This is a genomic window from Gluconobacter sp. ESL1110, assembly GCF_058107395.1.
Genome location: NZ_JBYLUK010000005.1, coordinates 1 through 56988, shown reverse-complemented (window position 1 = coordinate 56988; position 56988 = coordinate 1). Strand labels below are relative to the sequence as shown.

Genomic DNA, 56988 nt, shown 5'->3' with positions numbered 1-56988 from the left:
CAAGGCCAAGGTTCAGGCAGACGCAACGGCGGATGATCTGAATTCAATCAGCTCGCAAAAGGCTGTTGCCGCCAATAAGGCAGTGCTGTCTGGTAAGGGGGAGTGAGCGTCCCCATCAGCCAGCACTAGGCGACGATTGGGGTCGGGCCTAAGGACCTTTTTTAAAGTCAGTTCAGCCTGATGCGTGTCTTGGATAGTGCGGGAGCCGCACAGTCTATGAGCTCGGGGATATCCAAGACACATTAGGTGGCCCGCCTCTTAGGGGCACCTTTGCTCAATTCTTTCAATACGAGGCATAGGGGGCTTGTAAATCAGGACATAGCCTTGCTGAGCCAAATCGCTGAGGAGCGTGTCGGGAAACTCATATTCTGACGTTTCCGCCGTATCTACCAAACTGACAGGGTTTGTCGTCAATGCTGGTATAAAGTTCGCTCAAGAAATACGGTACGCTTCAGAGTGGCAGAAGCCCCATAGGAAAACATCTGTTTTCCTATGGGGATTGGGCCATGCCGTGGCGACATCGTGAATCTCTACCGCAAATGGCTAGTTTTCAGTCACTGTATAAGGCCATTTGTGGGCAGCTTAGGGGGGTGAACGAAAGGTCTGCTTTCCGGCGGAGCCTCTGCTTAAACCGACATGCCGGGCCTATCTTCCCATTTGACTTGCACGTCCCGGCGGATTGCCTCACCGGGTAAAAGCATGGCACGAACAGTAAAAAAACTGATGATTCCGAAACCTATGAAAGACAGCATGGGCTATAAAACCATTTTTGTGGCGCTGCGTGTACAAGGTCTTTGAAGCGATACCGCTCCTCAAAACCCCATAATGTGAGCACACACCGAGCCCGTCGCTTCATGTCATATTGGTTTCGAAATAATATTATACCGCTTTTTGCGATCTGTGGAGTGCAAGTTGCTTTCAGACCGGCGCTCCCAGATGCCTCTGCATCCATTTGGCTTCTTCCGTAGGGCTGCAATGGAAATGGGGTCTGTAGTCCTGGTTGAACTGGGCGGGATTGCCGTAGCCGACCGTAGTCAGAATGCAATCGCTCGTTTGGTTGTAATTCATCATCGCCTCACTCCGGGAAGAGGGTTTCTATCGGCGTGAATACATCGCCCGTCTCGGCCGCGCGCCGAACTTTCATTGCGATCAACGCATCGATGCCGATTTCACGCTCAAGCGCGATCTTGATCTCGCGCCCTTCCATGCACACGAGCTTCTTGCCCTTTCCGAAGGCGTCGAGCCCCTGGTCGGTAAATCCGCCAAAGCTCACAAACAGGCCTCGCGCCCAGGCCGCTTTCTGTTCGATTTTACCGTGGAAACCGTGAAGCTCGGCGATGCTTACCTTCCGATTGAGCCATTTTGCTTCGAGGAGATAGGTCTCGCCGGCGAGATGGAAGCTCCCGTCAATCTGCTCGCCATAGAGCTTGAAGGGTTCGCGCGCCGCCATACCGAACGCGTCGAACAGCTCCTTCAGATAAGCTTCGAACGCATATCCCCGACCATGCGCCGGAAGATCACGCACGGCTAGCAGTCGGGTAAGTAGGCCGAACCAATTCTGAATCGAGAGCTTTGGTGTCGGCACCAGGCCGGTCGGGATTCCAGTCGCCGTGCCTTCCAGACGCGCCACGACGGCGAAGACCTGCTTCTTGGCGAGGGGCTGAGGGTCATCTTGATTGGAGCCCTTCAGCATCGCGTCGCGATAGTCCCAAAGAAGCCGGAGTGTCTTTGCTGCCGTGCCATCATCGACGATCGTCAAGAACCCGCGGAGGCGCTTGCCCTTCGAGGTGCCCTCGCGCTTGTAGAGCTCGGCGTCGATATCGACGTCTAGTTCGAGCGCGAAGAACTCGCCAAACGTCCGGTTCGAGAAGTTGAGGATATAGCCGCGCTCAGCGCCGCGGAAGACGAGGTCTACCATATCAAGCTCGACCGTCCGGATCGTGCTCATGAGAAGAGCTCGCTGTGCGATCCCAAGCGCACGAGACTCAACGTCTCGTCGTCGGGCTTGGCGTAGATCAGCACTAGATCAGGCCGTCCCCGCTACTGTCGGTGTCGCCACCCCCAATCTCATCAATTGTCAGATCGTAAGAACTAAGAATTAAAGAATTTACAAAACTCTCAAAAACTTCAGATTTATCTGCAAGGCCAGCCAGCTTTGAACGCTCATCGATAATCTGTTCAACCAATGCTCTATACGTTTCGTTTGCCATATTACCCTCGTTATATCTTAAATAATTTCGGAGCATTCAGACCAGTCGTTAATCAACACTATATTTATTTTTCTCCAGAGTGCTGTTGGAAGAATAAATCAAGGCCTGCGCTCACAGAACTTAGATAAATCAAGCCTACTTCTTTCTTGCTCGTTTGTGATACACAAACTTACCCACCCAAAATTAAGATCCTCATGTCCGTTATGCAACCAACGATGGAATGAATTTAACGTCTACCATGTAGGCGACTGCCGCCTATCTGCTGCTGCATCACTGATGCCGACACGCAGATCAGGGGGGGAAGCGGAAGGTCGGGTATCGGGCGGAGCTGACCGGAAGCTGCCATTCGCAGCATTCATGTTCATGATGGTTTCCGACCCTTCTTTGCCACTCAGCTACGGAATGCCCGTTCCCAAGTGCGGTCCGTCCGCTGATCCATTTTGAGAAGCGTAAGACGGGGGCGTAGCTGGCAAAACTATGAAGGCGGGAGAGAGGCCGCCTCTTGGCGAACCTCCCAAATTCCTTTGACGATGAGGGGAGGCCATAGCCCGCATTCTCAAAGCCCGGGGGCGGTGATAGCTCGAGGGCGACCGGTTGTCATCGTGGTAGGTTCGCGTCCTCGCAAAATACGGCGTGCTCGATTATGCTGTTCACATGGCAGGACCAAACCTAAACCAGCAGGCAGCAATCGAGGCAACACAAGGCCCAGTCCTGATCATCGCAGGACCTGGTTCCGGCAAGACTTACACGCTGGTGGAGCGCATCGTTCGGCTGATCCGGGTTGAGGGGAAGCGGCCGGAGCAACTGCTGGTGGTAACCTTCACCGAGAAGGCCGCGCGTGAGCTGATCACCCGTGTGTCCAACCGCCTCCTTGAGCTGGGCATCTCGTTCAACATCAACGAGATGTATATCGGGACCTTCCATTCGATCTGCTTGCGCTTGTTGAAGGATCATCGCGAGTTCACGCGCCTCAAGCGCAATTTTTCCCTGTTCGACCAGTTCGACCAGCAATATTTTCTGTTCCAGCGCCTGGGCAAATTCGAGGAGATCGCCGACATCGATCTCGTCATCGGGAAGGAGCAAACCGGTCGCTGGAACCGCGCCACCCAGCTGATGAAGTGGCTGAACAAGGTCGCCGAAGAGGCGCTCGATGTCGCGGCCTTCAAGACCGGCGATGATCCCGCCATTGTCGCGCTCGGCCACGCTGCCGACCTCTATCAAGAGCTGATGCTTGAGCAGAACGCCTTGGACTTCTCCGGCATCCAGGCGGAGGCCCTGCGATTGCTGGAGGGAAACCCGGCAGTTTTGAGCGAGGTCCGCCAGCAACTGACCCACCTGATGGTGGACGAGTACCAGGACACGAACACCATCCAGGAGCGGTTGCTCTTCCTTCTCGCCGGGGATGAGCAGAACATCTGCGTCGTGGGCGATGATGACCAGGGCCTATATCGGTTTCGCGGTGCGACCATCCGCAATATCTTGGAGTTTCCCAGCAATTTCGCTCCGGGTCGGTGCAAGCAGGAGCGCCTGACGATCAACTACCGGTCAACGCCGGATATCATCGATTTCTACAACCGCTGGATCGCGGATGAGGATTGGAGCGAAGGCGACAGGACCTTCCGCTTCGACAAGAGCATCGTCGCGCGCGACGAGCAGTTTCCCGACACGCCGTCCGTCGTGAAGCTCCGCCAGTCCGATGACGCCGATTTCCATGAGGAGGTGGTGACCTTCCTCCACTCGCTCCGCGACAAAGGTCTGACCGATTGGAACCAGGTCGCGTTCCTGTTCCGGTCGGTGAAGAACGACAAGGTGCTCGCTCTGGCGCGGCATCTGGAAACGAATGGCATCCCTGTCTACTCCCCTCGTTCGAACCTCTTCTTCGAACGCGAAGAAGTCCGGTTGATGATCGGGGCATTGCTCTTCCTCTTCCCCCGCTACCCTTCGATCAGGCAGACGCGGGAGGGGATGGAATTGGCGATCTGGGACTACTACGATCACCAGTGCTTCCAGGCGTTCGCGCAGGAGCTACGCAAGTCCGAGAACGCGAGCTTGCTTGCGTTCGTTCGCCCACTCGCCAAGCGCCACATAGCGATGACGGAAGCGGCCGACTATGGCCTGACCGGGCTGTTCTACCAGCTACTACAGTTCCCGCTGTTCAGCCGCTTCCTCGGCGAGGAAGTGATGAATGGGGTGGATACGGGGCGCGCATCGCGCAACCTCGCCCTGCTCTCGCAGCTGCTGACCAAATTCGAATACCTGCATTTCATCACCGTCGTGAACCCGGAATACCTGGATCGTGACCTGCTAAATCTGTTCAACCAGTTCCTGCGCTTCCTCTATGACGGCGGCATCGACGAGTACGAGGACGACAGCGAATATGCACCAAGCGGGTGCGTTTCCTTCCTGACCGTTCACCAATCGAAGGGCCTGGAGTTTCCCGTCGTGGTCTGCGGGTCGCTTGAGGCGGTGCCCCGCAAGCAGTGGACGGACATCGATGTGGCGATGGAGCCATACCTCGCCAAGCGGCCGTTCGAGCCGCTCGACCGGATCAAGAATTTCGATTTCCGGCGTCTCTTCTATACCGCCTTCTCCCGAGCCCAAAACCTGCTGGTGCTCGCCACCGAGGAGAAGGAGGGGCGCGGCCGGTCGCCCTCGAAATATTTCACTGACGCCTGGGGGGAGCTGCCGAACTGGCGCGATCCCGCGTTTCATGCCGAGCGCATCGACTTCGATGTGGTGAAGCAGATCAACCTCAAGCGGCAATACAGCTTCACCTCCCACATCGCACTATTTGAGACCTGTGCGGAGCAGTATCGCTTCTTTCGCGAGCTCGAATTTACGCCCGTCCGCGCCAGCGCCCAGCTCTTCGGTACGCTCGTCCATCAGACGATTGAGGATGTCCACAAGGCGGTGTTGCGCGGCGAGGGGCACATCGTCACCGCCAGCCAGGTCGAAGATTGGTTCGAAACCAACTACCATTACCTGTCCCGGCGTGAACGGCAGTACCTCAACCAGCTCGCGAAGGGAGCGGCGCTTCGCCATGTCGAACGCTATGTGAAGCGCGAGCGGCGGCATTTTGACCGGCTGAAGGAGGCCGAGGTCGATATCTCCATGGTCAAGGACACCTACATCCTCAACGGATCGGTGGACCTGATCCGTGGCGAAGGCGAAACGGTGGAGCTCATCGACTTCAAGGCCGAGAAGAAGCCCGACCTCGTGCGAGACCGGGAGCGGCTGCAACAGTATCGAAAACAGCTTGAGGTCTACGCACACCTGGTGGAGGAGAGGACGGGCCACACGGTCAGCCGCACCCACCTCTATTATACTGGCGAGGAGAGCGGAAATCCGTTCATCAGCTGGGACAAGGACAGCAAGGCCATAGACCGCACCATCGCGGACTTTGACCGGATTGTCGGCCGGATCGAGGCCCGCGATTACCGGATGAAGTCGCGGCCGGGGAAGAAGTGCGAGGACTGCGACGCGCGGTTCTATTGTGACATGAAAAATTGGAAATTCTTGGAAGGGTAAATGCGAGTGAGTGACGGACAGGAAAACTTGGACCTGGCAAGGCAACAGGAAGGCCGGGTCGAGGAGTACAAGTTTGAGCCTATTAAAGGCTACCCTATGCTCAACTGGCGCGGGAAGCGCCCGTTCACCTCGACCCAATACTATCCTGCCCAGCTGAAAGAAGTGCATGGCGAGGATGTTGATGGCTGGCGAAACAAGATTTTCTGGGGCGATAACCTTCAGGTAATGAGTCACTTACTCCGAGATTTTCGCGGAAAGATTGACTTCGTTTATATCGATCCTCCATTTGATTCCAAGGCAGATTACTCGAAGATAATTCGAACAAGATCAAAAAGCGCAAAGACAGAACAATCAAATTTTGAGGAAAAACAGTACGCAGATATCTGGACAAATGATGAATATCTGCAATTCATGTTCGAGAGGCTGTCCATAATTCGCGAGCTAATGTCGCCAAATGGAACAATTATGGTTCATCTTGATTGGCATAAATCTCATCAAGTAAGATGCATGCTTGATGAAATATTCGGTTCTTCTAATTTCTTAAACGAAATTATATGGCATTATTACAACAAGATGCAAGGCAATATAAATCGCTTCGCATCAAACCATGACAATATTTTCTGGTATCGAAAAGGTGGCGGATTTCACTTCGAAAAGATTAGGGAGGAACGCGACAAGCCCGTCACCCAAATCAAGCGCGTCTGGAATTCAGAAACTCAATCGTTGGTGAATGCTAAAGACGAAAATGGAAAAGTGATCTACATCGAATCGACCCACAGAACGGTCGATGATGTCTGGCGCATGTCAATGCTTCAGCCAGCCGATAAAGTCGAGCCTACTGGATATCCAACTCAAAAGCCCGAAGCGCTAATGGAGCGGATACTTGAGGCAGCAGCGCCCAAGGGCGGTCTCGTTTTCGACGCGTTTGCTGGGTCGGGCAGCCTCCTGGCTGTTGCCGCCAAAACCGGAAGGCGCTTCATCGGGGCAGACATCAATCTGGGCGCTATCCAGACCATGACCAAGCGGCTTCTGACAATCGAACCGTCAGCAGGCTTGGAATCGTTTAATGTCAATAATTACGATGTTTTCCGTAATCCGGCAGAAGCCAAGCAGCTGCTGATCGATGCACTGGAGCTCCAGGTGCTTGACGCACATGGAGTTTTCGATGGTGAAAAAGACGGTCGCATGGTGAAGATCATGCCCGTCAATCGGATTGCAACCAAAGCCGATCTCGGCGAGCTTGTAGCCGGATTCGATCAAAAACTTTTCCAGCGTCGGCAGGATGAGAGGCCCAATCAGGCAGTCGAGAAAATCCTGCTCGTTTGCATGGGCCATGAGGCGGATTTGAAGGCGGAGCTCGAACTCCAGGCCATGCCGTTCAGGATCGATGTCGAGGTCGTGGATATCCTGCGGGACAAGTCGCAACTAGAATTCAAGCGCGATTCCGAAGCCAAGATCGTAATCCGCGATGGCGAGCTCGCGATCGAGAACTTCTACCCCATGAACCTCCTGCAAAAGCTCTCCTTGCAGCAGGAACAGGTGGGCGAATGGCGCGAGCTGGTGGACAGCGTGATGGTCGATTGGAACTACGACGGCGCTGTCCTTCAGCCGACCGTCGTCGATGTTCCCGGCAAGGACGATTTTGTCATCGGCCGCTACAAGGTCCCGGCAGACGCTGGCACGGTCCGCGTGAAGATCACCGACCTCCTCTCCGAAAGCTGGGAAGGTGAGATCAATGGCTAAAGCGACCAAGGCCCGCCAGCAGGAAGCCGTTCTCGGCGAGTTTGCATTCTTCAATTTCCTATGGACATTCTACCGGAACAATAGGGGTATGATCCGGCGCGAGTATCGCGATCTGACCAAGAAGTTTCTCGACTTCAACGACCCCGACCACAACCCCAAGGCATTCCTACGTACCCCGCAGTTCGAAGCCCTGGAGATGTATGTCTTCCTCAAGGAGTTTCTGGGCAACGCGCGCGTCGAGCAGATTTTCAAGGACTGGTTCGACCGCGCGGGCAAGTTCGCCGACCGGACCGAAGGTGGCGTTGCCAATTCGCAAGGTCAGGTAACCCTGTTCGAGGCGGTGACGCGCGAGCAGTACCAGGTCGTGTTCGATATGATGAAGCGCAACCGGCGCACATATCCAAACTACATCTTCGCGCTCACCATGGGGACCGGCAAGACCATCCTCATGGCGACCTGCATCTTCTACGAGTTCATTCTCGCCAACAAATGGCCCAAGGACGGAAAATACTGCCATAACGCGCTGGTCTGCTCGCCAGACAAGACCGTGCTCCAATCACTCCGCGAGCTTGAATCCTTCCCGCTCGCGCGCGTGGTGCCCCCAGAATATGTGAACTTCCTTACGACGCATATCCGCTTCCACTACCTGGAAGAGACGGGCACTTCGCTCGATACGCTCGACAAGTCGCGCTTCAATGTGATCGTCTCGAATGTGCAGAAGATCATCCTCAAGAAGAAGCACAAGCAGGATAGCGCCATCGACACACTGTTCCGGGCCACCCCGGAGGCGTTCAAGGAGGCGGGCACCGTCTACGCCGATGCAGCCGATCTTTACGGGTTCGACGAGCCCGAGGACGAGGCGGCGCTGACCACCAACCAGCGCTTCGAGAAGCTGACCCGGCTCGAACAGCTCGGCATCTATGTCGATGAGGCGCATCACGCCTTCGGCAAGGACCTGGCGAAGGACATGGGCATCGGGGCAAAGGCCACCGATACCAGCCTGCGCACGACCATCGACAAGCTTGCGGCCAAGCTGAAGTCGGCCGGAACGCAGGTCGTGGCCTGCTTCAACTACACCGGTACCCCCTATGTCGGAAAAAACGTTCTTCCCGAGGTGGTCTACGCCTACGGCCTGAAGGACGCGATCAGCAACCAGTACCTCAAGACCGTCGATCTGAAGGACTACACGAACTCACGCCCTGCCGAGTTTGTGAAGATCGCCGTGGATGATTTCTGCGATCAGACCGATGGGCTTTTGCCCGAAGGACTGACGCCGAAGATGGCCTTCTTCGCAGCCAGCATCGACGAAGCCGTGAACGAGCTGAAACCGGCCGTCGAACAGGCGCTCATCGACCGGGATATCCCCGCGAGCCGCATCCTGGTGAATGTCGGTGACGCGAAGTATACCAGTAATGACGATGAACGGGCCTTCCGCCGCCTCGATTACCCCGAGAGCGAAAAGCAGTTCATCATCCTAGTCAACAAGGGCCGCGAGGGCTGGAATTGCCGGTCGCTCTTCGGCGTAGCCCTTTACCGTCAGCCGACATCGAAGGTGTTCGTCCTTCAGGCGTCGATGCGCTGCCTGCGCGCAATCGGCGATATGCAGCACACCGGCCACATCTACCTGTCGGAACGCAACCGGGCGATTCTCGATAACGAGCTCGAACAGAACTTCCGCATGACCGTTGAAGACCTGCAGGACGCGGCCAAGGACAAGGAAACCGTCGAAGTCCGTGTCAACGAGCCTGTCAGGATCAAGATAAAGCGCGTCCGTCGCGAATTTCATTTGGAAGAGAAGGTCCTCACGGAAGGGGCGGACCTCAAGTTCAACATGGCCGACAAGGCGGCGTGGGCCGATCTGACCGACCGCTATCGGTTGATGGTAACGCACAGGACCGAACTGGGGCCTGGGAAGATCAGCGACCGAGTAACCGACCTTACAGCACAGAGGTCGAAGCTGACCTATTCACCACTCATGATCGTGTCCGAGGTCGCGCGGTACTTGAACCGCAGTCCCATTGAGGTGGAGGGTCTCCTTGCATCTTCTGTCCAAGGGCTGGACGCCACGGTAGAGGCCGTGAACGCATATAACGAGTTGCTGCACGATCTGATCATCCCGCAGCTCTTCGGCCACCTGTTCACGGTTAGCTCGACCGTGACGCCGGAGGAATACGAAGTGGACCTCGTGAAGGTTCCTGCCGAGGGCTTCTACCGGGTTACGGCCGAAAAGGACAAGATCGTGCGGGAGACCGACGCGCCTGCTATCCCGGTCGCTCACAAGAGTTTCCACCTCGACACCTACTGCTTCGACTCAAAGCCCGAGCAGACGCTGTTCTGGGACCTCATCCGCGAGGGTAAGGTGCGTAAGCTCTATTTTACCGGCATGCTCACCCATGGGCAGAGCGACTTCTTCATCCAGTACGTCGACCCAGATTCGAAAGCCGTTCGGACCTACTACCCCGACTTCCTCTTCGAGCGTGAAGACGGAAGGATGGTTATCGTCGAGGTCAAGGGCGACCACCAGGTGGACACGCCGGTCGTGCAGGCCAAGCGCGAGTTTGCCGAACAGATGGCCGTCGCTTCTGGCATGACCTACGAGCTCATCAAGGGGACGGACGCTGAAGCCCATAGCTACGCGCGCCTTCTGAACTAACGCGGCGCGGCGTGAGATCGGTTCGGTGGCACCGATCTCACGCCGTCCTCGGTTACCCAAGAGCGCTGGAGATGAACTGTAGGCAGCTTTCAAGGACGCTAGGGCGGCTTGAGCGAAAGCAATACGTTGGCTCAGACTAGGTTTTTTATCCCAAACTCAGTCTATCGCGGCTCGCCTGACAATGTCGGCTTTCGGGAAACCGTCACATCCGCGTGGGTGTCTGAAATGAGGCGTAAGCAGACCTGCCGCTTACGCCTCTTCTCAGACGCCAGCCGGCTTTATGCCCTCTCCTGAAAGCCGACGTAGCAACATACCGCACAAGAGTTGGTCTACGTCGGTCCCGGTGGGGTTCAATCCCGGCCAAGCGCGGAAGGCGTACCCCCTTCATCTATGACCGGATAACCTACATGCTGCGCAAGCGTATCGAAACATGTTCAACAAGCTCAAGAATTGGCGGTGTCCACACCCGATATGACAAGACCGCCCAGTCTACGTAGGCTTCGTCTCCACCACCTCAGCTTTCCTTTAGATGAGCGTTGCTCACGAGCGCTAGCATCACCTCTTCCGCAAGAGATATAGTAAATTTATTCGGCAATGGAGCTATATTGCAGTTTTGCGACATTTTTGTCTCCGACAGATACAAAGCTAATTCTGAAATCTGTCGTTTATCTATAACTACTCACTCGTGTATTCAGGGTCTGTGGCTCACTATTTCGAGCGCTGTTGTGCAATGGCTTTCGCGCTGCACGAATTGGAACTACAGTGTACAAAAGGGATGTGGTCAATCTGTGCTCTCGGCGTCTACTCATCGTACGGTGATCATTTTGACTTCTCCAATGGCACGAATAGGCAACGGGTGACAGTGGACATAGACGCTTGGGATGGGAACGAGTGGCAAGCGCACGTGCTCCGGCTCATCCAAGATCAGTATGGACCTGAAAACGTCCAGAAGGTTCCTGCGAAGCACAAGGGGGACTGTGGCCTTGACTACTTCTGTCTTGACAGACTGGTGGTGTATCAATGCTACGCCGTCGAAGAGCCAGTCGATATCTCCGTGCGTGCCACTAAGCAGAAATCAAAAATAACTACTGATATCAGGAAGTTTTGCGACCCTACAAAGGGTGCTGCAGAGATGTTTGTCGGATATCGGATCAGGCAATCTCGTGAGAGTAAGAGATTTAAGGAAGGAAAAAGAAAATGACTGATTGGCATGGTGAGGCGATTGATCGCGATAGCAACGCTGTTGTTTCTTCCATTAGATCGAGAGGAAAAAAGGCGAATAAAAAAATAACACTTCTCCTTTGTCTGGGGCTTTTCTTAGCTATATTAGCAATTGTATGTGGTATTAGATTATATATTGCGATCCCGGTGTTCGTAATATATTCGATTTTCATAATTTGGCGGTATTGGCAGCCAATTATCGACAATGCGCAGTCTAAAACTACGGAAATTGCTGATCGCGCTGCGGAGCGGCTACAGACAGGAATGGCGTCAGAAGCGGAGCTGAGCGCAACATCCGGAGAAAACCATGACTGACAACCAGACGACCGCCACAGTCCTGTCTCGAGAAGGTAAACGAAACGCCATGTTTAGCGAGGTGAAGCCTACCGGACTGCCCATTCCGGTCCATGGGAACCGAACAGGAAATTCGATGGCGGGCAGTGCGTTTCTGCTGAGGGGCAACGTTGCGACATGGCTGGTATCCTGTGCCCATCTTGTCTCTGGCTGTCGAGGCGGCACGCCAAATTCGCGTGATTATTTTGAACACGGTGTTATTAGAGTGCTTGGCTGCGACCTATTAATTCCCCTGAACATAACTGAGCCCAACCGCCTCGGGTTGGTAGAAGGCCTCACTCCGAATAAACTCGTCGACGCAATGGCAATTAAGCTTTTACAGCCCGAGCGCGAGGCTTTGGAAGCTTTTGGTTACTTCAGCCTCGCTGACGTGTCGGAAGTACGTCTCGGCGACCAAATCACTATATTTGGATTTCCGGGAATAAAAGACACGCCCATCCTCGCGGCCTCACTCGAGGGCACCGTCAAGCAGGCTGAGCAAGAGAGTTTCTCAATCTCAGTACCTAGTGCCGTAGGCTATTCAGGTGGGCCGGTTATCTCTGGAGCAAGGCTGGTCGGGATTGCCGCCGGTGACACTGGCTTTGCCCCGGATTTTGAGCATGGGGTAGTAACTTCGATGGCAGCATTGGCTCCATTCCTGCGTAGGCATGATCATGACTGACAACCAGACGACTGATGAAACGTCAGGTAGCGAGGATCCATCATCAATCGCTGCGGACTTGATTAGCGAAGCGGTTGAGCTGGACACCAAAGCGGAGAAGGTGAAACCGTTTGGCAAAAGAGATGAGTATTTCCATTATCACAACCAAGCCAGAGCAAAGCGAGATGAAGCAAAGACTATAGACCCAAAAGCTGCACGGATGATGCAGCGGCTTTGTGGAGACAACAAAAAATGACTGACAACCGGACGACCATTATTGGGTTAACTACGCTAACCTATTCAGATGGACGCGTAGAAAACTTTATCCCGCCCCTGAGTGTTCGTGGTGGTGAGTAGTAGGGCTCCCTCGGGGATCACCCTGCTTTGTCTCAACCTGAACAGAAAGCCTGTGGACTTATGGACAGCCGTTCCACGGCCGCTCGCGTCATGATGGACAGCCCTGCAGGCTGACCACAGGGCGCGGCTCTGCCCACAACGCCACAGGTTCAACACCAACAACAATCTCTTCATTCTTAAAATAAAATCTGCCGATCCGGTGTTGTCCCCTACCGAAAGTCCCGTGCCTTCAACAGCTCCGATCCCTGAAGCAACGGCGTGCGGTCTTCCAGACTGAGCACAACGACATGGATCACATCACCTTCCTTCTGAAGCCGTCCCTTGCAGGCCAGAAGACGGGACGCGAGAAGAGGAAGCCGGTGTTCCTCCTGCACATCCTTCCAGACAATCAGATTGGCCGTGCCGGTTTCGTCCTCGATCGTGACGAACATGGTGCCGTTCGCCGTTCCTGGCCTCTGCCGCATCAACACCAATCCGGTGAGCTGAATCCGACGCCCATCCCGTAGATAAGGGAGATCCCCGCAACGAACGATCCCTTCTTCTCGTAAGACCTCCCGTAGAAACGCGACGGGATGCCCGTTCAGACTGAGTCCCGTCGCCCGATAATCCTCATGCACTGAGGCCCACTCTGACATCAGTGGCAAGGTAATCTCCGGTTCGATCACTTCCGGCAGCGGAAAGTTCCGGCCCCGATCCGCTGCCTCAAACAACGGCAGGGCGGTATCCGCCAGCCCTTTGATCGACCAAAGCGCTGCCCGCCGCATCTGCCCGAACACCCTAAAGGCATCTGCTTCCGCCAGACATTCGAGGGCAGAGACCGGCACATCCGCACGGCGCCACACATCATCAATGCTCTCATAATCCGGCATACGGGCGGCGATCAGGGCTGCGCCGTGTCCGTTCGCCAGCCCCTTCACCATTCGAAAGCCCAGCCTGACGGCCGCGTGCCGTCCGTTCCGGCCGCGCTCCAGCGTGCAGTCCCACCGTGAGGCGTTGATGCAGATCGGCCGGACCTCGACCCCATGCCGCTGTGCGTCCTGAACAATCTGCGAGGGCGCATAAAATCCCATCGGCTGAGAGTTCAGCAGGGCGGCACAGAACACATCCGGATAATGGCATTTCATCCAGGCCGAGGCGTAGGCAATCAGGGCAAACGAGGCGGCGTGGCTTTCGGGGAACCCATAGCTGCCAAACCCTTCGAGCTGCGCGAAGGTCTGTTCGGCAAACTCGTGCTCATAGCCGTTGGCCAGCATCCCGTTCACCAGCTTGTCCCGGAACGGTGACACCCCACCTGTCATTTTGAATGTTGCCATCGCACGGCGGAGCTGGTCCGCTCCGCCTGGCGTGAAGCCCGCGCAGTGAATCGCGACCTGCATTGCTTGCTCTTGGAACAGCGGGACACCCAGTGTTTTCCCCAGAATTCCGCGCAGGGTCTCGGACGGGTAGGTGACAGGCTCCAGTTTCTCTCTTCTGCGGAGATAGGGATGGACCATATCGCCTTGGATCGGACCCGGCCGGACGATCGCCACCTGAATCACCAGATCGTAAAAGGTTCGGGGCTTCATGCGCGGCAGCATCGACATCTGTGCCCGGCTTTCGATCTGGAACGTGCCGAGCGTGTCCGCCTTCTGGATCATGCGATAGGTCTGCGGATCCTCGGCCGGGATCGAAGCGAGATCCATGCGGGTCTGATACACGGTGTGCAGCAGCTCGAACCCGCGACGCAGACAGCCGAGCATTCCTAATCCCAGAACGTCCACCTTCATGAACCGCAACACGTCGATGTCGTCCTTGTCCCAGACGATGATCTGTCGCCCGTCCATGGCCGTCGGCATCAGGGGCACAAGCTCGTCCAGACGATCTTCGGTCAGCACAAATCCGCCCGGATGGGTGCCAAGCTGGCGCGGAAAGCCGAGAAGCAGGCGCGCGAGATGGAAGGTCAGACTGAGGCGGCGATCTTTCAGGTTCAGGCCAAGATTGGCCGCTCGCGCCTTGCACAGATCGGGATCGGCTAACGATGAGGCGATATGTTTTGAAAGCTGGCCGGTCAGATCTTCGGGCAGCCCCAGAACCTTCCCCACTTCCCGCAACGCGCCTTTGGGCTGATAGCGCTGCACGGTCGCGCACAGGGCCGCGCGGTGGCGGCCGTAGTGACGGTAGATCCACTGGATGACTTCTTCGCGGCGGTCGCTCTCGAAATCCACGTCGATGTCTGGCGGTTCCTGCCGTTCGGCCGAGATGAACCGCTCGAACAGCAGGCCCGAGCGGACCGGATCAATACTCGTGATGCCCAGAACATAGCAGACGGCCGAGTTTGCGGCCGATCCCCGTCCCTGACAGACAATGCCAAGCGAGCGGGCATGACGGACAATGGTGTTCACGGTCAGGAAATACGGCGCGTAGGCCAGAGAGCCGATCAGCTTCAGCTCGTGGGCAATCTGCGTCTCGACCTCAGGCGGCGCCCCGGCCGGGTAGCGACGCGGTAGCGCGGCCTGGACCAGGCGTGTCAGGGTCTGCTGCGCGCTTTCGCCTGTGCGCTCGGTTTCGGTCGGATACTGGTACGTCAGGTCATCGAGACTGAAAGCACAGGCCTCGGCAATCCGTCGCGTGTTGGCCAGGGCGTCAGGAAAGGCGGCGAACAGGCGGGTCTGCTCTTCAGGGGTTTTCAGATGGCGATCGGCGTGAACATGACGGCGATTGCCAAGATCATCGACGGTACAGCCTTCCCGGATCGCCGTGACGACGTCCTGAAGAACGTGACGGCGCGCATCGTGGTAGAGAACATCTCCCGTCACAACGCAGGCCAGACCTTGTGGCGCACTGAACGCCGCGAGCGCGTGAAGCCGCGCCAGGTCTCCCAGCTGTCGGAGCATGGTCAGCGCGAGAAACCGGATTTCTTCTTCGCCTGCCCTTTGTCCGGGCAGGTCCAGCAGGCTCTGAACGTGCCCGGGAAGCGCGGCCAGATCCTCAGGCGGCAACAGGATCAGGAGGAGATCCGGTGCCGCTGCGACGAGATCCTCCCACTCCAGAAGAAACACGTCCCGCTCGCCCCGGTGATGACCAAGGGTCAGGAGCTGACACAGACCCGCCCAGCCTGCGCGATTGCGGGGATAGGCCAGGAGCGCGCTGCCATCGCGCAGAGTTAGACGACATCCCGGTAGAAGACGCAGACCGGCCTCACGCGCCGCCAGATGCGCGCGGATCACGCCGGCCACGGTGTTCCAGTCGGTCAGACCGATAGTGTTATACCCCAGGGCCTTTGCCTGGAACATCAGTTCATCCGGCTGGCTGCCCGAGCGCAGGAACGAAAACGAAGATGTCACCTGCAATTCGACGTAAGGCGCGCTCATGGCTCAGCGCCTGTGCGGATGCGGGTGCCGGCTGCTGTCAGGCGCGTTGCTGGTCGGCGCGCGCATGACCACGAAGCCCGAGCGTTCCAGATAGGCGACCAGCCGTTCGGCCACGAGACGGGCCATCAGCTCGGCGGCGTCATGAGTCCGCCTGCGTCCGTCGTAGCAGAGCGCGTGCATCAGGACTTCGGCCACGTCCGAGGTGCTGGCCGGGATCAGGTCATCACGGGGCTCCATCAGAAGATCCCCTGAAGAAACCAGTCGCCCGACCCGGACCAGTCGTGGGCTCCGTCCCCTTTGCGAAACAGCCACAGGCGCAGGCCGGTCGTGGTCTCGACCTGCCAGTAGTCGCGGATCGCGCCGTAGCTTTCGGCCGTCTGCCACCACTCACCCAGCAGACGTTCGGGGCCATCGGCCGCCGCAATGCGATGCGTTTGTCGCTTTAGGACGAACTGGCGGGGCGCACCGTCCGGGAGCAGGGCAGTCACCTGCACCCGGACGGGCAGATCGAACAGGATGTTCGGCCGCGCCCAGAGCATCTGGCTCGCGAAAGGCGGTTTTGCCATGTCGTCCGGGGAAACGCGAGACTGCGCGTCCTCTGGCCAGGCGGAAAACCGGGGCGCGAGCTGGTGGACAGAAACAACCCCCGGACGGTTCAACAGCCGGTCGATGAGGCTCGCGGGCAGCGTGTCCGCCTGACAGTCCTCTGGGTCTGAGAGCACCGGGCGATCCGGGCCGGCCTCCATGGGCTCGCTGGCGCTGATCGTCAACGTGACAGCCTCGATGCCAAAGCCGGGCTCAATCCGGGAAATCTGATCCTTGAGAAGACGGATGATGCGGGGCGTATCCGAGCTCGCATCGGAGGTGCCCACCCGGATGGCCTGGACCGTGCTGTCAACACGCACACAGAGAAAATCGATTTGCCGTGCGCCTTCCCCGCGACGGGACAGCGAGGCGCAGGCTTCCGGCACAAGAGCCTCGATCACGGTCGCAATCGCTTCGGCCGTGCCGATAGGCTCAACAAGCGAGCGCGAGAGCGAGATCCGGTCACGCACCTGAACCACGTTCAGCGGCCTGGTCTGACGGCCAAGGGCTTCATCCAGACAGGTGAGAAGCTCCACGCCGAACCGCTTGGTCAAAGGCGCGCGGGGAAGTGCCGCAAGCGCGCCAATGGTTGTCAGTCCAAGGCGATTGAGACGGGACGCTGTTTCCGGGGCAATCGGCAGGGCCGAACAGGGCAGTCGGTCCAGAGCCTGTTTTTGCTGACCGGGCGGAATGACATAGGCCCGATCGAGGCAGGAGCGTGCGAGTGCGCGCGAGGCCGCGGCACTGTCACTTAAAGCCAGAGAGCAGACATGACCTTTTTCGGAAAGACGCATCCGGACGAGTGACAGCATGGCCTCTTCGCCGCCGTAGAGATGGGCACAGCCGGTTGTGTCGCTATAAAGGCCATCGGGCGCATCCAGAGCGGGCAGGGGTGAAAGCCACAGGAGCCAGGAACAGAGGTCCAGCAGAGCCTCATCATCGGCGTCTGTGTCCTGCTCGACGCACAGGAGATCCGGCACAAGGCTCCGTGCCTGGGCCAGCGGCAGGCCGGGTTTCAGCCCGGCCGCCAGTGCCACCGGATTGACGGCCGTGAGCGTCTGGCGGTTGTGCTCAGGCGCGTGCACGACAAGCGGGCGATCGGGAGGGTAATGATCCGGCTGGCAGAGCTGGAGGCGCTCGGTGCGCCAGAAGGGGAGCCACAGGGCGAGAAAGCGGCGCATGGTCAGGACAGTCGAGGTGCCAGTGGGCAGGACGTCCTCCACGCACCCGCAACAGCGAGACGGAAAGACGGCGGGGGCCGGGAAGTGGCAAACCCTGTCCCGGCAGACAGAGAGGGGCTGAAGGATGAGAGGTGATCTGCCAGCGTGTGGCGCAGGCGCAGGGGTCTTTGCCGGAGGAGCGGGAGACGCTGACAGGGCGCAGGAAGAAGCCGGTATTCCCGCTGCTTTCGGCGGCGAGGTTCAGACGACGCACTTCTGTCAGGGAGGGAATATGCGGACCGGATATCACGACAAGAGCGCGCTCGGGACCGCGCAGGATGTCCTCGGCGACGGCCAGAACACTGGCGTCATCGCTTTCAACGCAGATCAGGTGCCGGATCGACATTCCGGTCTGATGCAGTCCCCAGGCATGAAGTTGAGGGGGAGCCGTCCCCAGCCAGAAAACAGGCTGGCCACTGCGCGCGAGCAGAGGCAGAAGCAGGGCGAGGCTGGCCCCGATCTCGAGCGGATCGGGCACAAGGATGTCATGCAGGCTGGCGGTTTTGAGGCCGCCGCCCAGATGGTTATCGACCGGTAGCAGGCCTGTTGGCAGCACCCGGAGTATAGAGTGAGACAGGCTCCGACGCTCCAGGCATCGGACCTGCTCGCGCAGACGCGCCAGCGCGTTCGAAGTCATGACTGTTCTCCTTAATGAGAACAGAAAGAGAACAAATGAACGCGGGACGCAAGTTAATTTTTGAGAGACACCGCTGTGTAAGACAGCGTTATCTCTCCGCCCAACAGGCTTAGAAGAGCAGTTTATCAGCCCATTTTGAGCGTTGTCAGGGTCTTCTTTGCGGTCGTCACTGCGCCGATAAGGGCGACCTCTTTTGATTCTGTCTGCTCCGCCAGCAGGTGCGGAAGATTGTGCACAGCGTCGGCAGCAGCCTCAATGACCGAGAGCACGTGACGATGATCAGGGGAAAGATAGGATCTGCTCGTGGCGGTGGATTTGTGGACAGCCGCCTGCGGGCGGTCACTCACGCCCCCGGGACAGCTCTTGCGAGCTGACCCAGGGGCGCTCCTCTGCCCACAAGTCCACCGCACCAACAACAAAAGACTCTCTATTTCTTCTGAAAAGGAAACAGAGGCACAGCGATCGGTGTTTCTTCTTCGATAGTCTGTCCCGCATGGGACATTCGGCTTCAAAACAGAAGAGCAGTCATGTGTAACCTCTATGCCCAGACGTCCTCACAGGATGAGATCCGCGCTCTTGCGGAGGTTCTCAATGACCATACGGGCAATCTTCCCCTCATGCCGGATGTCTATCCGGATTACGCGGCGGCGATTGTGCGCAACAGGCAAAACGGCCGGGAGCTGGTTCTGGCCCGATGGGGTATGCCGTCTCCGGCCTTTGCCCTCAAAGGACACAAGGTCGACCGGGGGGTAACGAACATCCGCAATACGGCGTCTCCGCACTGGCGACGCTGGCTGGGCGTTCCGCATCGCTGCGTGGTGCCGTTTACGGCCTTCTCGGAACAGGCGCGTCAGGATGACGGATCGTTTCGTTCAGTATGGTTTGCCGCCGATGAGACGAAGCCTCTCCGCTTTTTTGCCGGGATATGGACGTCCTGGACCTCGGTGCGCAAACTCAAGGAAGGCGAGGTCACGGCCGATCTTTTCGGCTTCCTGACAACGGAAGCAAACGCAGTGGTCGCGCCCTACCATCCCAAAGCCATGCCCGTTATTCTGGAAGACCGGGGAGAGATCGAGACCTGGCTGACGGCCCCCACACCGGCCGCCCTGAAACTGCAGAGGCCGCTGAAAGAGTCATCCCTTCAGGTTCTCTGATCAGATGAGCGATCTAGCTGGCTGTCTTTCCCTTGAGGCGGGCAATTAGCCGGGAACTTCGCATCATGGCTTCATCCGCCTGATCCATGGCTGCAGCCAGATCCTCATAATCGAACTGAACCGGATCCAGCCGGGCTATCGGCGGGAGCTGCGTCATCTCGTCCTTCGGGATAGATTGTGTCGTGAACGGATCATTCTTGCGCGGGCGCCCGCGCTTTCGGCCGGGAGTGGGTCGCTTGGGCGGTGTCACAACGTCGCGGAGGGAGTCCATTCCGGCAAGACCGAACAGGCGATGAGCGGCCCGATGGGTGACTTCCACAACAATGCCTCGGTCCTGGAACACGCTGAGAAGCTGTAGCGCGCTTTTCAGCGACATGCCGAGACGATCCGCCAGCATGGACGCGGACATGAGCGGCTGGATCGCCAGCACATTGATCGCCTGGGGTGCGCGCGAATGCCGACGTTGCGCGCCGCATCTCTCAAGCGCCTGCCTCCTGGCTCGCTCCAGCTGACGGAGGAGATCGTGCGCCTCGCGGACTTCGGCCAGAAGAGCATCAAGCCACCAGCACAGCCAGGACTCAATTTCCCAAGGGGTTCCTGGCGTGAGTGACTCAATGCCTGTCAGGATCAAAGGCGTCCGGAGAATATCATGGGAATGCCAGTACCGCCCTAACGCTGCACAGAAGGGAGCACGGTGACGCCCGGACGCCAGCCAACGATGAAAAGCACTGCCTGCATCGAGGATCGGTCCCCAGCCTGACGACTGATCGTTCAGGAACGCTTCAGCTTCGGCAATGGCATTTGTCTGCATCTCATCCGGGTGAGCATGCCAACGCCAGAGCGTAAAGGCATGAGAGGCAGCATCCACGGACGTGCCGCGCTCGAAACTGTCCTGCCCGACCACTTTCGGAGCAAGACCATGCAGTTCAGCGACGAGATACCAGGGATCAATCATCCAGCCATCGACAGCGCAGTGACGCTGGATGGCAGCCAGGCGTTGTCGGAACACAACAGCAGGCGTCACTGACGCCCCTCTCAGCGCCTGGTCCAGACGTCCCAGTTCGAGACTGAGGCGGGTCAATCTTTCAGCGAACGGAGGAGCAGCCACTTAATCTACGAGGCGTCGCTCTTGGAAACGTCCGCAGCATAAGAGTTCCATACGGGCTCCAGATACTCGATAAGCTCTTTCGGCAGGGGAATGGAATGATTGGTCTTAATCAGCCGGTCGCCTATCAGCTCGATCTGATCCATGGAAAATGGAGGAGCATCCTTTAAGTCTCCGACAAAAACCGGCTCGATCAGCGTCCACTTCAACCCGCATGGAGAAGTGTGTATTTTCTTAATGTCTGAGTGCTGGAGATCCGTGGGCACTGACTTGGAGAGGCTGGCCTTCAGGGCCGCAAACGTCCGGAACCCATGCTGTTTGGAGAGGCGTTCGAGAGCTTGCGTGTAAGACAATGCGCCAGACTGGCTTTCCTGTCGGGCCTGTCTTTTGAGTGCTTCAAGAGAAATCGTCATCTGAAATCCTCGACCGGAAGACTGAGTCACAGGGCCTGATTTGCGTCACACTCCGAACGGGACGTTATGACAATGCGTCTGAGAGACTTTTCCGTTGTTTCACAGGCCGGAAGGCGCACTATGTCTCTCGCCTTTAGCAGGATAATTAGCATCTTCCATCTAGACTGAATAGGATTACAATCGGTTGATTTGATCGTTAATTGGACATGCGAACCACTGTTCCCAGGGCGTAGATGAGCTGCTCACTAGACTCTCACGCGGTACGACATTTTAGTCCAACCAGTGTCCCAACAAGGGGGATTAGCTCTCTGAGTCAGTCAGGGCCACAATGCCCTAATTTCGTAGCACTCGTCTGTCCATCGTCAGGACAAAATGTTGATTGCATCCATATCCGCCAACCTTTCACACAGTCTCGAAAAGAGAAAATTATTGAAAGCTTTCTTTGATAACCTTTAATAAGATTGTTTTTTCAAGTTCTCTGATAAAGGTTTGGGCATGAAGCGAACTGAACTATCCGGTGGTGTCCGTGAGCGTCTGGTGCGTCTTCCAGCCCCTTATGAGCATCACTACGGGGTTCTTCCTCTCCCTCTTCCGGAGGAAGGAATTCCTCTTGAAGAAATCACAGCGGTGCATTCCGAAGCCCAGCTGGCATTGGGACAGGCTGATGAGATTGCACGCTCTCTCCCAGACCCTTATCAGATCAGTCGTATTCTCAGCCGCCGTGAAGCTGTCAGCAGTTCGGCGATGGAAGGAACCCATAGCACCCTGGATGAACTTCTTATTGCTGACGAAGATGACGACCAGGGGGGGCAGGTGGTTCGACAGGTTCGGGATTACGCGCTGGCTCTGGAGCGGTTCGTGCCATCGGCTCTTATTGCGGGCCGTCAAATCTTTCAGGTCGATCTGATCCAGAACCTGCATCGTAGTGTACTCGGGCATGATGCATCCTACCGGGATACTCCAGGAGATTTCCGGCAGGAGGTCGTATGGATTGGCGGCAATGGGCACATTGCGTACTCTGTCTATAATCCTCCACCACCGGCTGAAGTCCCTCATTTTCTGGAAGAGACCCTGGATTACATGCGGGAAGACGGGATGCAGATGATGACCCAGTCTCTGATTACCCGGATGGCGTTAGCCCATGCTCATTTCGAGGCTGTTCATCCGTTCCGAGATGGAAATGGCCGTGTAGGTCGGCTCCTGCTGCCTTTGATGATGGCAGCTGAGAAACACGTTCCGCTCTATCTCTCACCGTATATAGAGCTCCACAAACAGGCTTATTATGCAGCACTCAAACAAGCACAGCAGAAACTGAACTGGCTTCCTCTGATCGGCTTTGTATCGAATGCCATTGTTCAAACGGTTCAGGAGTTACGCATCACCCGTGAAGCTCTCAGAACCCTGAACGCTGCATGGTTGATTCGTCGTTCATTCCGAAAGGGATCAGCAGCGCTACGAGCGCTTGATATCCTTAGGGATTATCCGGTTCTGACGGCTCCACGGCTGGGAACTTTGCTGTCGATTACGCCACCCGCTGCTCACACGGCAATTGGCCAGCTTTGCCAGGCTGGGATACTAAGAGAGCGAACTGGCTATGCCCGCAATAGGATTTACGTTGCAGATGAAGTGCTTGGCATCCTGAACCGACCTTTTGCGGAAGATCCTATCGTTCCAGGCACGGGCGCTCAACTCTAACGCTATTCCTTTGATTGTGGTCAGAGAGAAAACAAGACTTTTATATTATGATTTCCAGCACTAAAAATTATGTCGCATAATATTTGTTATGCCAACTATAATGTTTTTCGTTCGATCCCGATTGGAGGGTTCTTCTGTGATTTCATTCCTCCGGATCTGATTGGGGGCATGGATCATGAAACAGCTTGGTTTCTTTGATGTTGAAGAGCGGCTTGCTCGATTGAGCGGACTTGGCGATCAGCTCGAAGCGTTTTCCCGGACGGTGGATTTTGAGGTGTTCCGCCCTGATCTGGAAAAGGCCCTGGCTTATTCAGATCAGGGCGGCCGTCCGCCGTTTGATCCGGTACTGATGTTCAAAATCCTGGTGATCCAGACGCTGAACAATTTGTCTGATGAGCGGACAGAGTATCTGATCAACGGCCGCCTGTCATTCATGCGTTTCCTTGGCCTGGGGCTGTCGGACCGTGTGCCGGATGCCAAAACACTCTGGCTGTTCCGCGAGCGTCTGACCCAGGCGGGGACCATTGAAAGACTGTTTGACCGATTTGACGCGACCCTGCGGAACGCGGGTTATCTGCCGATGTCGGGCCAGATCCTGGATGCAACACGGGTGGCTGCTCCGAAGCAGTGCAATACCAATGCGGAGAAAGCTGATCTGCGAGCAGGAGGTATTCTCGAAGACTGGCAGGACAAGTCCGCAAAGCTGTCGCACAAGGATCGTCATGCACGATGGACACTGAAGTTCACGAAGGCGAAGCGGCAGGACGATGGAACCATGCCACCCAGCGATCTCGCCAACCCGTTCTTTGGCTACAAATCACATATCTCCATCGACCGGAAGTTTCGGTTCATCCGCAAATGGAAGACGACGCATGCCGCCGCCAGTGATGGCGCACGATTGAGAGAGGGGCTTCTGGATAAAACCAATACGGCCTCAACGGTGTGGGTCAACACGACCTATCGCTCAAAAGCCAACGAAGACTTCATGGGCAAAGAGGGTTTTGTCTCAAAGGTCACAGAAAAAAACCGCATCTCAAACCGATGCCCCTGCATATCCAGAGATCCAACGCGGGAAAATCGGTGATCCGATCCCGCGTTGAGCACGTCTTTGCCGATCAGAAGTCACAGACAGGATTGTTCATCCGGACCGTCGGCATCACCCGAGCCACCATGAGGATCGGGCTCGCCAATATCGTGTCTACAACATGCGCCGCTTCCTCTTCCTCGAAAGATTGAACGCGAGCGCATAGCTATCCAGCGGGGGACAGCCCCTGATCTGCTCAAAACGCTGATCAAAAGCAACTCCAAAGAACCGTCAATCAATACGTCAAAAACCAGAAATTACGGGCCAAGACATATCAATAAACGGCTTTTCGATTTCTCCGATTTTCAAATCCGCCAATTGGACGTCATTTCAACGCCGCCACCAGCCTCTTCGCCAGATGTAGCCGCGCGGAGTCCAGAACCAGCGGCCCGGCTCCCAGACATAACCTCGGCGTGGCAGGGGCACCATTTCGTAGGGTGGCACCGGTGGTGGGGAGCGAATGATCGTGACGGGAGGTGGTGCAATCACGACAGGCGGAGGTGGCGGCGCGACCACGACTGGTGGCGGAACGACAACTGGTGGTCCAGCATAAATCCACGGCCTGGCCTCCGCCGGAGCCGCACTCAGCATGGTCGCGGCGAAAGCCACGGCCAGCAACCTCCATCTAACGCTATCAGGCATTGTTCTGGTCCACTCTGAACACGCGATGATGCTTTATAGCATGATGCTCGTGAAATGGGCATCGGTCCGTCTCACTCGCGAAGACGCGCAGGCAATGAAGACGCGAACGATAGAGGACGCCCAAACCTGCCCTTCTGCATTTTTGATGCCTCTTGACACCATGCATGGAGTTCCCAGATTGAATTTGCCGACCGCCGAAGGGGTCGGCAGACAGAACTATCAGTTTTGATCTTGTGTCCATGTTGCTCAAAGGAGGATATGGCTATGAGAGCCACCGTTGATTTTGCTCCCCTGTTCCGTTCGAGCGTGGGCTTTGACAGAATGCTCAATGCCCTTGATCTCGCCGGTCGAATTCCGACGGCCGATAACTGGCCACCTTACGATATCATCAAGACCGGTGAGGATGATTACCGCATCGACATGGCGGTTGCCGGACTTGCCGAGAACGACCTAGCGATCACCCAGGAGCGCAATACTCTTGTCGTGACAGGACGAAAGGCACCGGAGCCGCAAAGCGCCGCCGAATATCTCCATCGGGGTATTGCGGGCAGAGAATTCGAACGCCGCTTCGATCTGGCCGAGCATATGAAAGTCACCGATGCGCACTTCGAGAACGGACTTCTGTCCATTACCCTGAAACGTGAGATACCCGAAGCGATGAAGCCGCGTCGTATCGCGATTACGTCCTCTACGACACGCGCGGAGGAAGCCGTGCCCCAGATCGAGGCGCGGAAAGAGGCAGCCTGATGGCGTGACGAAACCTCTCCCCCGGCCATTCATCCGGCCGGGGGAGAGTCTCGAAAGGTCATGAGCATGAAGAGGATGAAAATATTTCTGTCGTGCGCTGCTCTGGGCTTGTCTCTACTGAGCCAGTCGGACGCACATGCTGCTGATCTTGCACGGGCGGCTGCAACATCGTTCGATGCGAGGGCGACTGAGGGAACGTCCACAATCCCCAAAACCGGAGCTCGCACTCATTACGAAGACGGCACAGGTGATATGCTGGTCGACAGCTTGAACGCAAGCCAGTTGGATCAGAATTACAAGGGGCCGGTCTATTATCCCGGACAACCTATTCCGCCGTTCCGGCCCATCGACACAGATCATCTGGCGCCGTCAGGGCCAGAGACGACGAAGAACACGCCCTCATCGCACGGGACGTAATGGGGCTTTGAGTAAAGGCGGCGTTAGAGACCGCCTTTACCTCGATTCTTCAGGATGAAGACCGTTCAGGCTCACAGCGGGCCGCAGGATTATCTTCGAGAGGCGCCTGTTCCCTGGCGTCGCGCGCGACACGCGCATCCTGCTCGCGAACCAGCCAGTAGACGATGCCCAGAGCCAGAACAGCTGCCGAGAGAGCGAACAGTTCCATGGCAGTCACATCATGCAGATCCAGCAGGATGAATTTGCGGGCAATCGCCAGGAGGGCGATCAGGACGATGGTTCTCACCCGGATAACGTTCTCATGCTGGGCAAGAACGACCAGCAGGGAGTGTTTGAACTCAAGAGCGATGATAACAGTAAAGATCGCGCCAAAAATCGCCTGGAAGATCGTCTGGTTGATCGGATCGATCCCGACATCGACGACCAGATGCCATACCGCGCCGATCAGATGAATCGTCGCGATGGCGGTTACCAGCATGATGAGCGCAATCAGGGTCAGAATGATCGCCTGTTCAAAACGCTCGTAGAATGTCAGGCCCCTGAACAGCTTGATGAGGCGGGACCAGTCCCTGCTCTGCCAGGAACGTTTCATGGAGAGGTCTTCCATAGCCGTTTTCCCATCTATGAATTGCGTTATAGTTCCCACGTCCTGGGTCTGGTTTTTCTTTTAGCGATGGAGAATGTCCGCATGCAGGACACGTTACGGATCACGGGCGCTCACCGCCCGTTCGAACCGCCTCCGCTTCCTTCTCGGGAGAAGGAGCAGCGCCCGCATCCGGCGCTTGCACCTGACGAAGAGGAGCCACCAATCGATCCGGACAAGGAAGGACTGGTCGAACCGCTCGATCCCTCGGATGTGGATGCGGACCCACATGCGGACTGAAACAGTCTGCGGAAAGACACGTGGTCGTTCCGGCGCACATCCGGGTCAGAGCCGGTGCCAGCGTGGCAGACGACAGGACAATGTTCTGGCATGATCTCGCACGGCCTTTGGCAAGGCCGATGTCAGCTGGTTTTCGAGGTCTCCCAACGACCAGCCCAGGGCCTTGGCCATGTGCGCGCGGTCAGCGACAGGCAGGAGTTTTCGGACCACGGCGACGGTCGTTGGTTCCGGGTCTGACGCGGTTCTCCAGCGAGAAACCCGATCGTAAACCCGGTGGTCAGCCGCCCGACGCATGAGGCCGTCATATCCCCGATCTCTTTCCTCGTCGCCAAGATAGTCGGCCAGCAGGACCGCCAGTTCTGTGCCGATCTGAACGGTCGGAAGCGACATAATTCTGTTCGGCCTGTCCGTGTGAAGAGTCATGATGCAGTCCTCAGGCTGGCGCGCGTGTCGCCCGATGTCAGAGCCGTCGCATCCAGAGGGCTGACGCTCAAGCCCGAAACAGTGGCGGTGACGTCGACATGCACGGACCCGAACAGATGGAGGAGGGCGCCCTGAGGCGTATAGGTGCCCTTGACGGCTGCCGAGGTCCGGCCGTCCATAAGGGGCGGGTCGACAAGGACCGGGCACCCGGTCTGCCGGCCCAACATCTCGATGGCGCGGGCCAGTGGCATGGATGGAATGTTCACCGGCTGCTTTTCTGTCTCGCACGACAGCACATCATGCGGCGCATGAGCTGATGTCGGCGAGGCTATTCCGACCAGCAGCATGAGGACGAGACCGACAGCGACGTGTGGTCTCTCCCTCTGCCGAAGGCGCCAAGGTTGCTTGGCCGTCTGTTCCGCTCGCTCCGTCTCTCCGGCGGAATGCGACCAAACTGGCCCCATCGTCACAAGTGAACGGGGCAAGGAGGGATGGTTATTCCAATAGTCCTGAAGCGCCTTCAGGTTGAGAAAATGGATAAAACTCGACATCTCCCTGTTCTCTCTGCTTTCGACCTCACCTTCAGAGACGCGGGGCCTCCGATGGAAGGCCCCGCTCCACCCTCTCATTCGTGCGGTCGTTCCAGAAAAGACGGCGTTTCCGCTCGGAGAAGGCGTTTCTGATCTACCCGGCGCGGTCAGTGCCTTACGCCGCGACCGGAACTGGCGGTGCGGCTCTTGCCCGCATGGGGAGACGGAACGCGAGATCAGAAGCCAGGGGATCACACCCGGCAGGGGCGACCGCGCCCGCCTGGACCAGGCGTTCCAGCGTGGAGCGAAGTCTGATCCCCGGTATACCGGTATGGGCCACCAGAGATGTTAGCGTCACGCCACGTCCGTCATGACCCAGGCGGCGGAGCACGGAGAGGACACGCGGAGCTAGCGGATCGTCTCCGAAAAGGGGGCGCGTTACCATGATACGCCTCCCTCCAGTCGGTTGCGCCATCTCCGGGCGGCTGTGCGCAAGGAGCGGCGATAGCGGGAATAAAGTCCTTTCAGTGTCGACATCCACATCCTCCGATTAAAGCAACATGGATTCCAGTTGTCCGGCTCAGGGAGCCTATGCCGGACCCGATGGCGTCCGGCGAAAGCAAGATTGGAAGAGATGCTTGCCTCGTCAAGAGGGCACGAAATGCAGATTCTTTTTCATGAATAATTTTATTATTTATGTTTGTATTTATTTTCTGTGGCGGTGTTGCGGGCAAAAATTACATGGGTTTTGTTGATTTTCGTTAACCATCATGGCGATGATCGCAGAAAATCAATATATTTTCCTTCTATGATGGTGGCCTGGGATTTTTGGGCCACCACTTGGCTTATAGAGCGCTTCCAGCGTGTCCGTTCGTCGGGACTTCCGTCCGCATCTCGACGGCGGGGGTGAGAGCCTTGGAACCAGTCTTTTGATCTCCGAGATTGTCAACTGCCATCGGCGCGGGGAGCGTCGCACAGGACTTGCTTCCGGTGCGTGACACATGAACGATTGGCGCCGCCTGACCGTTCGATGTGATCGTGATCGTCTGCATACAGGCGGTGGGTCCACCGGTGCTGACCGTTTCGAAACGCTGCCAGGACATGCTCTGCTTCGGGAGGTCGTGACCAACAGCCGGAACGGCGCGCAGGACGCCGTCCAACTGCGAGGCCAATGTCCGATCGGCCGCCTCCATGAGAGCCATATTGCGTGCCATCATGCGATCAACGGCCTCGAACATGTCGATATCGGGCATTGCCGCTGTCGTCGCGATGCCCTGGACCGGGACCAGGATACCGACCTGGTGTCCCCGTGCGTCAACGACGCGCAACGCATCTTGAGCCTGCGCAGGCAGTGCAGCCGCGCAGCAGGCCAGTGTAGCAACAAAGGCGCCGGCCTGAATCATACGAGAAAAATGCATTTTGGAATCCTCCGTGTCTGTTAAGCAGTGTCGGACGACGGCAGGAATATGGGCTGGGTAAATAGCGCTAGCAAGAGGTGGAAGAAGCAGGCGTCAGTCCGTGATTTCAAGCTGTGCCAGATCGGCAATCCGTTCCGGTTCGGTCGGCTACCATCCCAATGCCTACCGGGTCAGGACGCTAGAGGCGGCCATGTCGAAGCCTGCGAATATCGCAAACTGCCCGAAAAACGCAGGTATTTCGTCTGCTGAGAGGGAACGGACCGGTAGATCCAGACGGCGGTCGAGTGTCTCGACGATATCGCGCATCGCCACGCCCTCTTCGGTCACCGTATTCCAGGCAGAACCCGTTGCGCCCTTCTCGATGGCCAGCCGGTAAAGGCGGCCGACATCCAGAACATGCGCTGCAGGCCACAGATTACGCCCCTCGTCGACATATGCTCAGGTCCCATTTGCACGAAAAATCTCGATCAGCGGCTTGATAAGCCCCTGCTGCCGGGTCATGGACCTGCGGCAAACGCACCACCGAAGCACCCGCTGATACCATCAAGCACATTGATCACCCAGTTCTCGACTCCTTCGCCTTCGAACACTCGATATTCTCGGTCGACGGCCAACCGGACCTGACCCTGGTCGTCTATAATCCGGCAATGCCGGCGGACGCCGACAAACTCAGAACCGTCCTGTCTCACCGTAACGAAGCTGATGAGTAATCCGGCGGACACAGCGCACCATGCACTGCCTGTTTGGGGTTATCGAACAGGCCGGTCGCCCCGCTATCAGCGGTGCCGCGTTACCTCCGCTCCTTAGCAACTGTGTTTAAGCGGCGGAGCTAATGCGCCATGGCAGGCCTGTTTTGAGGACGGCGTTGGCGATTGTGATGAGACACCGTGCGATAGCGACGATCACCAGTTTATGTGGCTTGCTCCGCTGTTTCATGCGTTTGGCGACAGCTCTCAGAACAGGATTATGGCAGGCAGCTGCCAATCCTGCTTGGAACAGGACGTGACGGAGAGATCTTCTTCCCCCTGAAATGACACGTTTCCCCCGCATCGCGCCACTATCGTGAGCCATTGGTGCAAGTCCGGCCATGGCAGCAGCTTCTGTCGCCGTCATACGGCCGAGTTCCGGCATTTCTGCGAGAAGCATGGAGACTGATACCGGGCCGATCCCAGGAATGGAGCGGAGAAGTTCTGCTTTCGCGGAGAGTTCTTCTGCCTCTGCGATAACGCTTTTAATCCGTTGTTCGAGCTCGCTGATCTGGCTTTCGAGAAATGCTTTGAGACTGCTGTCCATGTCCTCCAGTTCAGCGCTCACACCCTGTTTGCGGCGCGCCGAAATCTGGGCAGAAAGCCGTTTACGTGCCTCCACCATCTGAGCTCTGCGCACCGTCAGTGCCCGCAGAAACTGGAGTTTTACATCCGGCAGTGTTCGTCCTGCTTCTGGACGAAAAGCCATAAAGCGCGCAATCAATTCCGCATCGATCTGATCGGTTTTCGCGCGTTTCCCCATGGAGAGTGCGAAAGCTTTGATCTGTGCAGGAGGCAACTGGACTGCATTGAGTCCCATACTGATGAGAAGACGCCAGAGTGCCCATTCCTGTCCACCGGTGGCTTCAAACCCAATTTTGAGACCGTCCGGCATACTCTGAAGAGTTTCCAGTAATCTGGCATGGCCATCAGGTGAATTCTGAAAACGAAATCTCTGCTTTTCTGGCAGGCAAAAGCCATCGAGCCAGTCTCGGGACACGTCTATTCCAATGACGGTTTGCGCAGACATATCACTCTCTCTTTCTTATGTTCGCGGTCCCGAAAGCGGGCCGCCGTCAACTGTTCGAGACGGTGAAGAGAGGCGAGATCAGCCTGCTAGAAAACGTGGTCAGGCTACCAGGTGTTAAGCGCTGTATCTCACCTCATGAACGCCCCTGGCCAGGGGCGTTCATGAGGTCATCATAACAGGCTGGAAACACATAAGGTGTTTGGTCCCGGGGTTTGATGAGGTGGATTGATAATGAATTTTTTTGGCTCTGAAGTCGGGATTTCACAGACATATTCGTAAGGCCACTCAAGCGTCTTGAGCCTTCTCTCGAAGTTATAGGCCGCCATGAAGTCGTTGAGGTGTTTCTTTAGCTGCTTATGGCTGTCCTCAGAAGTGCGTGCGCTCATCGATTACCTGTCCAGCTGGATTTCCGAAGCATGTATAAGCGTTGCGCTTCAGCGTTAGAGACGTCCGTTTCCGGATAACGGAATTAATAGTGATGATGTCCTATATGAGGCGTCTGTCGCCTGTCCGCTTCACGTTTTTTGAGCGGACAGGCAGATCAGGGGGGAAACGGAATGTCGGCAGTTGGGCGGTAGGACCGGAAAATCGGTCATTCGCGCAATCGATTTTCACGATACAAATGGGCGTCTCCTGAAGATCACCTACTTCGTCGGGGAGAGCTGCCCGCCCCGTGAGACGCCGCATATATGCACTCGTCATGCCAGCGATAGGTTCATGGTCAGTGCCTGAGGGACGGAGCAGAAACTGCGGCTGGCGCGAGGCTGAAGCGCTATTTCTTTTTGGAGGAAATTGCTTCAGACCGCCTCCGTTCTTTTACTTTGCCTTCGTAAAGGCATCGCGCAGGAAATGCGTTGCCTGGGCGATTGCGGCGGTGGATGCCGGCGTCTTGGCGAGCGCATTGAGCATAACAAAATCGTGGATCGTCGCGTTATAGCGGGTCGTTATGACAGGCACACCGGCTTCGACCAGGCGTCGGGCGTAGGCCTCGCCCTCGTCACGCAGGACATCGTTTTCATCTGTGATGACTAGCGCTGGCGCCTGCCCGTGCAGGATGGAGTCCGGCGTGTTCAACGGCGAGACATGCGGCTGGGCGCGGTCAGTGCCGGCAGGCAGATACTGGTTCCAGAAATAATCCATGGCTTTCGCTGTCAGCCAGGGGCCACCGGCGAACTCGCGATAGGATCCATCATTCATCGCGGCATCGGTTACCGGATAGAATAGGATCTGGGCTACGGGCCTGGGTCCATGCCGCTCCGCAACGAGGGCGGAGACGACCGCAACCATATTACCGCCGACGCTGTCTCCGGCGATGGCAATGCGGGATGGATCGATCCCGAATTCGACCGGATGACGAGCGACATACTCCAGAACCGCATAATCCTGCTCGATCGCAGTTGGATAACGCGCCTCGGGCGAGCGTTCGTAATCGACGAAGATCACCACCGCACCGCTGCCCGCCGCCAGGTCGCGCACGAGGCGGTCATGGCTGGCTGGGCCGCCCATCACCCAACCGGCACCATGATAATACACGATGGCGGGCGCATGGTTCGGGGCGTCGAGCGGGCGATAGATCCGGATGCGCGTGCTGCCGGTCGGGCCAATGGGAAGCACGCGATCGGTAATCCGAGCAGAGGGAGCGGTGACCTTCACCGACGCCTGCGCGCCGTCCAGTAGCGCACGGGCATCGTGCGGCGACAGCGACGGGATGGCCGGGGCGTGGGCGTCGGCGAGGCCGTTGAGGAAATGCTGGGTCGTGGGCTCTAGCACGGGGGCGGCGAGCGCGGGGGCAGCGGCAATAGCGGTAGCCAAGGCGATGGCTGTGGAGAGGCACTTCATGATGGAAAACTCCGTATCGATCAGGCTGCGATCGGCCTGTGAGGCACACTCAATATCGTTCGCGATATTATCGCTCAATATCAAAATATGCATGGCTCCCATGCATTAACATCGCCCAAGATTTGATATTGTGCGATATAATGGCCCTACTTATGGAGGACGATATGAACGAAGACCCATCCACACCTGATCTGTCGAATTTCGTGTGCTTCTCGCTGTATGCCGCGAGCCACGCCTTCAATCGGCTATACCAACCGCTGCTCGAGCCGCTCGGTCTCACCTATCCGCAATATCTAGTAATGACCGTCCTGTGGGGCAGTGACGGCAGACTTGTCGGCGAAATCGGATCACAACTCGATCTGGTCAGCTCCACCCTGACGCCGTTGCTCAAGCGGCTGGAGGGCGCTGGCCTTGTGGAACGCACCCGCGACCAGAAGGACGAACGACAGGTGCGCGTTCGTCTGACGGAGGCCGGTCGGGCCCTGCGCGTTCAGGCCGAGACGATTCCGGCTTGTGTGTTAGCGGCGACCGGGCTGTCGATCACCGAACTGCGGGACTTGCGTAATCGGGTCGACCGGCTGCGCCAAGCCGTCAGCTCTCCGCGTGCCCCGGGCTGCAAGTCCGACGATCATTGAGCCTGTCACCCGTCAATAACCATTTCCAGAGAGACTGGTCTTGAGTTCCCCTACGCCCTAGCTGTCAGGTTGTGAGACGTCATTGGCGTAAACCATGATACGGTCGACGTCGTTCATGATACTGACTTCTGTCATAGTTTTATAGCTTAGATTACGCAGACGTGGTCTCTGCCTGAGGCGCTCGGCGACTTTGGCGGTAGGCGAAAGGCCGCCCAGAACTCGCTGTCGGCGCAGGTTATAGGCGTGATTGAACCCATGCAGCAGGACTTCGAGATCCGTGTGGTGTGCGACGTTGATCGGCAGAACCTCGGTTGCGATGCGACCGTTGAACCGCTCGACCATCCCGTTCGTCTGAGGGGAATACGCTCTGGTTCGCCGACGATCGACATTCTGACAGGCTTTCTCGAAGGCGTCTGCAGTGAAGCACGAGCCTCGGTCGGTCAGGATATGCGTGATCCGGAAAGGAAAGGCGGTTTTGACGGTCTTTAGAAAATCGACGGCATTGGCAGCATTCTCGGCGTCGTAGACGGCCAGATGCACGAAACGTGAGCAGCGGTCGATCGCGACATACAGGAAGCGTTTACGGGCCTCGCCATCTTTGGTTTGCAGCTTCGGCAGATGCTTCACGTCGATATGGAAATAGCCCAGGTCGTAGTCCCGGAATGTGCCGTCGCCGCGCACGGGACAAATTTTCTCCTTCGGCGGCCGTCGGTTGAGCCCTGCGTCCTTAAGAATACGCCAGACGCTATCTCTGTTGAGGTGAGGCAGGAAGTGCCGCAGCACGAACGTCAGGTCATCGAGCCCGAATTCGGTGGCGCGACGAAGATGGCAGACAATCGCGCGCTCTTCCTCGGTCGTTTTCCAGGCCAGTAACCGGGGCTTACTGCTTCGATCCGTGCATCCCTCGGCTCCACGGCTGCGCCATTTGCGCACCGTCTCGCCGCTGACGCCGAAGCGTCGCGCCAACACCCCGGTCCCTTCCATCGAGCGTGCGATTTCGGCCCGGACGACAGGTGTGGTGCGGGCTTGCGGATGGATCTGATGCATTAACAATCACTCCGGCGTTCAACGTCAAACCAGGGGGCGTAAGCGGCAATAGCCCACGATACGCCGTCCCAATGACGTCTCACAACCTGACACCTAGGCAGTTGCCGTCATTATCCAAGATCTAACAGACCATAGGCGTCTGCCTCCCCAGTCGGAGGTCTATCAACAGCCTGTCGCTGGATGACCAAGATGATTTTTGCCATAGATCGCGCTGACCGGAAAATTTGTTTGAAAGGCGAGATGGACGTTTCTCTATACCAATCTACCAATAATAAAAAATGCAAAATAATTACTGATATTTTTAGATATACATATTAATGAAAATTAATATTCTAGAAATTAAAATATCAAACGACCGATATAATATTATTATCCATTCTATATTGAAGTATAATAGAAATATCTCTCATCGCTTTCTCAACGTCATCTATATTATCTATACTCCCTAAAGAAATTCGAACATTTTCTGATGTAGAGCCGCACACTGCAAATACACTACTCGGTAGAAGCGCCAACCCTCTATGATGAGCATAGGCGACGAAGTCAGAGCTGTTCCACCATGAAGGAAGATGTAGCCAGATATGTGGTCCGTTTGGGTTCATTCCAGGACGATCACCCAAGATATTTCGGGCAATAGACTGTCGAAGACGTAATTCGCTTTTGATGCCAGCAAGAATAGTCCCTGCTAGTCCAGACTGCATCCACCGAAGAGTGAGAGCGCTGAGCAAACCGGCATTAGTTAAAGAAAATGCCCGTACTGCGGTGATAAAACGCTGATGAATTTCGGGATTTGGAAGGGCAACATAGGCTGTTCTTAATCCTGGGCTGAGAACCTTGGCGAGCGTAGCAATATAGATAACGCGCCCACGTTCAAGAGCGGATAATGCGGGAATTGGGGTATCCAGAAGCAGGCTATAAGGGTCGTCTTCAATGACATAGATGCCTGCGTCATGCGCAATTTTCATAAGGGACTGACGCCGCGACAATGGCAGCGTTATCGTTGTCGGGTTCTGGATGGTTGGGGTGCAGTATATCGCCTTGGGACAATGTATCTGACACGCTTCTTCAAGCGCTGCAGGCAGAAAGCCCTGTTCGTCTCCGTCCACACCGACAAGTAGAATTCCAAGCTGGTTCGCGACAGCACGGAGTCCAGGATATGTCATTTTTTCGGTGAGGATGATATCACCTGGCGAGGTCAGAACACTGAGCGCAGCTGCAATCGCGGTTTGCGCTCCAGGTGTAACTACAATTTCATCAGGACGCCTGTGGCCTATGAGCGGTTCAATCCATTTTGCTCCTTGGCAGCGTTCATCATAAGTCCCTCCAGTTACCCGGTAGGACATAAGGCTGCTTATGCTCTGACTTTTGAATAAGGTTTGAAAATCAGCCTGCATTGATGTTGCAAGAGAAGGTAGGTTTGGCACAGGGGGCAAGTTCATCGTCATATCGACAATACTTGTCCTGCTAGCCTGCCATTGTCTGGTGGACGCTCCTATTCGGATGAATGTTCCGCGACCGACGGTGGCGTCAACCAACCCGATCTGATGTGCCTCCCGAAAAGCACGGGTGACAGTGGTAAGGTTTGTACCAAGGGAGGTGGCAATCATCCTCTGAGTGGGAAGACGATCGCCCTCTCGCAATACACCCTGCTGGACTGACAATACCAAAGCCTGAACAATGCCTTTGTACAATGGGCCCGTGGTCTGTTCTACAATCTCGCGCCAGCTTCGTAGAAGTTCGTGCGTCTTCATTACTTATTTTCCGGAGAAAGGTCATAAAACCACTTTCGATTACGGAGAATAGATTTTCTGTTCAAAGGTATATCCTTAATCGTTCTATCCCCCGGACCCCAGCCTTCCGGTGTTTTAGAGGACGAACCGCTGACTTCAATGAGGGCCAACATAGCCCTTTTGATTTCCTCGATATTAAACGTCAGACGACGGTCCAGACTAAAGTGCCATCTGCATCGAGCTTGCTTGTCGACAACAACTGCAGCTTTTGCATTTGCGACGCCATATGCTTTGAAAACTTCTGCTGTCGGATCCTCGCCAATCATTGTGGTGACTTCGCGTCCGTACACCGCCTGAATAGCCTTTATCCAACCCAAATTTACATGGATACTTGATTGAGAAATTAAAAGAACGTCGATATTGTTTTTAGCGTAAAAATCTGAGCATCCATCAATATTCATAATATCCTGGGTATCGGAAACTGAGAATGGCGAAGGCAGAAATACAATTAATTTGAAAGTCTGCTGTGTTGGCTCGAAACCATATTCACCTTCGGTGGTCCGCAAAGAAAATGCCGGACAGTGTTCATCCAGCCGCATCATGCTTTCCGGGAGAATCTTCCAAGCGTCACAAACATCCTGTCGAATACAGGGCCGATGAAATAACCGATCATGATGGAAGCAAATGTCAGAGGCCATGCCCATACACTATATGGCATGAACCAAGGTTGCCATTGGAAGACAGAGAGGACGGCAATCACGATCAAAACAAATCCCCATAATGATGGCGAAATCAAAGGAGAGAAGTAACGACCGTAGATTCCGTTATTTTTTTCTGAAATAACCTTTGATATACCAATATGGTAACAAAAAATCATCGAAGAAACAAAAGTTCCGAAAAGAGCTAGCCAGCTGGTATGAAAATAACCTCTACTATCAATGGAGGTATAATATAAAGCTAAAGCAACATAGACATGAGCAAGAAATAGACCAAGTGTCATTCCAATAAGTCTATTTTTTAGAATTCCTTCGGCTTCCGCATTTGTGTTTAGATAAACTTCCTCTGGGGTTATTTCATTTTTTTTCATGGTTATACTCGCTTTATACGGTTTTCCGGATGTAAATTTGAGGGTCTTAGAGAAAGAAGAATTAACTTCTGACAGTATTGTATGCTTATTTGATGATATTTTCAAATCTTTGAACCCATACAAATTCTAATGTATGCCATACAAAGAGGTTCAATTTATGTGATTTTCCCAAAAAAAAAGGGTACAATCAAGAAATACCTTTTCGAGAAGATTTTTTATTTTAAATAACCGACTGAAAACACTTTATAATATACATTAAAATTAATTAACCATAAAATGGTATTGTTCCATTTAGCCTCTCTCTCAGACTCTGTGAGAAGACTGAAAATGAGTGATTTTTGGGCTGACGGATGCCCATATTCAGATGGAGCATCTACGGTCCTTTTCTCAAAAAATCATGATGGACCCGCGTTGATGACTGCCGGAAGTTGAGCCGCATCATTCTTGCCAATCAAAATATCCTGCTTTGGCGTGATACGCCTTGAGAGTGTGATCCAGATATAGGGCACTCTCCAATCTTTGGAGGCGCTGGAGCGCCAATAGAGATCTTTATACCCGTATAATGAGCGGCTTAGGGCCTGTTAGGCTCAGGACTCATAGCCAGAAGATGACGGTTGCAGCGAGGCAGATGGCTGAGAGGAATACGATCGAGCATCTGTCATAGCGGGTTGCGACCCTCCGCCAGTCCTTGAGCCTTCCGAACATAATCTCGATGCGATTACGGCGTTTATATTTTCTCTTATCGTATTTGACCGGTTTTCCACGAGATTTCCGTCCTGGAATGCAGGGCTTTATCCCCCTCTCTTCCAGGGCGTCCCTGAACCAGTCGGCGTCATACCCGCGATCGCCCAACATCCACTGTGCCATAGGAAGACTGTCCAGCAGGGCAGCGGCACCGGTATAATCGCTGACCTGTCCCGCCGTCATGAAGAAGCTCAGCGGTCGTCCGTTCTGATCGATGATCGCATGCAGCTTCGTATTCATGCCGCCTTTTGTCCGTCCGATCAGACGCCCTGGACCCCCTTTTTTAGCCGCAGGCTCGAAGTCGTGCGGTGCGCCTTGAGAGACGTCGCATCAATCATAATCGTCCGAGGCTCGGCTTTTGCAGCAGACAGGCCATCCATCATCCGCATGAAAATGCCCATGTCGCCCCAGCGCTTCCAGCGGTTGTACAACGTCTTATGTGGACCGTATTCCCGGGGCGCATCACGCCAGCGCATCCCATTGCGGCTCACGAAAATGATCCCGCTCAACACGCGACGGTCATCAACGCGAGGTTTGCCGTGGCTCTTTGGGAAAAAGGGCCGCAGACGATCCATCTGTTCATCCGTCAGCCAAAACAGGTCGCTCATCTCCAGTCTCCTCACAGAGCCTGAATCAGATTTCCGTAATCAAATCAATGGGTCCTGAACCTAAGCTCTTTTTAGCCCTCTTCTACGGAACTTCTGGGACTGTCTTTTGTCATTGTAACACGTGATAATATCCTCTTACCGTACTAAAAAAAAGCCGGATAATGGCGGGTATAGCAGAAAAGCTTCTATGTAACGCGCGCACCAAAATTCTTACGATCTTGGCATTAAGTTACCCCAATTTGTCCAAAAGGTAATTCTCCGCCTTTTTCTGAAAATAGCTCCCCTCCTCACCCCCTATGTCCGTTAATTTACTTTATCGGACATAGGGGGTGAGCACCCAAAAGGACCCGCAAAGGTCTTTTCGAGGCGTGTTCCACGGATGCTCATGCAAGGACAACGTCTGCTGCCGGAAAGACAGCCTGATCGTCTCTGGCCCTCTTTGCGAGAGACATTTTAACTCACGCAGGCTTGTAACCATTCTGAGGCTCGCGGCTGACTTGGGGGGGAAGGAGATTGTCCGCAATCTGGCGCAAACGCCCAGAAACGAACAAGATGTGAAGGCCTCCTTACTGTTGGGCAGCAATCAAAACAACTGATATGAGATCGCAATGAATCTTCCTCCAACACCCAAGTTTGAAAAAAAACATCACCACATCGTGCCAGTACTTTGGCAGAAGCGCTTCAAGGCGCCTGGTGATTCTGGCCCTTATTATCTGAACGTGGGAACTGGGCAGACACTCCCCCCTCAGGGACCCGGCGATAAGATGTCTGAGGAGTACGCCAACATAGTGTTTGACGAGTTTTTCAGGCCAAGCGATGCTCTCGAGGACCATCTTGGGACATTGGAAACTAAGATGGTCACTGGGTTGGATCGCTGCATTCAGAAGGGCGAACTGGATAGTGTCGCCCGTGTTGACGTTGCGATGCTAATGGCAGTTCAGGTATGCCGATATCCCGAGAATTTTGGGACTCTGCTCGACCTCGGTAAGTATTTAGCGATTGCGCTAACTGATTATAAAAACTGTCCAGACGCAGTCACGCTCAACCGCGCGCTGCAGGCGAAAGGGCTCCTGTCCGGCGCCAGCATTACCCAACAAGAATTTGTCCGTTTGCAGCAGGCACAGGGGAGTGAACAGCTGGCTTCTGAACTAGAATTAATTCTCGCAGCGCACGGATACGAATTTTATTTCAATCCTAAACTCGTAATTGCTGCCGCTACGCAGGTTGCCAATCATCTATTGGGTCTGGAGTGGACCTTACTGCATTCGTCGACCCCTAGTTTTATTTTGTCCGATCGCCCCGTCCCCTCGACAATCGGATACGGTTTTTCGATTGGGCTCAGTGCGTCTTACGCCCTAAAACTTGACAAGCCTACAACCTCTGTGACGAACGACACGATCCACTCACAAAATGCAACCCCACAGGAGATCAGTCAGATCAACTTAGAGGTAAAATCAAGGGCTAAGGAACTTATATGCGGTCCCGGAGCTTGGGTTCATAAGCTATAGGTCTAACGTCCGCTTTCAGGACCAACCCGACCCTGCGCTTAATGTCCGCAAAGAGGCGGAAGCAGCAGGTCCGCTTACGCCTCTTTTCTGCCATTTCCGCAACCGATCTGGTTTCTCGAATGCAGACATCAGCATCGGCCATCTTTCGCTTCATTTGTACTAACGAATGTGATACGTATGTACATACACGCAAGGAGGCTTTGTATGTCTGCTGTTACATTCCGGGTAGATGAAACGTTGAAGGCAGCCGCAGTTGAGAAGTTGTCGGCTCAAGGCATTTCACTTTCTGACGCACTGCGCGATACGCTCGCGTATATTGCTGAAACGGGTCGCTCTCCCGTCAAGCGGAGGCTTGTCACAGACGAGGATGCGGAGCTTATCGAGATTGTGCGCGAACGCCTCAAAAACCCTGCCCAAAAGCATCGTATGACTTTTGCAGAGCTTAAGAGCCGTCATCGCGAATGAAAGAGTACTGTCTTGAATTCGACGATAGAGCGCTCAGAGAGTGGGATGCTCTTGACGGCAGCGTGCGTAAGAAATTTGAAAAGAAGCTGGAAAAGCTGATCTGGAACCCTCACTCTCCAAGAGGTGGACCCCATTTTTCGGACAGGTGTCTAAGCTATAATCCGACCTGAAAGAGGACGGGTTTTATGGGCAAGGTTACGCGCAAGAGGTATGCAGCAGAGTTCAAATCACGGGTTGCCCTGGAGGCGATCCGTGGGGAGCTGACGCTGGCGGAACTGGCTTCGAAACATGGTGTGCATCAGACGATGATTGCCCAGTGGAAGCGCCAGGCAGTCGAGGGCATGGCGGCAACCTTTTCGGGGAAGGCGGTGTCTGAGCCCCCGGTCAGCCCTGCTGATGTGGAGAAACTACACGCGAAGATAGGCGAGCTTCTCGTGGAACGGGATTTTTTACGCGATGCCTCTGCTCGGTTGGGCGTGATCAGAGGCGGCAGATGATTGACCCGAAGCGAGCACGTCTGCCGATCATCCGGCAATGCACGCTGCTACAACTCAACCGGTCGGGCGTGTACTATCGGCCTGTGCCACAGAACGAGGCCAATCTGGCGTTGATGCGGCTGATCGACGCCCAGTTCCTGGAAACGCCGTATTATGGCTCGCGGCAGATGACATGGCATCTGCGCCGCCTGGGACATGAAGTCGGTCGCAAGCGGGTTCGGCGGCTCATGGCGATTATGGGTCTGCGGGTGATCTACCAGAAGCCACGCACGAGTGTGCCCCATCCAGAGCATCGGAAATATCCGTATCTACTGCGGGATCTGGTCATCGACCGACCCAACCAGGTCTGGTGTTCCGACATCACATATATCCCCATGAAACGGGGATTTCTCTATCTCGTGGCGATCATGGACTGGTTCACGCGCAAGGTCCTGTCCTGGCGTCTGTCGAACACGATGGACGCGGAGTTCTGTATCGAGGCGCTACAAGATGCGCTGATGCGCTACGGCACCCCGGAAATTTTCAATACTGACCAGGGCTCACAATTCACGACGCCCCGTTTTACCGGGCTCCTGGAAGAGCGTCAGATCCGCATCAGCATGGATGGACGTGGGCGCTGGCTGGATAACGTGTTCATCGAGCGTCTGTGGCGGTCGCTGAAATACGAATGCGTCTACCTGCACGCCTTTGAGACCGGATCAGAACTTCGAGTGGGGCTCACGAAATGGATCACCCATTATAACGGGCAGCGTCCGCACGCAGCACTGGCTGGACGCACGCCCGATGAGGCGTATCATGACGCGCCGACGCCCTCTGGTCCGGGGTTAACCCCGGACCAGAGGGCTAACAGCAGCGCCGTCAGAATGGCGGCATGACAACAACCGGGTATAGCTTATTCAAACCCAAAAACTGTCCGAACAGACGGGGCCACCTCTCCTCACGAATGTATTTTTCTCTGAAATTAGATTTCACGAAGTAACACTGCTTTATTATCTTGTGATAATTTTCTTCGCCCAAGAAATAGCCTATATGCTTTTCAAAAAGACTGTAAACCCATTTGCGATCTTTTGATCCCTTGAGATCAAACGTCACCATGAGATATCTGGGTTGATTTAATAAATCGTATGCTGATTTTCGCTCCTCAATTTGTTTCTTATAGTTTTCATTAAATATGAGCTTTTTCTTGATCATATTTCCTCGCTGAATTACTTTATTAAGTGATACATGACATGCCGGAAGTGGCCACATAGACGATTAGACTGAGTTTTTCTTAACGCTTACACGTCAGTTACCGCTGGCTTCTCGGACATTTAAGCAACTATATAGGAAGGCTGAAAAGCCGACGTTGCTATGCTAAGGACAATACCAGACACTGTCATGAAATCACTCACGAAAATCGAACAATGGGAAGGCCCCCTCATACCCGGCTATGAATTCGAGGCGATAAGCCTTCCCGATGGGAGCACCTACGACCATGATGTGGAGGAATCGAAGAACCGTTGGTTTATGTGCTTGGTTTGTGATTTCAGGCTTCTGGCGATGTAATTAACGGTTTCTGCGATGGCATCCGGTCTGCGTTTTGAGCAGATTGATTGCTGCCCCCCTCTGGATGACTACGCGCTCGCGCTGATCCGCTGCAGGAAGAGGAAGCGGCGCATGTTGTAGACGATATTGGCCAGACCGATCCTCATGGTGGCCCGGGTGATACCGACAGTTCGGATGAATAGACCCATTTGCGATTTCTGATCGGCAAAGACGTGCTCGACGCGGGAGCGGATCACCGACTTCCCTGCATTCGATTTCTGGATATGCCGGGGCATCGGTTTGAGATGCGGCTTTTTTCTGTGAATCTTTGAGACAAAGCCCTGCTTTTCCATGAAGTCTTCGTTGGCTTTGGAGCGATAGGCCGTGTCTGCCCAGACGCTTGAGGCCGTATTGGTTTTATCCAGCAGCCCCTCTCTCAATCGCGCACCATCACTGGCAGCGGCGTCCGTCGTCTTCCCTTTCCGGATGAACCGGTATTTCCGATCGATGGAAATGTGCGATTTATAGCCAAAGAACGGGATGGCGAGGTCACTGGATGGCATGGTTCCATCATCCTGCCGCTTTGCCTTCGTGAACTTCAGCGTCCATCGCGCATGACGATCCTTGTGCGACAGCTTTGCGGGTTTGTCCTGCCAGTCTTCAGGAATACGACTTGCCCGAAGATCGGCTTTTTCTGCATTGGTGTTCCGCTGCTTTGGAGCAGCCACCAGTGTGGCATCCAGGATCTGGCCTGACATCGGTAAATACCCGGCGTTGCGCAGGGTCGCGTCAAAGCGGTTGAACAGGCCCTCGATCGCTCCCGACTGGGTCAGGCGTTCACGAAACAGCCAGACCGTTTTGGCATCAGGCACCCGATCTGAAAGCGCCAGCCCAAGGAAACGCATAAAGGAGAGGCGGTCGTTGATCAGATATTCTGTCCGCTCATCAGACAGATTGTTGAGCGTCTGGATCACCAGAATTTTGAACATCAGCACCGGATCAAATGGCGGTCGTCCGCCTTTACTACCGTCTGAATAGGCCAGAGCCTTCTCCAGATCAGGGCGGAACACCTCAAAATCCACAGTCCGGGAAAACGCTTCAAGCTGATCACCCAGCCCGCTCAGCCGGGCAAGCCTCTCTTCAACATCAAAGAAACCAGCCTGCTTCATGATCCATACCCCAATCAACTCGGGGAAAATGGAATCACAAAGGCACCCTCAAAACCAGAGGGTTTTTCGAACCCTCCATGTTTGGGACTGCGACAGACGGTCTATGGAAGTCCCATGTAGCAGCGGCCATCTTTGGTTACGGGTCACTTCATGTGATAATGGGGAACTTGCTGCGGTAGCCGTTTTCGGGGGCGGCTCCGCGTCCGTGCAATGTGACAACATAGACGTGTTGGAAAAATACCGAAAGAGAGGCATCGCACTTGCACTCTACCAATGGGCGGCCTGCTTCTTCGAAGCGCCTGTAACTCCGACAGACAAGCGTTCGGCATTGTCCAAGTTATTTTGGAACGGTAAATCTTCGATTGAATGTGACTGCATAGTCAGTGGCGAAACGGGGAAGTGCGTCAGACTTGGTCGTTAGTCCTCACGAACAGAAACACTGTGAGTAGCTGATCTCGGCCACCCCTTCTTGGTAACGGACTGTCTGCTTACCCCCCCTAAGCAGACCTTAAATAGTCCGTTGTTCAGTCCTGGAAGGTGCGACGAGATTGAAATGCTGGACGTTCAAATTGGCTTCATGCGCTCGTGCCTGAGCCAGTTCGAAGGCACTCTGCATACGCATCAGGGTATCGGCGCGTACTCCAAAGGCCTTCTCAAACCGGATGGCCATGCCAGCAGACAGATTGGACCTTCCGTTTAGAAGAGCACTGATCGACTGGCGCGAGACACCAAAATGTTCCGCAACGGTGTTTACCTTGATATTATAAGGCTCCAGTATTTCTGTCCTGATCCATTCACCCACATGAACGGCCAGCGAGGCATGCATTTTAAGCGCCATGATAATCCTCCAGTGTCATATCGCAGAGGGAACCCTGCTCGTTCAGGCGAAACGTCAGACGCCAGTTTTTGGTAACCGTCATTGACCAGGTGCCTGCGCGATCCCCCGTCAATGGGTGCAACCCATAATTTGGAGGAACAGCAAGTTCGTCTAACGACGCTGCTGCATCAATGAATGCCAACATCTTCCGAAGCCGGGTGACGTCGCCAACGAGACCTTTAGCATTACCTGTTTCGAAAAACCGGCGCAGGCCTTTGTGACTGATGCTGTCGATCTCCATGGATGTAACCTACGGCCTTACGTTTCCAATGTAAAGATATGCTTTACATAATGGAATTTCTATTGCCTTGAACTTACCTAAGAGAGGCCCCCCCCCTTCCCTGTCTCATTTGAGACGACCGTTCTCGGTAAGTCTGACAAGGTAAAGTTATATCCGTTAATCTACATTATCGGACATAGGGTACGAGGCACAAAAACGACCAGCAAGGGTCTTATCGAGACGTGTTCCACGGACGCTCATGCAAGGACGAAATCTGCTCTACCAGAGACATCTTAACTCACGCAGGCCTGGAACCATTTCTCAGGCTTGCGACTGACTTGGGGGAACGGCATGTCCGTATCGGCGGAGACCCTTTCGTCGCTCTATGGCGCAATTCGGCGCCATAGAGCGGTGGTAACGGTACGCCGTTTGATCCCGATCGTCCGTTTGGAACTCCGCCCGCCCATCCAGTAGAAACGAACGACCTTATCAACTTAGAAAACAAAGGCCGCTCGCATCCGCCAGCCGGTATCATTATCGACCTCGATGTAGTTATAGGTCCAAAACTGCCGCAGCACGACAGCATGAGGGTGCTCATCACGACTCTGTTGCAAAGTTGGAAGAAGCTGATGGGGGGGCGCAATTTACGACGGCACGTTTCACCGGGATACTGGAAGAACGTCAGATCCTTATCAGCATGGACGGGCGCGCGAGCGTTTGTGGCGGTCGCTGAAATACGAATGCGTCTACCTGCACGCATTCGAGACCGGATCAGAGCTGAGGGCCGGGCTTGGCAGATGGATCGCCCATTATAACGAAAGGCGTCCGCATGCGGCGCTAGCTGGACGTACGCCCGATGAGGCGTATCATGACGTGCCAACACCCTCTGGTCCGGGGTTAACTCCGGACCAGAGGGCCAACAGCAACCCTGTCAGAATGGCGGCATGACAACAACCGGGTATAGCTTATATTCAACCCCAAAAACTGTTCGAATGGAAGGGGCCACCTCTAGCTGGAGCCTTATTTCCTTTTCGACTTTGATTGGCGTGAGGCTCTAACCGCCTCGTTCTCGTCTTCGAGTTCGCCTATTTTATCTTGATAGTCACCGATCCACTGGTAGCGGTGCTGCTCGTCGATGGTCCCGAAATTACCTGAGTCAATTTCAGCTTGGTATTTTTGAACCGTGGCCTTCAACTGCTTGATCTGGCGGTTGTTTTCGCGGATGCACATTGCCGACTCTCCTATTTTGAGTAACGACAGGGTGGTAGATGACACATTCGGCGCACAACGAAAACTCTCTAATTGCTTTATTTACCATTTTTTAAGCTAAATGGTAAATCGCATATATTTATTATGCCAACTGAGATTCTTGTATCGATAAAAAGCCGCCTTGATTCTATGTCCGTTAATTACTTTATCGGACATAGGTGGTGAAGCATGAAATCGTCCTTATGAAGCCTTTCTAAAGCGCTGACCTGGAGCACTTCGACGATCTTTTTCTCCCTCCAATCAAATTATGTGCGGCGACCGCTGTGCGTCCCGAAATCGAAGTTCCCGACTTAGACTGCCGATCGTTAAAGCCGATTTCTGCCGATTTGGAGTGTTGTAGTCGACACGCTAAAGGCAGACTTCAAGCAGTTTTAGAGAAGTTCTCGCTGTGCACTTGTAGTATGTGACAAAGTGTTCCATCCGGTACAGGATATAAGCGTCCGTGCGGTGGCGCGTCGACGTGACCGACACACTCTGATAGGCGCGCCTCGCGCTGGTGGTTTACTGGGTATGGCTCGCCGTTGTTGAAAGGTTCGTTTGTTTCGTGGAACGCTATGCTGATTACAGGTACGTCGATAACTTCTGGCCCTTTGATGTAGGTTTTTTCGGTCATGGGTACTTCGATCATGGGTACTTCGTGTTTGTAGAGGAGGTTGGACCGATAAATCTGGACGGGATAATGCGCCCAGACGAAAGGCCATTCGACAATAATATCATAACCGAGAGACTCAGAGATCGGTCCTGGCGCATTCGCGCCAGCGGTATCAAAGTCGAAGAGTTCAAGCAGAGCGTGCGCGAGTTCGAGGTATTGTACCACGATAACGTTACAGACAACCAGCGCAGGCAACGGAAGACTCAGCTGAGAGAGGTATTTGATGGCCAACCGCTCCCTATTCTCGACATTTATATTGGATCGAAGGATGCGGATTATCGATATTTTAGAAATGCCATTAACCCTGGAGCGTGGTATTTTGTAGCCGTAATACCAACTTCAGATATAGGGATCCCCATCTTTATTGGTGCTCCAGAGTTGTCCGCTGACCAGTATATTCAGGGCGGTCTTGTATTATTGGATACCGTACCGCTCCGGACAGAATACGCGCTTAGGGACATATTCTCTCTGGTGCACATCCCTGACGCTGATTTTGGAGAAGACACTGGCGGCTCAACGGAACCGCTCCCCCCTGAGCCCGGTGTTGGGCCTGAACCAGGCCGTTCGGAGCAGCCTGATCTGGATCCTTCGACATTCAGGAACGTAGGACGCTAAAATGAGTGGTAGCAGCAGAGAAGCCATTACGAGCCCGGACGTGGTCAATATTTCCGGAATTCAGCCATTGTCGGCTGCATCGGAAATTCTAGGTGTGCGCGTTTTCGATGTCGGACAAGGAGACTCGATAGCTATACTGGCGAATATGGGAGGCACCAACCCGGTGCCGCTTCAACTTGACTACGGTGGCAACGCATACAACCCCTTCGTTCAAGACGCAGACGTCGATGCCAAAATGCCAGTGTCCCAGGATACGCTTCTGATGCTGACGCACTGGGACGAGGATCACTGGAAGTCGGCATCGAGAGGAAGCCAGGCAAAGCGAGCCAAATGGCTGGTACCGCGCCAATTGACCTCACCGCGGGCGGTGGCATTTTCTGCGACAGTCGACGACATACATTGCATTCCCGAAACACATGTCGGTCGATCAATTTCCTTCGTCGCTCAAAACGGCGACCGCATTCTTGCCCAGAAAATTGGTGCGTTCCCCGGAGCATTTGCCGGGGGCGAGGATTGCAATAAGAGCGGCGTAGCGCTCGCCATTGTTCATGGTACGGGCGATGACGCCGAAGCCATCCTGCTTCCGGGTGATGCTCCTTTCGATAAGATCGCTTCCTTTGTCAATTTGGAGAAGCAAGGCGTAAAGCTCAGGGCAATTGTTGCCTTTCATCATGGCGCAGCGACACACTGGACTAATTATACCAAAAATCTACTGAGAAATTGGCCTAAAGCGGCTACTTTAGATGTGATATTCTCCTGCTCGTATCCCAATGCCTACGGCCATCCGGACGAAAATCGATACAGAACCCTCTTGCCGGACGCAACTCGCCGCAAGACTCCCGATCTGCGCGACAACCCAACAGCGGAGTTCATGGACATCCTGTTCTGACACGCGGGCGAGAAGGCTAGAGCAATTCCACTTTAATCTGGTTCATATCCAGCGGCTGTAAAGAAACTGGTGCATTGGCTGGGAGTGAAGGCCGGAAGCAAAGCGCCGACGGTGTCCCACAGAGCACCGACAGTCCGTTCGGCTTTGGCGCGTAGCAAGGTTTTGAGTTTTGAAAAGGCCATCTCGATGGGATTGAAGTCCGGGCTGTATGGCGGGAGGAACATCAGTTCCGCCCCTGCCTGCTCAATGGCCTTCTGTGTCGCCGGAAGCTTATGGGCCGGAAGATTGTCCATCACAACAATATCGCCCGGCTTCAGTGTCGGGATGAGAACCTGTTCGACATAGACCTGAAAGATCGTGCCGTTCATGGGACCATCATGGACGAAAGGCGCGGTCATGCTTGTCAGACGCAAGGCCCCGGTAAAGGTCGTGGTTTTCCAGTGGCCGTGAGGGATACCGGCGCGGCAGCGTTCCCCCCGCAAAGCACGCCCGCGCAGACGGGCCATCTTCGTGGAGAGACTGGTTTCGTCAATGAACACCAGCCGCTGCGGATCAAGGTCAGGTTGAAGATTAAACCAGTCCTGCCGTCGTTTCAGGACGTCCTCACGCTCCTGCTCCAGTGCATGAGCGGTCTTTTTTTGAATGTCCATCCGTGTTGCCGCAGCCAGCGACTGAGCATGCTGTGGCCAATCCCGACGCTCCGTTCGCTTTTCAAACGCGCCATCATCTCGTGGAGCGTGATGTCTTTCCGCGCTTCGATCATGCCAGCAATGAACGCTTCGTGCGCGTCCAGCCGTGACCCGCACGGCTTGCCCTGGCGACGGGGCGTCCGCTCGCCGCTCTCGCGTTCCCGTCGCAGCCAGCGGATCGCTGTTGAAATCCCCACACCGAACCGGGCCGCAATCGAGCGGGCTGATGCCCCAGCCGCTCCAGCTTCCAGAACCCGCTCCCGAAGATCATCACTCAATGCTCGTGCCACCATCGTCTCCATCAACGAAAGCGGTGAATCACATGGCGCCTTCAGTGTCACCTATCGATTCGGATTTCAATGGAAGTGCTCTAGGTGTTTGATCCCGCGTTTTAATGACTTCGAGTGATAATGAGTGCGTGGCCACGGTGCGGGAGGGTGACCCGGGCTCGTCCCAGCAGCAATTACCGGATATATCCCGAGCGCCTCGACATTCCCTCTTTCCACGGCGGCCACGCTCGGCCATCCCTTTTGTGGTGATTGCCTTGACGACACTCATTCCTCTTTGCGTCCCGTTTGAGCGCCGTAAAGATGCAGCCCGTGGCGGTGCCACGTTCAACGGGGAGCAGAAGTGCTGGATAGCGCACCGGGACAAGCTCGACGCTCTCCTGCCGTTCGTCCCTTACCGGTATCGGCCGGACCGCAAGCCTCCCTATATCCGACCTTGGATGGTGCCGCAGGCTCTGTGGGGCTTTAATCTGCGCGCCTTCCTGGCGCCGGAAGACTGGAACCGCATCCGGAAGGATGCCTATGCGCGCTCCGGGTCCCGTTGCCGGGTGTGCGGAGGACGGGGTCCCCAATGGCCGGTCGAAGCTGACGAGGGGTGGGCGTATGACGACGAGCGGCGGATCCAGACCCTCAAAGGGGTGATTTCCCTCTGCCCTGACTGCCATGGCGTGCGTCACTGGGGAAAGACCATGACCGAGGGCAGGCAGGATGCTGCTTTGGCCTGGATGGCAGAGGTGAATGGCTGGAGCCACTCCGAAGCGGCGCAGTGCGGAGACCAGGCCATGAAGCAGTGGCATACGCGCAGCCGTCATACCGACTGGCAGTGCGACATCTCCTGGGCAATCAGAACCTACAATGTTGTGCCGATCAAGGACGGCGAAACGCTGGCCCGCGAGCTGAACCGGAAATTCGTGCGGCAGGCGCAGACGCGCGTTGGCGTCAGGGCCGGGCATGTTACGCACATTGAACATCTGATCGGTGAGCGATAGGAAGCAGCCCCCTTCCCCCGGCCGGCTGAAGGCTACCGTCGCATTCCAGACGGCTGCCTGATCTGACCCGTTACAGGCCCAGAGGCGGGACCCCGGCCCGATACAGACCTTCGAACAGATCCCCGAGCGCCAGGCGCCGTCGCAAGGTCAGGCGTCGTTGAGCCAGATGATACATCCGGTCGTGCAGCAGATGGCAGCGCTGACACAGCGCACGCAGATTGCGCAGCCGGTTGCTGGTGGGATCATGATTCAGATGCGCCGCTGCCAGAACCACCTTCGTCTGTCGCATTTGCAGATGCTCGATCAGATCCGGAGGCGAGATCCGCCTGCCCCGGCCATTGAACCAGTGCCCCGTCTCCGGATGCTTCCACCGGCCACCCGGCAGTACCTGAAGGTGATGTCCATGCGGCCGGCCGCAGCGCTGACAGACACCCCCTGCCCGCTCGAACCGCACCTGTCGGCTCAGCTCGGGCCAGTTGGGAGGGTAAAGCGCTTTCAGTTCCGGTCGGATCGGCATTCAGTCTTCGTTAACACATTTCCGGTCTATGTTGGACAGTGTTTGTTCTCCTCTCTGCCCTGCTCCGGCTTCATGCTATCAAGAGCCAGGTTCTGGTTTCGCGGAGGCGTTCATGCTCAGCCATCTTCACATTGCAGGCTCGGCAAAGGCTGCCCGTGAGGCCGTCCTGGACCGGCTGGACCAGAAGACTCGGCAGCAGCTTCCTGCCGGCGATCTGACAGAAGCGGTGGCGCTTCTCTCGACCGGTCGCTTCTCCCCCCGTCTCTCTCTGGTCATTCGCGGCATCGAATACCGCGACAACGAATTTGCCGAAGACACGGTCCTGTCGACCGATGTCGAGACGGCCGAGGAGGCATTGGCCATCGCCAGTGCCCATCTGACCGCCCTGCCCTCCGGGCACGAACTGACGATCGCTCTAGATCTCGAACCCGAACCGGTGTTCGTCGCCTGGCTCAGGCCGAAGGCCGCCGGCCGGCGCAAGGCGGGATCGCAGGCGGCAACGCTGGCGCCGCTAGCCTCTCCTCTGGGTCAGCAGTCTTCCGCCGTCCTGCAGTGGTTCGACGCCCTGACCGACGAGGCCCTGCCCGACTATGACGGGACGCTGGTGACGGCGGAGCGCGCCTCGAAGACCTATTCCCGGGCGGCGAAGGCAGTGAACACACGCCGGACCTATCGCTCGGCCGTGCGCTCCTGGTGCGCATGGGCGGCAGGACATGGGCTCCCTGCCCTGCCCGCCCGCAGCGAGGATGTTGCCGCCTATCTGGCTGATCTTGCGCTGCAGAAGAAGCGGCCCGCGACGGTGGATCTGCACCGTGCCGCACTGCGGTATCTGCACCATATCGCTCAGGTTCCCGTCCCGACCTCCCATGCTCTGGTGTCCGAAACGGTTGCGGGTATCCGCAGGACGTCAACGGAAAGCGCGTCCCGTCAGGTCAAGGGGCTGACTTGGGATCTGTTGAGCGAGGTCATCGAGCAGATCGATACGGATGAACTGGTGGGCGTTCGGGACAAGGCCATTCTTCTGCTCGGCTTTGCCGGCGCCCTCCGACGGTCCGAAGTGGCGGCGCTGTGCCTAGAAAGCGTGGCGCTCGATGATGACGGAATGCGGATCCGGCTGGACCGCTCAAAGGGCGATCGCACCGGTCAGGGTGTCGAGGTGGCGATCCCGAGGGGGATTACCGGTCTCTGCCCGGTCCGGGCTTACGAGGCCTGGCTACGCGCGGCCAGACTGAAAGAGGCCAAGGGACCGGTTTTTCGACGCGTGTGGCTTCCGCCTGCCGCCGAGGCCGGTCAGCCCCCTGCACTGCCCTCCATGGGGTCAGAGGCGCTGTCTGACAGGTCTGTGGCTCGCATCATTCAGAAGCGCTGCCTGGATGCGAGAGTGACAGGCGATTTCAGCGGGCACAGCCTACGACGCGGAGCGATCACCACAGGAGCTCGTGACGGCACGGATCTGGTCTCGCTCAAGCGTTTCTCCAGGCACCAGACCTTCGGCGTGGTGGAGAAATATATCGAGGTCGAGGATGCTATGACCAAACATCCGGGGCGAAGTCGGTTTTAAGGTTATTCCTTCTGTGTGATTTGGTGAGGATCAAAAAGAACCTTATGCCATTCGGCTCGTGTGATTTGGTGATGATAGCGGGTGATTTGGTGAGACGCTGAATATGGGAAAGTGCGGCCTTTCACATGTTGTTCCGTGTGATTTGGTGAGCATACTAATAATAGATTCACTAATAACCATTAGTTCGTCTCACCAGATCACACAAAAAGCAGCTATCTAGCCTGTCCATGCACTAAACACCGTATTTCTCCATGCCCATCCTCACCAAATCACATAGTTTCGTCCTGCCACTTGGGATTAGTTGGAGGATTAGTTGGAGCCAGAAGGATCTCTTGTTGGGTTTGGAGCGCTTAAAAACCTCCCTCACCAAAACACACGCCTTGAACCTACTGGCATCACCAAAACACACACCTACTTTCCTCGGCTGATGTGCAATAAAAGATTTCTCGGGATGCTCAAGGGCTAGCAGTGTGACGACCATCCATAAGCTTTTAGAAGCTCAAGGTAAGCAGGGCGTCTTGGCCTTAGGCTTAGATCGAGACGTAGTCGAAGCTGCATCAGCTTACATGTCTGATGAAGAAAATGGACTAGGTTTTATATATTCGGGCTGGGCCCAATGCGCTTTGCCTCACCGCAGATTACCGGCTCATGAAGCATGGCAGATGTCGTCCGATCGGGTGAAGCTAATCATTCAGCCTGGAATAAAGCCCATCCCCAATACCGATGAATTGGAGCATGTTGGTGTACCCTTTGGTGCACATGCCAGGCTGATTTTGCTATTCTTGCAAACCGAAGCGATTAGAACGAACTCTCGAGAAATCGAGTTAGGTAAAAGCCTAAGACAATGGATCAAGCGGATTGGTATTCAGCCTAGTGGATCCTCTGCGCGTTCGGTCCGAGATCAAGCCGAACGCATTAGCAGATGCCGCTTAAGTTTCCATATTCATAATAATGAAACAGGAACGAGTGCTCTCGTAAACCAAGCAATTGTTGACGGTGCGCTTTTTGTCTCTGAAGGCGGTACTTACAGTGACAAAAGTTATCTCGAAGTAGCAAAGCTTTCCGAAGGGTATTTTGAGCAACTTCGTAAGCATCCAGTGCCCGTTCAAGAGGCAGCTGTTAGGGCCATCGCAAATAACTCAGCAGCGTTGGACATTTACATCTGGCTTGCATACCGGCTTCATGTTCTGAATCAGAAGCGTCTTGTGACTTGGGGGGCTCTAAAAGCCCAATTCGGTCCTAGCTATAAGGAACTCTATCATTTCAAAGCTAAATGGCAGAAGCCTCTCGCGTTAGCGCTGGCCGTCTATCCCGATGCAAAAGTAGAAGTAACAGAGGAAGGGCTGATTCTTTACCAGTCCCCTCCCCCTGTAAAACCACGGATGATTCCGCGGAAGTCGATTTAGCGATCTCGCCACGGAGTTATTTTGCCATTCTCTAGATCAGGTGAAGCAACGATTACTCCCTTGTCAGCAACAGCCCGCATAATGAACTGCTTGACTGTCATTCCCTGCTCTTCCGCAGCCTTGCCCAAGGCACGAAGAGTGCTCGCTCTAACACGCATGTTATGATTGACCGCTTTGTCCTCTGGAACGACTTCAGCTGGTGGTAATCTTGGGTTAACGCTTCGCGCAGTCTCAAGTGCTTCGGTTGCACGAGTTTTCGTCTGAGACGTAGATCCTTCATCATTTCTGCTAGCTCTTCCGAGTGCAGCAGCGGTGATTTCACTAGCGTCAGGTCGCTTTCTGGGTTTGAGCGCCATTAGGCTTGCTCCACGTTAGGTATCTTAGAGGTCTCCGGTATCCAACCTATCGACCTTAGTTCGGCAATTAGAGCGGTTACCTCATCGGCAGCGGTGCCCTTACTTGGTATCGTGCCTGAATAGGAAATTTCTCCAAAAGCTGTGCGGTGTGAGATTGACGCTTTCAAAGTAGGAATACCAGCTTCCTTCAACTCCTGTTCCGCGTGCTTTGTGAGATTAGTGCGAGACAAACGGTTCATTATTGCACGAACTTCAATTTTACGTCGTGCCGCCGATGCAAGCCCTTTGGCCTGTTTGATTGTCTCTTCGGCTTGGTTGAGATCTGCCGCTCCAGCAGTCAAAGGAACTAGGATCTGGTCTGCCACGGTCATTGCCACCGCTCCGGCCAAGTTACCAAAGCCCGCCGTGTCTATCAAAACGAGATCAGATGTCTCATCTAATCCCAAAGCGAGATCAGCGATTGACCGCTCCGAAGTTTCTGCAACGCAGGTGAACGGCTTTCCTTCGTAAGTGTTGCTATGCCAGTCTGACATCGCTTTTGTTGGGTCAGCGTCGATGACTGCGACTGTCAAACCATCTGCTGCGCAACGCGCTGAGATTATCTGGCACAAGGTGGTCTTTCCGGGTCCCCCTTTGAAGGAAGCAATGGTCAGAATGGGCATTATTCATATTTCTCCCTCGATATATATGTTCAATAGCACGTCATTACGGCGTTACGCAACGCCATAAAGCCGTAATGACGTAATGACGTAACGGCATCTGTAAGGTCTGACACTGTCCTGCCCACGCCGAGCGTCGACAGGATGTAAAGCCGTCATTATACCAACCGTTGATTGCTAGAACCTATGAGCCCAATCGCGCAGTCCGATTGACATGATGCGCCAAGGTTGTTCGACGATCTGGTTCCAGGCATGGCAGGCGATATCAACGATATCGTCATAGGTTTTGAAGATTCTGTTTGAGAGCCATGTATTTCTGAGGAACTGCCAGAGATTTTCCACGGGGTTCAGTTCAGGAGCCCGGGGAGGCAGCGGGAGAATGGTGATATTGCCGGGAACATCCAGCTTTTGACTGGTATGCCATGCGGCCTGATCCACAATGAGGAGGGCGTGAGAGCCTGATGCGACCGTTCGGGAAATCTCCGTGAGATGCAGTTGCATGCCGTGCAGGTTGCAGACAGGGAGCACGAGGCCTGCGGCTGTTCCCTTTTCAGGACAGATGGCGCCGAAGATCCACGCGGATCTGGTGCGCAGGTCAGCAACGGCGCGGGGCCGGGTACCCTGTTTCGCCCACCGTCGGGTCAGCTTCGTTTTCTGGCCGATCCGGGCCTCGTCAGACCACCAGATTTCGATATCTTTTCCGGAATGTCTGGACCCGATCGCCGCCATGACACCAGGGAACTCTTTTTAAAAATGTCCTGGGCTTCTGTATCCTGGCGATAGTGCCGTGGCCGGGCTGTCAGCAGACGAAACCCTTCACGACGTATGATCTGACCCAAACGGGTTTCCGACAAGCTCACGCCCCAGGCTTCATGCAGCCAAGCGCACAGATCACACAATCTCCAGCGGACAACACCATGCACCGCAGGAATTGGCCCGTCTTCGAGCCGGGTTTTCAGGGCAGAGAGCATCTCCGAAGTCAGACGAGGAACAAAACCACCACCATGATGATCCCGCACACCATCCGGACCCTCGGCGTTGAAACGCATCACCCAGTCCCGCACAATCTGCCGATCCGTCCCGGCCAGACGTGCCGCGTCTCCGCGTGAAGCACCATCGTAGATTGCTGCCAGTGCCAGAAGCCGACGTGCCTGACCCGCATGCCTCGTTGTCCGCGCCAGCCCACGCAGACCCACCGCATCGTAATCTTCACGCAATGCCAACGCTCTGCCCATTTGAATGCCTCCCCGGTTCAACATCCGGTGAATCACAGGGCGATCCAAAACGATACCCTAAAGAAATCAAATATGAGTCAGGGCATCCCAGAGTTGGTATTACGTCATGACGGAGTATCCTGGTTCATGCTCTTTCCTCCTGACGTCCTTTAGACGCCACTGCGTAAAGCCGTAATGACGTAACGGCATCTGTAAGGTCTGACACTGTCCTGCCCGCGCCGAGCGTCGACAGGATGTAAAGCTGTCATTACGTCATGACGGAGTATCCTGGTTCATGCCCTTTCCCCCTGACGTCCTTTAGACGCCACTGCGTAAAGCCGTAATGACGTAACGGCATCTGTAAGGTCTGACACTGTCCTGCCCGCGCCGAGCGTCGACAGGATGTAAAGCTGTCATTACGTCATGACGGAGTATCCTGGTTCATGCCCTTTCCCCCTGACGTCCTTTAGACGCCACTGCGTAAAGTCGTAATGACGTAACGGCATCTGTAAGGTCTGACACTGTCCTGCCCGCGCCGAGCGTCGACAGGATGTAAAGCTGTCATTACGTCATGACGGAGTATCCTGGTTCATGCCCTTTCCCCCTGACGTCCTTTAGACGCCACTGCGTAAAGTCGTAATGACGTAACGGCATCTGTAAGGTCTGACACTGTCCTGCCCGCGCCGAGCGTCGACAGGATGTAAAGCTGTCATTACGTCATGACGGAGTATCCTGGTTCATGCCCTTTCCCCCTGACGTCCTTTAGACGCCACTGCGTAAAGTCGTAATGACGTAACGGCATCTGTAAGGTCTGACACTGTCCTGCCCGCGCCGAGCGTCGACAGGATGTAAAGCTGTCATTACGTCATGACGGAGTATCCTGGTTCATGCCCTTTCCTCCTGACGTCCTTTAGACGCCACTGCGTAAAGCCGTAATGACGTAACGGCATCTGTAAGGTCTGACACTGTCCTGCCCACGCCGAGCGTCGACAGGATGTAAAGCTGTCATTACGTCATGACGGAGTATCCTGGTTCATGCTCTTTCCCCCTGACGTCCTTCACCGTTCTTTGGATGAAACCGTGCTCAGGCAATTACAGCCGCGGGAAAGGCAGAAAGGAAGAAAAGGGATGAAGAGAAAGGGCGCTGCCT

General features: G+C 55.4%; 55 protein-coding genes and 4 pseudogenes (1 of these 59 only partly in view). 24 read left to right on the top strand and 35 right to left on the bottom strand.

Annotated features, from left to right (window positions below; all coding sequences use genetic code 11):
- Nucleotides 1–106 carry the 3' portion of a hypothetical protein gene (locus AC3B6F_RS02155; protein ID WP_489823241.1) on the top strand. It extends 740 nt beyond the left edge of the window, so the window shows 106 of its 846 coding nt (coding positions 741–846); its start codon lies off the left edge, out of view; its stop codon occupies nt 104–106.
- A 969-nt stretch (nt 107–1075) separates the two neighbouring features.
- Here the strand turns inward: AC3B6F_RS02155 and AC3B6F_RS02150 are convergent.
- The 4 genes from AC3B6F_RS02150 to AC3B6F_RS02135 all read right to left on the bottom strand — a co-directional run bounded on the left by AC3B6F_RS02150 (nt 1076) and on the right by AC3B6F_RS02135 (nt 2575).
- The gene (locus AC3B6F_RS02150; protein WP_489823240.1) at nt 1076–1948 is read right to left on the bottom strand and encodes a restriction endonuclease; all 873 of its coding nucleotides are present in this window, start codon (nt 1946–1948) and stop codon (nt 1076–1078) included.
- Entirely contained in the window at nt 1945–2022 is a 78-nt protein-coding gene (locus tag AC3B6F_RS02145; RefSeq protein WP_489823316.1) for a hypothetical protein, read from the bottom strand. Before AC3B6F_RS02145 ends, AC3B6F_RS02150 begins: the two co-directional genes overlap by 4 nt.
- On the bottom strand, nt 2022–2210 hold the full coding sequence (locus AC3B6F_RS02140) for a hypothetical protein (RefSeq protein ID WP_489823239.1): 189 nt from the start codon (nt 2208–2210) through the stop codon (nt 2022–2024). The genes AC3B6F_RS02145 and AC3B6F_RS02140 overlap by 1 nt, the downstream gene beginning before the upstream one ends.
- A 233-nt stretch (nt 2211–2443) precedes the next feature.
- Complete coding sequence (locus tag AC3B6F_RS02135) at nt 2444–2575, bottom strand: hypothetical protein (RefSeq protein WP_489823238.1); 132 nt, start codon at nt 2573–2575, stop codon at nt 2444–2446.
- A 268-nt stretch (nt 2576–2843) separates the two neighbouring features.
- Between AC3B6F_RS02135 and AC3B6F_RS02130 the strand changes: the two genes are divergently transcribed.
- From AC3B6F_RS02130 to AC3B6F_RS02105, 6 genes are all read left to right on the top strand, one after another.
- A complete protein-coding gene (locus tag AC3B6F_RS02130; protein ID WP_489823237.1) occupies nt 2844–5738 on the top strand; it encodes an ATP-dependent helicase in 2895 nt (964 codons plus the stop codon).
- 6 nt (nt 5739–5744) lie between these two features.
- A complete protein-coding gene (locus tag AC3B6F_RS02125; protein WP_489823236.1) occupies nt 5745–7481 on the top strand; it encodes a DNA methyltransferase in 1737 nt (578 codons plus the stop codon).
- Nucleotides 7474–10134 (top strand): TnsA endonuclease N-terminal domain-containing protein, encoded by a 2661-nt coding sequence (locus tag AC3B6F_RS02120; RefSeq protein WP_489823235.1) that lies wholly within the window; start codon nt 7474–7476, stop codon nt 10132–10134. Before AC3B6F_RS02125 ends, AC3B6F_RS02120 begins: the two co-directional genes overlap by 8 nt.
- A gap of 1197 nt (nt 10135–11331) precedes the next feature.
- Nucleotides 11332–11670 (top strand): hypothetical protein, encoded by a 339-nt coding sequence (locus tag AC3B6F_RS02115; RefSeq protein WP_489823234.1) that lies wholly within the window; start codon nt 11332–11334, stop codon nt 11668–11670.
- The gene (locus AC3B6F_RS02110) at nt 11663–12370 is read left to right on the top strand and encodes a trypsin-like peptidase domain-containing protein (RefSeq protein ID WP_489823233.1); all 708 of its coding nucleotides are present in this window, start codon (nt 11663–11665) and stop codon (nt 12368–12370) included. The genes AC3B6F_RS02115 and AC3B6F_RS02110 overlap by 8 nt, the downstream gene beginning before the upstream one ends.
- The gene (locus tag AC3B6F_RS02105) at nt 12363–12605 is read left to right on the top strand and encodes a hypothetical protein (RefSeq protein WP_489823232.1); all 243 of its coding nucleotides are present in this window, start codon (nt 12363–12365) and stop codon (nt 12603–12605) included. The genes AC3B6F_RS02110 and AC3B6F_RS02105 overlap by 8 nt, the downstream gene beginning before the upstream one ends.
- Nucleotides 12606–12915: 310 nt before the next feature.
- Here the strand turns inward: AC3B6F_RS02105 and AC3B6F_RS02100 are convergent, their stop codons facing one another.
- From AC3B6F_RS02100 to AC3B6F_RS02080, 5 genes are all read right to left on the bottom strand, one after another.
- Nucleotides 12916–16056, bottom strand: a complete 3141-nt coding sequence (locus tag AC3B6F_RS02100) for an error-prone DNA polymerase (RefSeq protein WP_489823231.1) — start codon at nt 16054–16056, stop codon at nt 12916–12918.
- A 3-nt stretch (nt 16057–16059) separates the two neighbouring features.
- A complete protein-coding gene (locus AC3B6F_RS02095; RefSeq protein ID WP_041240859.1) occupies nt 16060–16293 on the bottom strand; it encodes a PDDEXK family nuclease in 234 nt (77 codons plus the stop codon).
- Nucleotides 16293–17822 (bottom strand): Y-family DNA polymerase, encoded by a 1530-nt coding sequence (locus tag AC3B6F_RS02090; protein ID WP_489823230.1) that lies wholly within the window; start codon nt 17820–17822, stop codon nt 16293–16295. Before AC3B6F_RS02090 ends, AC3B6F_RS02095 begins: the two co-directional genes overlap by 1 nt.
- Nucleotides 17713–18498 carry an ImuA family protein gene (locus AC3B6F_RS02085; protein WP_489823229.1) on the bottom strand — a complete coding sequence of 262 codons (786 nt, stop codon included), beginning with the start codon at nt 18496–18498 and terminating at the stop codon, nt 17713–17715. Before AC3B6F_RS02085 ends, AC3B6F_RS02090 begins: the two co-directional genes overlap by 110 nt.
- A 125-nt stretch (nt 18499–18623) precedes the next feature.
- Nucleotides 18624–18845, bottom strand: a complete 222-nt coding sequence (locus AC3B6F_RS02080) for a hypothetical protein (RefSeq protein ID WP_489823228.1) — start codon at nt 18843–18845, stop codon at nt 18624–18626.
- A gap of 180 nt (nt 18846–19025) precedes the next feature.
- Here AC3B6F_RS02080 and AC3B6F_RS02075 point away from each other — a divergent pair, with 180 nt between their 5' ends.
- Nucleotides 19026–19652: an SOS response-associated peptidase gene (locus AC3B6F_RS02075; protein WP_489823227.1), complete on the top strand. Its 627-nt coding sequence runs from the start codon at nt 19026–19028 to the stop codon at nt 19650–19652.
- Nucleotides 19653–19665: 13 nt separating this feature from the next.
- Here AC3B6F_RS02075 and AC3B6F_RS02070 read toward each other — a convergent pair whose 3' ends face one another.
- Nucleotides 19666–20733: a hypothetical protein gene (locus AC3B6F_RS02070; RefSeq protein ID WP_489823226.1), complete on the bottom strand. Its 1068-nt coding sequence runs from the start codon at nt 20731–20733 to the stop codon at nt 19666–19668.
- A gap of 32 nt (nt 20734–20765) precedes the next feature.
- Complete coding sequence (locus AC3B6F_RS02065) at nt 20766–21170, bottom strand: glyoxalase superfamily protein (protein WP_064275437.1); 405 nt, start codon at nt 21168–21170, stop codon at nt 20766–20768.
- A gap of 495 nt (nt 21171–21665) precedes the next feature.
- Between AC3B6F_RS02065 and AC3B6F_RS02060 the strand changes: the two genes are divergently transcribed.
- Nucleotides 21666–22865: a Fic family protein gene (locus AC3B6F_RS02060; protein WP_489823225.1), complete on the top strand. Its 1200-nt coding sequence runs from the start codon at nt 21666–21668 to the stop codon at nt 22863–22865.
- 172 nt (nt 22866–23037) lie between these two features.
- Nucleotides 23038–24115 (top strand): annotated as a pseudogene (locus AC3B6F_RS02055) (IS5 family transposase).
- Nucleotides 24116–24279: 164 nt separating this feature from the next.
- On the opposite strand, the gene AC3B6F_RS02050 reads toward AC3B6F_RS02055, so the two are convergent.
- The gene (locus AC3B6F_RS02050; protein ID WP_489823224.1) at nt 24280–24591 is read right to left on the bottom strand and encodes a YXWGXW repeat-containing protein; all 312 of its coding nucleotides are present in this window, start codon (nt 24589–24591) and stop codon (nt 24280–24282) included.
- A 264-nt stretch (nt 24592–24855) separates the two neighbouring features.
- On the opposite strand from AC3B6F_RS02050, the gene AC3B6F_RS02045 reads away from it, so the two are divergent.
- Nucleotides 24856–25338 (top strand): Hsp20 family protein, encoded by a 483-nt coding sequence (locus AC3B6F_RS02045; protein ID WP_075624222.1) that lies wholly within the window; start codon nt 24856–24858, stop codon nt 25336–25338.
- A gap of 75 nt (nt 25339–25413) precedes the next feature.
- Complete coding sequence (locus tag AC3B6F_RS02040; protein ID WP_489823223.1) at nt 25414–25755, top strand: hypothetical protein; 342 nt, start codon at nt 25414–25416, stop codon at nt 25753–25755.
- 49 nt (nt 25756–25804) lie between these two features.
- Here AC3B6F_RS02040 and AC3B6F_RS02035 read toward each other — a convergent pair whose 3' ends face one another.
- On the bottom strand, nt 25805–26362 hold the full coding sequence (locus tag AC3B6F_RS02035; protein ID WP_077931518.1) for a phosphate-starvation-inducible PsiE family protein: 558 nt from the start codon (nt 26360–26362) through the stop codon (nt 25805–25807).
- An 81-nt stretch (nt 26363–26443) separates the two neighbouring features.
- Between AC3B6F_RS02035 and AC3B6F_RS02030 the strand changes: the two genes are divergently transcribed.
- Entirely contained in the window at nt 26444–26638 is a 195-nt protein-coding gene (locus AC3B6F_RS02030; protein ID WP_176612487.1) for a hypothetical protein, read from the top strand.
- 45 nt (nt 26639–26683) lie between these two features.
- Here AC3B6F_RS02030 and AC3B6F_RS02025 read toward each other — a convergent pair whose 3' ends face one another.
- The 8 genes and pseudogenes from AC3B6F_RS02025 to AC3B6F_RS01990 form a co-directional block, all read right to left on the bottom strand.
- Nucleotides 26684–27061, bottom strand: coding sequence for a hypothetical protein (locus AC3B6F_RS02025; RefSeq protein ID WP_489823222.1), 378 nt, complete (start codon nt 27059–27061; stop codon nt 26684–26686).
- Nucleotides 27058–27612 carry a hypothetical protein gene (locus AC3B6F_RS02020; RefSeq protein WP_489823221.1) on the bottom strand — a complete coding sequence of 185 codons (555 nt, stop codon included), beginning with the start codon at nt 27610–27612 and terminating at the stop codon, nt 27058–27060. The genes AC3B6F_RS02025 and AC3B6F_RS02020 overlap by 4 nt, the downstream gene beginning before the upstream one ends.
- Before the next feature lie 154 nt (nt 27613–27766).
- The gene (locus tag AC3B6F_RS02015; protein WP_415550017.1) at nt 27767–28036 is read right to left on the bottom strand and encodes a hypothetical protein; all 270 of its coding nucleotides are present in this window, start codon (nt 28034–28036) and stop codon (nt 27767–27769) included.
- A gap of 400 nt (nt 28037–28436) precedes the next feature.
- Nucleotides 28437–29009, bottom strand: coding sequence for a hypothetical protein (locus AC3B6F_RS02010; RefSeq protein ID WP_010505628.1), 573 nt, complete (start codon nt 29007–29009; stop codon nt 28437–28439).
- 162 nt (nt 29010–29171) lie between these two features.
- Entirely contained in the window at nt 29172–29336 is a 165-nt protein-coding gene (locus tag AC3B6F_RS02005; protein ID WP_226993316.1) for a hypothetical protein, read from the bottom strand.
- 489 nt (nt 29337–29825) lie between these two features.
- Entirely contained in the window at nt 29826–30785 is a 960-nt protein-coding gene (locus tag AC3B6F_RS02000; RefSeq protein WP_010505624.1) for an IS110 family RNA-guided transposase, read from the bottom strand.
- A 170-nt stretch (nt 30786–30955) separates the two neighbouring features.
- Nucleotides 30956–31150 (bottom strand): annotated as a pseudogene (locus AC3B6F_RS01995) (hypothetical protein); the annotation flags it as partial.
- A gap of 451 nt (nt 31151–31601) precedes the next feature.
- Nucleotides 31602–32726: an alpha/beta hydrolase gene (locus AC3B6F_RS01990; protein WP_226993317.1), complete on the bottom strand. Its 1125-nt coding sequence runs from the start codon at nt 32724–32726 to the stop codon at nt 31602–31604.
- A 62-nt stretch (nt 32727–32788) separates the two neighbouring features.
- Here AC3B6F_RS01990 and AC3B6F_RS01985 point away from each other — a divergent pair, with 62 nt between their 5' ends.
- A complete protein-coding gene (locus AC3B6F_RS01985) occupies nt 32789–33259 on the top strand; it encodes a MarR family winged helix-turn-helix transcriptional regulator (RefSeq protein ID WP_059431499.1) in 471 nt (156 codons plus the stop codon).
- Nucleotides 33260–33316: 57 nt separating this feature from the next.
- On the opposite strand, the gene AC3B6F_RS01980 is transcribed toward AC3B6F_RS01985, so the two are convergent.
- The 5 genes from AC3B6F_RS01980 to AC3B6F_RS01960 form a co-directional block, all read right to left on the bottom strand.
- Nucleotides 33317–34306, bottom strand: a complete 990-nt coding sequence (locus AC3B6F_RS01980; RefSeq protein WP_489823220.1) for a DDE-type integrase/transposase/recombinase — start codon at nt 34304–34306, stop codon at nt 33317–33319.
- A gap of 347 nt (nt 34307–34653) precedes the next feature.
- Nucleotides 34654–36057: an aminotransferase-like domain-containing protein gene (locus AC3B6F_RS01975; RefSeq protein ID WP_194258044.1), complete on the bottom strand. Its 1404-nt coding sequence runs from the start codon at nt 36055–36057 to the stop codon at nt 34654–34656.
- Complete coding sequence (locus AC3B6F_RS01970; protein ID WP_226993318.1) at nt 36057–36638, bottom strand: redoxin domain-containing protein; 582 nt, start codon at nt 36636–36638, stop codon at nt 36057–36059. The genes AC3B6F_RS01975 and AC3B6F_RS01970 overlap by 1 nt, the downstream gene beginning before the upstream one ends.
- Nucleotides 36635–37123 (bottom strand): hypothetical protein, encoded by a 489-nt coding sequence (locus AC3B6F_RS01965; RefSeq protein ID WP_010505743.1) that lies wholly within the window; start codon nt 37121–37123, stop codon nt 36635–36637. The genes AC3B6F_RS01970 and AC3B6F_RS01965 overlap by 4 nt, the downstream gene beginning before the upstream one ends.
- Nucleotides 37124–37717: 594 nt before the next feature.
- A protein-coding gene (locus AC3B6F_RS01960) for an IS5 family transposase (RefSeq protein WP_489823219.1) occupies nt 37718–38475 on the bottom strand; the annotation gives its coding sequence in 2 pieces (ribosomal slippage) (nt 37718–38154 and nt 38154–38475; 759 coding nt in all).
- Nucleotides 38476–39083: 608 nt separating this feature from the next.
- On the opposite strand from AC3B6F_RS01960, the gene AC3B6F_RS01955 reads away from it, so the two are divergent.
- The 4 genes and pseudogenes from AC3B6F_RS01955 to AC3B6F_RS01940 all read left to right on the top strand — a co-directional run bounded on the left by AC3B6F_RS01955 (nt 39084) and on the right by AC3B6F_RS01940 (nt 41820).
- Nucleotides 39084–39983 carry a DUF4238 domain-containing protein gene (locus tag AC3B6F_RS01955; RefSeq protein WP_489823218.1) on the top strand — a complete coding sequence of 300 codons (900 nt, stop codon included), beginning with the start codon at nt 39084–39086 and terminating at the stop codon, nt 39981–39983.
- A 204-nt stretch (nt 39984–40187) separates the two neighbouring features.
- Complete coding sequence (locus AC3B6F_RS01950) at nt 40188–40448, top strand: type II toxin-antitoxin system RelB/DinJ family antitoxin (RefSeq protein WP_173585269.1); 261 nt, start codon at nt 40188–40190, stop codon at nt 40446–40448.
- Nucleotides 40445–40582, top strand: a pseudogene (locus tag AC3B6F_RS01945) (addiction module toxin RelE); the annotation flags it as partial. The gene AC3B6F_RS01950 and the pseudogene AC3B6F_RS01945, both read left to right, overlap by 4 nt.
- 51 nt (nt 40583–40633) lie before the next feature.
- Nucleotides 40634–41820 (top strand): IS3 family transposase gene (locus AC3B6F_RS01940; protein ID WP_489823217.1). Its coding sequence is split into 2 segments (ribosomal slippage): nt 40634–40892 and nt 40892–41820, totalling 1188 coding nucleotides; the frame shifts between segments, so codons are not numbered across the junction.
- On the opposite strand, the gene AC3B6F_RS01935 is transcribed toward AC3B6F_RS01940, so the two are convergent.
- The 4 genes from AC3B6F_RS01935 to AC3B6F_RS01920 all read right to left on the bottom strand — a co-directional run bounded on the left by AC3B6F_RS01935 (nt 41804) and on the right by AC3B6F_RS01920 (nt 44756).
- A complete protein-coding gene (locus AC3B6F_RS01935) occupies nt 41804–42136 on the bottom strand; it encodes a hypothetical protein (protein ID WP_489823216.1) in 333 nt (110 codons plus the stop codon). The genes AC3B6F_RS01940 and AC3B6F_RS01935 overlap by 17 nt on opposite strands.
- A 422-nt stretch (nt 42137–42558) precedes the next feature.
- On the bottom strand, nt 42559–43641 hold the full coding sequence (locus AC3B6F_RS01930; protein ID WP_489823315.1) for an IS5 family transposase: 1083 nt from the start codon (nt 43639–43641) through the stop codon (nt 42559–42561).
- 505 nt (nt 43642–44146) lie between these two features.
- Entirely contained in the window at nt 44147–44476 is a 330-nt protein-coding gene (locus tag AC3B6F_RS01925; RefSeq protein ID WP_489823215.1) for a HigA family addiction module antitoxin, read from the bottom strand.
- Nucleotides 44466–44756: a type II toxin-antitoxin system RelE/ParE family toxin gene (locus AC3B6F_RS01920; protein ID WP_061509870.1), complete on the bottom strand. Its 291-nt coding sequence runs from the start codon at nt 44754–44756 to the stop codon at nt 44466–44468. Before AC3B6F_RS01920 ends, AC3B6F_RS01925 begins: the two co-directional genes overlap by 11 nt.
- Before the next feature lie 607 nt (nt 44757–45363).
- Here AC3B6F_RS01920 and AC3B6F_RS01915 point away from each other — a divergent pair.
- Nucleotides 45364–45683, top strand: a pseudogene (locus AC3B6F_RS01915) (integrase core domain-containing protein); the annotation flags it as partial.
- Between the two features lie 72 nt (nt 45684–45755).
- Here the strand turns inward: AC3B6F_RS01915 and AC3B6F_RS01910 are convergent.
- Nucleotides 45756–45965: a hypothetical protein gene (locus AC3B6F_RS01910; RefSeq protein ID WP_489823214.1), complete on the bottom strand. Its 210-nt coding sequence runs from the start codon at nt 45963–45965 to the stop codon at nt 45756–45758.
- Between the two features lie 535 nt (nt 45966–46500).
- Between AC3B6F_RS01910 and AC3B6F_RS01905 the strand changes: the two genes are divergently transcribed.
- Together AC3B6F_RS01905 and AC3B6F_RS01900 are read left to right on the top strand one after the other, a co-directional pair.
- Complete coding sequence (locus AC3B6F_RS01905; RefSeq protein WP_489823213.1) at nt 46501–47271, top strand: hypothetical protein; 771 nt, start codon at nt 46501–46503, stop codon at nt 47269–47271.
- 1 nt (nt 47272) lies between these two features.
- A complete protein-coding gene (locus tag AC3B6F_RS01900) occupies nt 47273–48160 on the top strand; it encodes a ComEC/Rec2 family competence protein (protein ID WP_489823212.1) in 888 nt (295 codons plus the stop codon).
- Nucleotides 48161–48192: 32 nt separating this feature from the next.
- Here the strand turns inward: AC3B6F_RS01900 and AC3B6F_RS01895 are convergent.
- A protein-coding gene (locus AC3B6F_RS01895) for an IS630 family transposase (protein ID WP_489823314.1) occupies nt 48193–49139 on the bottom strand; the annotation gives its coding sequence in 2 pieces (ribosomal slippage) (nt 48193–48803 and nt 48803–49139; 948 coding nt in all).
- Nucleotides 49140–49384: 245 nt separating this feature from the next.
- On the opposite strand from AC3B6F_RS01895, the gene AC3B6F_RS01890 reads away from it, so the two are divergent.
- Nucleotides 49385–50125 (top strand): hypothetical protein, encoded by a 741-nt coding sequence (locus AC3B6F_RS01890; protein ID WP_489823313.1) that lies wholly within the window; start codon nt 49385–49387, stop codon nt 50123–50125.
- Between the two features lie 70 nt (nt 50126–50195).
- Here the strand turns inward: AC3B6F_RS01890 and AC3B6F_RS01885 are convergent, their stop codons facing one another.
- Nucleotides 50196–50642 (bottom strand): hypothetical protein, encoded by a 447-nt coding sequence (locus AC3B6F_RS01885; protein WP_211497544.1) that lies wholly within the window; start codon nt 50640–50642, stop codon nt 50196–50198.
- Between the two features lie 112 nt (nt 50643–50754).
- On the opposite strand from AC3B6F_RS01885, the gene AC3B6F_RS01880 reads away from it, so the two are divergent.
- A complete protein-coding gene (locus tag AC3B6F_RS01880) occupies nt 50755–52203 on the top strand; it encodes a site-specific integrase (RefSeq protein WP_489823211.1) in 1449 nt (482 codons plus the stop codon).
- Between the two features lie 470 nt (nt 52204–52673).
- Entirely contained in the window at nt 52674–53609 is a 936-nt protein-coding gene (locus AC3B6F_RS01875; protein ID WP_489823210.1) for a replication protein RepA, read from the top strand.
- Between the two features lie 355 nt (nt 53610–53964).
- On the opposite strand, the gene AC3B6F_RS01870 is transcribed toward AC3B6F_RS01875, so the two are convergent.
- Both AC3B6F_RS01870 and AC3B6F_RS01865 read right to left on the bottom strand, forming a co-directional pair.
- Nucleotides 53965–54627 (bottom strand): nucleotide-binding protein, encoded by a 663-nt coding sequence (locus AC3B6F_RS01870; RefSeq protein ID WP_489823209.1) that lies wholly within the window; start codon nt 54625–54627, stop codon nt 53965–53967.
- 174 nt (nt 54628–54801) lie between these two features.
- Nucleotides 54802–55859 (bottom strand): IS630 family transposase gene (locus AC3B6F_RS01865; RefSeq protein WP_489823208.1). Its coding sequence is split into 2 segments (ribosomal slippage): nt 54802–55367 and nt 55367–55859, totalling 1059 coding nucleotides; the frame shifts between segments, so codons are not numbered across the junction.
- Nucleotides 55860–56988 lie beyond the last annotated feature (1129 nt).

What these genes read in the sequence shown, in the direction of transcription:
- AC3B6F_RS02150 (WP_489823240.1), bottom strand. Translation starts at nt 1,948, where the DNA reads ATGAGCACGATCCGGACGGTCGAGCTTGATATGGTAGACCTCGTCTTC.
- AC3B6F_RS02140 (WP_489823239.1), bottom strand. Translation starts at nt 2,210, where the DNA reads ATGGCAAACGAAACGTATAGAGCATTGGTTGAACAGATTATCGATGAG.
- AC3B6F_RS02135 (WP_489823238.1), bottom strand. Translation starts at nt 2,575, where the DNA reads ATGAACATGAATGCTGCGAATGGCAGCTTCCGGTCAGCTCCGCCCGAT.
- AC3B6F_RS02120 (WP_489823235.1), top strand. Translation starts at nt 7,474, where the DNA reads ATGGCTAAAGCGACCAAGGCCCGCCAGCAGGAAGCCGTTCTCGGCGAG.
- AC3B6F_RS02115 (WP_489823234.1), top strand. Translation starts at nt 11,332, where the DNA reads ATGACTGATTGGCATGGTGAGGCGATTGATCGCGATAGCAACGCTGTT.
- AC3B6F_RS02110 (WP_489823233.1), top strand. Translation starts at nt 11,663, where the DNA reads ATGACTGACAACCAGACGACCGCCACAGTCCTGTCTCGAGAAGGTAAA.
- AC3B6F_RS02105 (WP_489823232.1), top strand. Translation starts at nt 12,363, where the DNA reads ATGACTGACAACCAGACGACTGATGAAACGTCAGGTAGCGAGGATCCA.
- AC3B6F_RS02100 (WP_489823231.1), bottom strand. Translation starts at nt 16,056, where the DNA reads ATGAGCGCGCCTTACGTCGAATTGCAGGTGACATCTTCGTTTTCGTTC.
- AC3B6F_RS02095 (WP_041240859.1), bottom strand. Translation starts at nt 16,293, where the DNA reads ATGGAGCCCCGTGATGACCTGATCCCGGCCAGCACCTCGGACGTGGCC.
- AC3B6F_RS02090 (WP_489823230.1), bottom strand. Translation starts at nt 17,822, where the DNA reads ATGCGCCGCTTTCTCGCCCTGTGGCTCCCCTTCTGGCGCACCGAGCGC.
- AC3B6F_RS02085 (WP_489823229.1), bottom strand. Translation starts at nt 18,498, where the DNA reads ATGACTTCGAACGCGCTGGCGCGTCTGCGCGAGCAGGTCCGATGCCTG.
- AC3B6F_RS02075 (WP_489823227.1), top strand. Translation starts at nt 19,026, where the DNA reads ATGTGTAACCTCTATGCCCAGACGTCCTCACAGGATGAGATCCGCGCT.
- AC3B6F_RS02065 (WP_064275437.1), bottom strand. Translation starts at nt 21,170, where the DNA reads ATGACGATTTCTCTTGAAGCACTCAAAAGACAGGCCCGACAGGAAAGC.
- AC3B6F_RS02060 (WP_489823225.1), top strand. Translation starts at nt 21,666, where the DNA reads ATGAAGCGAACTGAACTATCCGGTGGTGTCCGTGAGCGTCTGGTGCGT.
- AC3B6F_RS02050 (WP_489823224.1), bottom strand. Translation starts at nt 24,591, where the DNA reads ATGCCTGATAGCGTTAGATGGAGGTTGCTGGCCGTGGCTTTCGCCGCG.
- AC3B6F_RS02045 (WP_075624222.1), top strand. Translation starts at nt 24,856, where the DNA reads ATGAGAGCCACCGTTGATTTTGCTCCCCTGTTCCGTTCGAGCGTGGGC.
- AC3B6F_RS02040 (WP_489823223.1), top strand. Translation starts at nt 25,414, where the DNA reads ATGAAAATATTTCTGTCGTGCGCTGCTCTGGGCTTGTCTCTACTGAGC.
- AC3B6F_RS02035 (WP_077931518.1), bottom strand. Translation starts at nt 26,362, where the DNA reads ATGGAAGACCTCTCCATGAAACGTTCCTGGCAGAGCAGGGACTGGTCC.
- AC3B6F_RS02030 (WP_176612487.1), top strand. Translation starts at nt 26,444, where the DNA reads ATGCAGGACACGTTACGGATCACGGGCGCTCACCGCCCGTTCGAACCG.
- AC3B6F_RS02025 (WP_489823222.1), bottom strand. Translation starts at nt 27,061, where the DNA reads ATGACTCTTCACACGGACAGGCCGAACAGAATTATGTCGCTTCCGACC.
- AC3B6F_RS02020 (WP_489823221.1), bottom strand. Translation starts at nt 27,612, where the DNA reads ATGTCGAGTTTTATCCATTTTCTCAACCTGAAGGCGCTTCAGGACTAT.
- AC3B6F_RS02015 (WP_415550017.1), bottom strand. Translation starts at nt 28,036, where the DNA reads ATGGTAACGCGCCCCCTTTTCGGAGACGATCCGCTAGCTCCGCGTGTC.
- AC3B6F_RS02010 (WP_010505628.1), bottom strand. Translation starts at nt 29,009, where the DNA reads ATGCATTTTTCTCGTATGATTCAGGCCGGCGCCTTTGTTGCTACACTG.
- AC3B6F_RS02000 (WP_010505624.1), bottom strand. Translation starts at nt 30,785, where the DNA reads ATGTCTGCGCAAACCGTCATTGGAATAGACGTGTCCCGAGACTGGCTC.
- AC3B6F_RS01990 (WP_226993317.1), bottom strand. Translation starts at nt 32,726, where the DNA reads ATGGGAGCCATGCATATTTTGATATTGAGCGATAATATCGCGAACGAT.
- AC3B6F_RS01985 (WP_059431499.1), top strand. Translation starts at nt 32,789, where the DNA reads ATGAACGAAGACCCATCCACACCTGATCTGTCGAATTTCGTGTGCTTC.
- AC3B6F_RS01980 (WP_489823220.1), bottom strand. Translation starts at nt 34,306, where the DNA reads ATGCATCAGATCCATCCGCAAGCCCGCACCACACCTGTCGTCCGGGCC.
- AC3B6F_RS01975 (WP_194258044.1), bottom strand. Translation starts at nt 36,057, where the DNA reads ATGAAGACGCACGAACTTCTACGAAGCTGGCGCGAGATTGTAGAACAG.
- AC3B6F_RS01970 (WP_226993318.1), bottom strand. Translation starts at nt 36,638, where the DNA reads ATGATGCGGCTGGATGAACACTGTCCGGCATTTTCTTTGCGGACCACC.
- AC3B6F_RS01965 (WP_010505743.1), bottom strand. Translation starts at nt 37,123, where the DNA reads ATGAAAAAAAATGAAATAACCCCAGAGGAAGTTTATCTAAACACAAAT.
- AC3B6F_RS01955 (WP_489823218.1), top strand. Translation starts at nt 39,084, where the DNA reads ATGAATCTTCCTCCAACACCCAAGTTTGAAAAAAAACATCACCACATC.
- AC3B6F_RS01950 (WP_173585269.1), top strand. Translation starts at nt 40,188, where the DNA reads ATGTCTGCTGTTACATTCCGGGTAGATGAAACGTTGAAGGCAGCCGCA.
- AC3B6F_RS01935 (WP_489823216.1), bottom strand. Translation starts at nt 42,136, where the DNA reads ATGATCAAGAAAAAGCTCATATTTAATGAAAACTATAAGAAACAAATT.
- AC3B6F_RS01925 (WP_489823215.1), bottom strand. Translation starts at nt 44,476, where the DNA reads ATGGCGCTTAAAATGCATGCCTCGCTGGCCGTTCATGTGGGTGAATGG.
- AC3B6F_RS01920 (WP_061509870.1), bottom strand. Translation starts at nt 44,756, where the DNA reads ATGGAGATCGACAGCATCAGTCACAAAGGCCTGCGCCGGTTTTTCGAA.
- AC3B6F_RS01910 (WP_489823214.1), bottom strand. Translation starts at nt 45,965, where the DNA reads ATGTGCATCCGCGAAAACAACCGCCAGATCAAGCAGTTGAAGGCCACG.
- AC3B6F_RS01900 (WP_489823212.1), top strand. Translation starts at nt 47,273, where the DNA reads ATGAGTGGTAGCAGCAGAGAAGCCATTACGAGCCCGGACGTGGTCAAT.
- AC3B6F_RS01885 (WP_211497544.1), bottom strand. Translation starts at nt 50,642, where the DNA reads ATGCCGATCCGACCGGAACTGAAAGCGCTTTACCCTCCCAACTGGCCC.
- AC3B6F_RS01880 (WP_489823211.1), top strand. Translation starts at nt 50,755, where the DNA reads ATGCTCAGCCATCTTCACATTGCAGGCTCGGCAAAGGCTGCCCGTGAG.
- AC3B6F_RS01870 (WP_489823209.1), bottom strand. Translation starts at nt 54,627, where the DNA reads ATGCCCATTCTGACCATTGCTTCCTTCAAAGGGGGACCCGGAAAGACC.